Raw genomic sequence first — 56889 nt, 5'->3', positions numbered from 1 at the left:
GAGGTGACCTCGATCGGCACGGTGGCGGTGGGCGCGGTGCCCGTCGCGGCGTGCGCGGTGACGGTGACGTTGCCCGCCGCCCCGAGCGGGGCGTCCTTGCGGGCCCGCAGCGAGATCCGGGCGGTGATGCCGCTGCCGGGGGTGATCCGGTCGACCGAGCAGGTGGCCGAGGTCTTCTCCTTGGTGCACCAGTCGGCAGCGGCGAGCTCGACCCGGCCGGACAGCGCACCGCCCAGGCGCACCTTGAGGGTGACCCGGCTCAGGTCCTGCTCACCCCGGTTGTCGAGCTTCACCAGCAGCTCGGTGCCGCCCATCTCGTTGGCCAGGGCCTTGTCGGGGACGGTCACCGCCAGGCTGCTGTCCGCTGCTGCCGCCGCCGGCAGCGCACCGGCACCGGCCAGCACGAACGCGGTTCCCAACAGGACTGGACTCAGTGCGCGGAGCATCGCGGACCCCCAACGAGCACGTAACGTGGCAAGTCGGGAGGCTACCTTATGTCCGCAAAAGTCCGTTTAGCGTGACACGCGGACGCGGCGCACTGGCACAGCCTCGCAACAAACTGAACGCGCACCTCGGCGGCGGCGCCTCACAGGAACAGCGCCTCCGCGTAGTGCTCGTCGGTCAGCGGGCTGGGCACGATGCCGACCAGGTCCTGCACGGTGACCATGGTGGTCGGGCCGTGTGCCAGCGGCACCGCGGGCAGCTTCTGCATCAGGCTGGCGTTGAGCACGCGGTACAGGTCGGGCCGGCGCAGCCAGCTCGCCCCGTCGGCCTCCTTCAGCGCCCCGAACAGGTCCGCGTCGGTGAACCCGAACTCCGCCGACCGCTTGTCGAACAGGCTCCCCAGGAACGTGTACGCGTCGCCGAGGTCGCCCTCCCAGCCGAACAGGTGCAGGTCGTGCGAGCTGCCCTTGGTCACCGCGTTGAGGTAGGACGGGTTCCACGGCAGCGCCACCGGCTGCACCGTGATGCCGACCGCCTTCAGGTCCTCGGTGATCATCGCAACGATCTTCTTCGGGTCCGGCAGGTAGTCGCGGTAGATGTTGGTCGGATAGTGCAGCCGCAGGGTCAGCCCGTTCGGGTAGCCCGCCCGCTCCAGCAGCACCTTCGCCTGCTGCGGGTTCACCTTGTAGTCGTTGACGTCGGGGTTGAACCCGGCGGCGCTGTCGGGCTGGAAGTTCAGCGCCACCTTCGCGCCGGGCGGGAAGACCTCGTCCACGATCCGCTGCCGGTTCACCGCGTACGCGAGCGCCTGGCGCACCTCCGGCTTGGCCAGCGCCGGGTTGCCCGCCTGGTTGATGCCGAGGTAGAGCACGTTGTACGGCGGCCGGGGCAGCAGCTTGTAGCCCTTCTCCCCCAGCTCCTTCAGGTCGGCCGGGTTGACCAGGTCGTAGCCCTGCACCTTGCCGTCGAGCAGCGCCTGCTTGCGCTGGTTGGCCTCGATCGCCTGGAAGACGAGGTTCTTGATCTTCGCCTTCGTCCCGTGGTAGCCGTCGAAGGCCTCCATCGTGATCCGGCGCGCCTTCCTGTCCCACGAGATCAGCCGGTACGGGCCGGTGCCGACCGGCTTCGCGGCGTACTCCGGGAAGCCGGTCGGGCCCTTGAGGTCGTTCGCGTGGAACTTCTCCAGCGCGGTGGGGCTGGAGATCGCGAACGCGGGCACGGCCAGCGCGGCCGGGAACCTGCTGCTCGCCTTCGTCAACGTCAGCACCGCCGTGCTGGCGTCGGTCGCCGCGCACGACTTGAACAGGCTCGCGGGCAGGCGGCTCGACCCGTTCTTGGCGAACCCCCCGAACACCAGCTGCCAGTACGCCGAGACGTCGGCGTTCTGCAGCAGGCCGGTGAAGTGGAACCACCGGTCGAAGTTGGCGCAGACCGCGGCGGCGTCGAAGTCGGTGCCGTCGTGGAACTTCACGCCCCGCTTGAGCTGGAACGTCCACACGGTGCCGGTGACGTCGGCGGTGAAGCTCTCGGCCAGACCGGGCATGACCCGGGCCGTGCCCGGCTGGATCTGCACCAGCGTCTCCAGCACCTGCCGCGCCACCCGCAGCGACTCGGCGTCGGGCGCCAGCGCCGGGTCGAGCGACTGCGCCTGCCCCACCCCGAACACCAGCGTGTCCTTGGTGCTGAAGGTGGGCAGCCCGGCCACCCCCGGCGGGGGCAGCGGGTTGCTGTCGTCGTCGTCGGTGCAGCTCGCGCTCGCGAGCAGCGTCGCGAGCACGAGGAAGATCGACCAGACCCGGCGCCGGGGCGTACGCATGACGCGACCCTAACGGCCGTCGATGGAGTTCGCTACCTCCAGTAGCGGAGGTGATACCGAACCGTTGCCCCGTCAGCCGTCCCGGCCCGGCCGCGAGCTGCGCGCCAGCTGCACCGACGCGACCGCGACCACCACGAGCACCAGCCCGAACGCCAGCATCGCGGGCAGGCCCCCGATCAGGCCCCGTGCGGCCGCCGGCGCGAGGTCCGGCGCGGCCACGGCGTGCTCCGAGGCCGCCGGGGCGGCACCGGCGCCCGGAGCGGCCTGCACGCCGTAGCGGCGGCCGTTGGTGCAGTATCCGCCGCGCACGCAGACGTCCAGCAGGCCCGCGTTGGCCGTGTTCGGGTCGGCGGTCGAGGTGCGCACCCCGTACGTGCCGCTCGGGTCCTTGGCGGTGATCTTGATGTTGGCGACGACGCCCAGCGACTGGCCCGCCGCCAGGGTGGGCAGCATGCAGCCGCCCTCGGCCAGCTCGCCCGGGCAGGCCGCGAAGCCGCGGAAGTCCAGCCCGTCGGCCTCGTAGACGAAGACCGTGGGGCGGTAGGACGGGTCCGGACCCGCGTTGTGCACGACGATGGTGACCGGCACGGTCTGACCGACCGAGCCCACCTCCCGGTCGGAGGTGGTCCGGATGTCGGCCAGCTGCGGCCGTACCACCTGGAGGTCGACCTTGACGGCCGCCGCGCCCTGGGACCGGACGGTCACGTAACCCGCGGGCCCCCGGGCCGCGCCGGCCCGCGCCTGCAGCACGAGCTGGAACTGGGCGAAGTCCCCGGCCGCGACGCTGGTCCGGCAGGTGAACACCTGCCCGGACCGGGCGCAGTCCTGGAGCATGTGCATGACGATGACGCTGGACGCCGCCTGCGAGGCGTCCACCACCACGGTGGCGTCCTTGATCTCGGCGCCGGTGTGGTTGTCGGCGGCCACGCCGACCACCGCCACCTCGTACTCGTTGAGCTCCACCGTGCCGCGCACGGCGGAGAGGGTGAGCGCGCCCGCGCCGCTCGCCGCGGCCGGGGCGAGCGCCCCCAGCAGCAGGGCGCCCAGGAGCGCGCCGATCGTCCGCAGTCGCATGGTGGTGCCTTCCTCCCCGAGAGTGTTGCCTGCGGGATCGTAGTGACTGCGCGAGCTGACGGTCAGCCCCGCGGGGTACGGTGGCGTGCGACGTTCGGATGAAACCTGACGTGCCAGGATGGCCCCGAAGCGGGCGAGGACATGGAGGACCCGTGGCGCTGGCGCTGTACCGCAAGTACCGCCCCCGCACCTTCGCCGAGGTGATCGGGCAGGACCACGTCACCGAGCCGCTGATCCAGGCGCTCAGGAGCGGGCGGCTCAACCACGCGTACCTGTTCTCCGGGCCGCGCGGCTGCGGCAAGACCTCCAGCGCGCGCATCCTGGCCCGGTCGCTGAACTGCGCCAAGGGCCCGACCCCGGAGCCGTGCGGCGAGTGCGACTCGTGCCGCGCCCTGGCACCCGACGGCCCCGGCTCGATCGACGTCATCGAGATCGACGCGGCCAGCCACGGCGGCGTGGACGACGCCCGCGAGCTGCGCGAACGCGCGTTCTTCGCGCCCGCGGTGAGCCGCTACAAGATCTACATCATCGACGAGGCGCACATGGTCTCGTCGGCCGGCTTCAACGCGCTGCTCAAGCTCGTCGAGGAGCCCCCGGACTACGTCAAGTTCATCTTCGCCACCACCGAGCCGGAGAAGGTGCTCGGCACCATCCGGTCCCGGACCCACCACTACCCGTTCCGGCTCATGGCGCCGAGCGTGCTGCGGCCGTACCTGGAGCAGCTGTGCGCGTCGGAGGGCGTCACAGTCGAGCCGCAGGTGCTGCCGCTGGTCGTGCGGGCGGGCGGCGGTTCCGCCCGAGACACGCTGTCCGTGCTCGACCAGCTCATCGCCGGTTCCGGGCCGGAGGGCGTGACGTACGCCCGCGCGGTGTCCCTGCTGGGCGTCACCGACGCCACCCTCATCGACGAGATGATCGACGCCGTGGTGGCCGGGGACGGCGCCGCCGCGTTCGCCACCATCGACCGGGTCGCCGAGGCCGGGCACGACTCGCGCCGCTTCGCCGGTGACCTGCTGGAGCGTCTGCGCGACCTGATCATCCTGCGCCAGGTGCCGGAGGCGGGCACCAGCGGCCTGGTGGACGTGCCCGACGAGCAGCTGACCCGGATGCGCACCCAGGCCGAGCAGTTCGGCCCCGCGACGCTGTCGCGCTGCGCCGACATCGTGGCGAACGGGCTGGTCGAGATGCGCGGCGCGACCTCGCCCCGGCTGCTGCTGGAGCTGATCGCCGCGCGGATGCTGCTGCCCGCCGTCGACGACTCGGCCGCGGCCCTGCTCCAGCGCCTGGAGCGGCTGGAGTCCGGCGCCGTGGCCCCCCGGGCCGCGGAGTACGCCCGTCCGGAGCCCACCCCGGCCGCGCCGCGCCCGGCGGCGACCCGCGAGGCCGCACCCGCCCAGCCCACCCCGCCGGCCCAGCCCGCCGCACCCGTCGCGGCCCCGGCCGCCGCGGCCCCGGTCGCGGCGCCGGTGAGCGCGGTCCCGGCCGCCCCAGCCCCGGTCAGCGCGGTCCCGGTCAGTGCCGCGCCCGCCGCTCAGCCCCCGGCCGGTGGCGCGGGCAGCGCGGCCGACGTACGCCGCTCCTGGGAGGAGATCGTGCGTACGGTCGGCCGCAGCAGCAAGAAGGCGGCCGCCTTCGCCCGCGAGGCGGTGGTGCGCGACATCGACGGCAACGCGCTGGTGCTGCTGTTCAAGCACAAGATCCACGCGAGCGGGGTGGAGAACGACCCCGGTCCGCTGCTGGAGGCGGTGCACCAGGTCCTCGGCGGCTCGTGGCAGCTGCGCTGCGAGGTCGGCGGGGACTCGCGCGGCGCCGCGGTCGGCCGCACCGTCGGCGCTCCGGCGGCCGCCGCCCCTACGCGCACCGCACCGCCGCGTACCGCACCCGCCCCGGCGACCGGCGACGACTGGCCCGCCACCGCGCCGGTCGGCGGCACCGCCCAGCCCGCCGCCACCCCGGCCGCACCCGCCGCACCGGCCGCGAGCCGCACCGCGCACCCCGCACCCCGCCGCGACGCCCCCACCGGCGGCCGGGCCGCTCAAGCGCCCGCCGCGAGCCGGACACCGGCCTCAGCCGGGGCCGGCCGACGGACGACGGCCGCCGACGACGGACCGCCCCTGGACGAGCCGCCCTACGACCCCGAGTTCGACGGCCCGCCACCCGGCGGCGTACGCGCCTACGAGGGCTTCGACCCCGGCGACGAACCCACCGACGAGGTCGTCGACCCCGCCACCGCCCGGCAGACCACCGAGCAGGCCGCCGTCGACTCCCTTCGCAGAAGCTTCAACCTCGAAAAGATCGACTGACACCCCGACCCACCTGACGCGCGGCATCGCGCGGGGTGGGTCGTGCGTGCAGTTTCGGGGAAAGTGCAGGAATCGGGTCCAAGATTCGCGCACTTTCCCCGAAACTGCACGGATCATGAAGCCGCGAGCGAGGGTGAGGCAGGCGCGGCGAGTTCGCCCCCACGTGCAAAGCCCGCACGGAGCCGGGCTCCGTGCGGGCTTCACCAGGGGGTACGGGTCAGCGCTGCTCGCCGTCGGCCATCGGGAAGTGGCAGGCGGCCAGGTGGCCCTCGGTGTCGGTGGCCGCGTGCCGCACCAGCGGCGGCGGCGTGGTCGCGCAGATCTCCTGGGCCTTCCAGCAGCGGGTGCGGAACCGGCAGCCCGAGGGCGGGTTGATCGGGCTGGGCACGTCACCGGTGAGCAGGATGCGCTCCCGCTGGTCGCCCGCGCGCCGCTTCGGATCCGGCACCGGCACCGCCGACAGCAGCGCCGCGGTGTACGGGTGCCGCGGGTGCGAGTACAACGAGTCCCGGTCGGCGATCTCGACGATCTTCCCGAGGTACATGACCGCGACCCGGTCGGAGATGTGGCGCACCACCGACAGGTCGTGCGCGATCACGACGTAGGTCAGGCCGAGCTCCTCCTGCAGGTCCTCCAGCAGGTTGACGACCTGCGCCTGGATGGACACGTCCAGGGCCGACACCGGCTCGTCCGCGATGATCATCTTCGGCTTCAGGGCCAGCGTACGGGCGATGCCGATGCGCTGGCGCTGGCCGCCGGAGAACTCGTGCGGGTAGCGGTTGTAGTGCTCCGGGCTGAGGCCCACCAGCTCCAGCAGCTCCTGCACGGCCTTCTTGGTGCCCTGCGGGGTCTTCACGCCCTGGATGTAGAACGGCGCTCCGACGATGGCACCGACCGTGTGCCGCGGGTTGAGCGACGAGTACGGGTCCTGGAAGATCATCTGCAGGTCCCGCCGCAGCGGGCGCAGCTTGCCCTGGGACAGGTGCGTGATGTCGCGGCCCTCGAACCGGATGCTGCCGCCGGTCGGCTCGATGAGCCGGGTCAGCAGGCGCCCGGTCGTCGTCTTGCCGCAGCCGGACTCGCCGACCAGGCCGAGGGTCTCGCCCGGCCTGACGTCGAAGTCCAGCCCGTCGACCGCCTGCACCGCACCGACCTTGCGCTTGAGCAGGCCCTTGGTGATCGGAAAGTGCTTCTGCAGGCCGCTGACCGAGAGCAGGGCGTCGTTGTGCATCGGCGCGCTCATGCCACGCCCTCCAGGTTCGGCTTGATCTCGTTCTGCCAGATCTGACGGCGCTCGGGCGCGGTCAGGTGGCACCGCACGCGGTGCTTGCCGCTGTCCAGCGACAGCAACTCCGGCACGTCGCGCCGGCTCGCGCCGCCGGTGCGGTCGGCGAAGGCGCAGCGGGGGTGGAAGGCGCAGCCCGAGGGCACGTTGATCAGAGACGGCGGGGTGCCCTTGATAGGCAGCAGCCGGTCGGTGACCGGCCGGTCCAGCCGCGGCATCGAGCCGAGCAGACCCCAGGTGTACGGGTGCTCCGGCCGCTCGAAGATGTCCTCGGCACTGCCGTACTCGATGCACTTGCCGCCGTACATGACCAGGACGTCGTCGGCCAGTTCGGCGGTGACGCCCAGGTCGTGCGTGATGATGATCAGCGCGGAGTTGAACTCCCGCTGCAGGTCGCGCATCAGGTCCAGGATCTGCGCCTGCACCGTCACGTCGAGCGCCGTGGTGGGCTCGTCGGCGATCAGCAGCTCGGGGTCGCACGACAGCGCCATGGCGATCATCGCGCGCTGGCGCATGCCGCCGGAGAACTGGTGCGGGTGGTCGTCCACGCGCCGGTCGGGCTGCGGGATGCCGACCCGGCCGAGCATGTCGATCGCGTGCTTGCGGGCGACCTTCTTGGAGACGTTGTTGTGCACCCGGTACGCCTCGACGATCTGGGCGCCCACGGTGTAGTACGGGTGCATCGCCGACAGCGGGTCCTGGAAGATCATCGCCATCCGCTTGCCGCGCAGCTGGCGCACCTGCTCGCGCGACGAACTGACCAGCTCCTGGCCGTCGAGCCAGATCTCGCCGGAGATCTTCGCGTTCTGCTGGTGGTAGATGCCGAGGATGCCCAGGCTCGACACGGACTTGCCCGAGCCGGACTCGCCGACGATGCCCAGCGTCTTGCCGCGCTCCAGCGAGAAGCTCAGCCCGTCGACGGACTTGACCACGCCGTCGTCGGTCGGGAAGTGAATCTTCAGATCCCGCAGTTCCAGGAAGGACGTCGCCTCCGCCGAGGGACGAGGAGAGATCACAGTGTTCATGACAGCCTCACCCGCGGGTCGACCACCGCGTAGAGCAGATCGACGACCAGGTTCGCGATCACGATGAAGAAGGCGGCGAGCATGGTCACGCCCATGATGCGCGGGAAGTCGCCCTTGTTGATCGCTTCGATGGTGAACTTGCCGATGCCCTGCAGCGAGAAGGTGGTCTCGGTGAGCACCGCACCGCCGAGCAGCAGGCCAAGGTCCAGGCCGAAGATGGTGATGATGGGGGTCAGTGCGCCGCGCAGGCCGTGCTTGACCACGACCGTACGCTCGCGCAGGCCCTTGGCGCGGGCGGTGCGGATGTAATCCTCGCCCATCGTCTCGAGCATGCCCGCCCGCGTGTTGCGGGCGTAGGCGGCGGCATAGAGGAACGCCAGCGTGATCCACGGCAGGATCAGGTTGTACGCCCACATGCCCGGGTCTTCGGTTATCGGGGTGTAACTGCTGCCGCGGGCGGTCCAGTCGAACGGTCTGCCGTAGCTGAAGATCGACAGTGCCAGCGTGCCGGTGAAGAAGATGGGCAGCGAGACGCCGGCCAGCGCGGTACCCATCGCGAACCGGTCGAAGAGGCTGCCTCGTCGCAGCGCCGACAGGACGCCGGTGGCGACACCCGCCAGCAGCCAGATGACCGCCGCGCCCAGGGCCAGTGACGCCGTCACCGGCAGCCGGTCAAGCAGGTCGTCGAAGACCGGGCGCTTGGTGATGAAGGAGTAGCCGAAGCAGGGTGCGGGGCAGTGCTCGACAGCCGGGCCGTAGTCGTAGTCAGCGCCGACGAAGATCGCCTTCACCCAGCGGCCGTACTGCTCGTACAGCGGGTCGTTGAGGCCGAGCTTCTCCGCCGCCTGCGCCTGCACCTCGGCGGTGGCCCGGGGGCCGACGTAGCGCGCCGCGAAACTCTCCGGGGTGGCGCCGGCCAGCCGGGGCAGCCCGAAGAAGATCAGGAAGGTCGCGATGCTGACCGCGAAGAGCATGATCGCGCCGCCGAACAGGCGCCGAATGATGTAGTTGACCACGATTGTCGGCCCGGGTGGCCGACCGGACCGGAGCCCGGTCGGCCACCCTACGCCTTCACCTACCTTTGGTTGTTGCCGTCCAGATGCCCGGTGCGATTACTGCGCCGCGCCGAGGGCGAGGTAGTCGTACATGCCGAACGCCTCGTTGACGAAGACGTTGGTCAGACCCTTGCCACGGATGGTGAGAGCCTTGGCCCACACACCCGGCAGGATCACGGCCTCGTCCATGACGCGCTTGTCGACCTGGCCCCAGAGCGCGTCGCGCTTCTTGACGTCGGTCTCCAGCAGCGCGTTGTCGATCATCTGGTCGACCTCGGGGATGTAGACCGAGATGTTGGACGAGCCGCCCGAGTCACGGATGACGCGGCTGTCGACGATCTGCGACAGGAAGCCGAAGCCGTCGTTCCAGTCCGCACCCCAGCCGTTGGTGGCCATGCCCAGCTTGGCCTCACCGTTGCGGAAGCCCGGCTTGCCGGCGTACAGCGCGAAGTAGTCGCTGGCCGGGTAGCCCTTCAGGGTCAGCTTGATGCCGACGCGGCCCAGGGACTGCTGCAGCGACTCGGCGGTCGCCTGCTCCTTCGGGCGGTCCGAGCGGTAGGCCATGTTGACCTCGAAGCCGTCCGCCTTGCCGCAAGCGGTCAGCGCGGCCTTGGCCTTGTCCAGGTCACCCTTGTTGTCGGCACCCGCCGGCCACACGACGTCCTTGATCGCGCCCGGCACCTGCGGCGGCATGAGGCTGGTCGCGATGGCGCCACCGGCCTCCTCACCGTTGTAGGCGGCCTGGTAACCGGTGCGGTCCGCGGCGTACATGATGGCCTTGCGGCACTCGATGTTGTCCAGCGGCGCCACCTTCGGGTTGATCGAGGTGTACCACAGGCGCGCGATCGAGGGGTTGTCCGCGCGGGCCTTCAGCTCCTGGTCGCCCTGGATCTTGCCCAGGGTGGCCGACTGCACACCGGTGCCGGCGACGTCGATCTGCAGGTCACCGGAGATGAGCTGGTTGTCGATGTCGGTCGCCGCGACGCCCAGCTGGACCTCGTAGCGGTCCGGCAGCGCCTTGCGGTTCGGGTCGGTCGCCGCGTCCCAGTTCGGGTTGCGCTTGAGGGAGAAGCTCTTCTCCGCCTCGTACGTGTCGAACATGTACGGGCCGGACGAGACCACGTGGGTCTTGTACTTCGCGCCGTCGTCCTTGGCCTCGGGGACCGGAACGGTCGAGGGCAGCATCGCGAAGTAGTCGAAGCCACCGAACGCCGTCTTCAGGTGGAAGACGATCGTCAGCTCATCGGGGGTCTCGATGGCCTTGGTGTCGACACCCTTGCTCTTGTACGGGCCCTTGTACCCGTCCTCGAGCGCCAGGAAGTCGTTGAAGTAGGTCGGGCCGTTGACGAAGACGTCCTTGTCCAGCGAACGCAGGACCGCGTACTTCACGTCCTTGGACGTGATCGCGGTGCCGTCCTCGTACTTCAGGCCGGCGCGCAGCTTGTAGGTCCAGGTCTTGCCACCGTCGCTGGGCTCGCCCAGCTTCTCGGCGAGGTCCGGCACCAGCTGGCTGCTCTCCGAGCCGGGGCCCGGCTTGAACATGACCAGCGAACGGCCGTAGAGACGCAGGAAGTTCCACGAGTAGCCGTAGTAGGTGTCGCCCGGGTCGGTCGAGTCCCAGTCGGACGAGTGGGCGAGCTTGATCGTGCCGCCCTTCTTGTCGGACGGGTTGAAGACCGCGGTGAGCGCGGCGTTGTACGCGTCCTTCGCCGCCGGAGTGCTGGGTTCGTCCGTCTTGCCGCTGCAGGCTGCCGCCCCCAGCGCGAGTGCGAACGCGGCGACTGAAGCCGCGAGCACCCTTCCCTTCTTCTTCACTTACATTCCTCCCTGGTGGAACGGTTCGCGTCTCGAACCGGTGCAGTGGTGGTCCGTTGGGTCGTGCCGGGCGGGTTCAGCGCCGGCCCTTGGGATCGAGGGCGTCGCGCAGGCCGTCGCCGAAGAGGTTGAAGGCCAGCACGGTCACGAAGATCGCCATGCCGGGGAAGAACATGAAGTGCGGCACGTTGTAGTACTCGGTGGCCTTGCCGAGCATGCCGCCCCAGCTGGCGGTCGGCGCCTGGATGCCGACGCCGAGGAACGACAGGCCCGCTTCGAACAGCACGTTCGTGGGGATGGTCAACGTCGTGTAGATCAGGATCGGCGCGATCAGGTTCGGCAGCATCTCCCGGAACACGATGTACGGCCCGCGGGCGCCCAGGCTGCGCGCGGCGTCGATGAACTCGCGCTCCCGCAGCGACAGGGCCTGGCCGCGCACGATGCGCGCGACGTAGGGCCAGTTGAAGAAGCCGATCACGAAGATCAGCATCGCGATGCGCAGGCCGTTGCCGGAGAGCCCGAACGCGGTGTCGGGCAGCACGCCGACGATCGCCATCGCGAACACCAGCAGCGGGAACGCCAGGAACAGGTCCATCGCCCGGCTGATCAGGGTGTCCACCCAGCCGCCGAAGAAGCCCGCGATGACGCCCAGCGTCGCCCCGATGAGCACCGACAGCACGGTCGCCAGGAAGGCGATCAGCAGCGAGATCTGCGCGCCGTAGACGACCCGGCTGAACAGGTCGCGGCCGTTGAGCGGTTCCAGACCGAACAGGAAGTCCCCGCTGATGCCGCTGTTGGTGAAGAACAGGAAGTCGCCCCGGGGCAGGTTGCCCAGCGACGGGTCGAGCAGTGCGGTGTCCTGGTGGAACTCGTTCGGCGGATGCCCCAGCAGCTTGACGATGAACGGCGCGAAGATCGCCATCACGATCAGCAGCAGGACCACCACGCCGCCGGTCATGGCGACCTTGTCCCGCTTGAGACGGGACCAGGCGATGCGGCCCAGTGATCGGCCTTCGATCGCCTTGGCGGGCGCGGCATCGGTGCGCACCTCTGAGACAGAGGTGTCGACTGGCGTGGCCATGAGACGGAGCGCCCCTCCCTGCGGAGGCCGGTCACGTCACACCGGTTGCGCCTGGAGGGTGGCCGGCTGCCGCGCGACATCCGCTCGGTTGTTACCTAGCGTGACTCGCGCCGCCCGACCCCATCCGCCGTGGGGGGCGATCGGATGACAGGCGACAGCGGTGCCGTGTGGTGCACGCCACCGCGTGATCAGAGCATTCTTCGCGAGTGTTACCGCGTCAAGCTCGGGCCGTGCCTGTAACCAAGTTCAGGCTCTACCGTGATGGTGGCGTTATAAAAACCGGACGCCGGTGACGCAGAAAACAGCAGGTGGATGCCATAGGAACATCGTGCTGCTTGAATATCTGCGGGGCGTGATAGGACGTGAATCAGAGGGTGCGGCGACCCTCGAAGGCGCGACCGAGCGTGATCTCGTCGGCGTACTCCAGGTCACCGCCGACGGGCAGGCCGCTGGCCAGGCGGCTGACCGTGATGCCCATCGGCTTCACCATCAGCGCCAGGTAGGTGGCGGTGGCCTCACCCTCGGTGTTCGGGTCCGTGGCCAGGATCAGCTCGGTGACCTTTCCGCTGCTCAGCCGGGCCATCAGCTCGCGGATGCGCAGGTTGTCGGGGCCGACGCCCTCCAGCGGATTGATCGCCCCGCCGAGCACGTGGTAGCGGCCGCGGAACTCGTTGGTCCGCTCGATCGCCACCACGTCCTTGGGCTCCTCGACGACGCAGATCGCGTCCTCGCGGCGCCGCGGGTCACGGCAGATGCGGCACGAGTCCTCCTCGGCCACGTTGTAGCACTGCACGCAGAAGCGCACCTGCTCCTTGACCCGGGTCAGCGCCGCGGCCAGCCGCTTGATGTCGGTCTGGTCCGCCGCCAGCACGTGGAAGGCGATGCGCTGGGCGCTCTTGGGGCCCACGCCGGGCAGGCGGCCGAGCTCGTCGATCAGATCCTGGATCGCACCCTCGTACACGGCGGGCCGGGCCTAGAAGGGGAGGCCCATGCCGCCGAGACCGGCGGAGAGCGGACCCATCTTCTGCTCAGTGATCTTGCGGACCTCGTCGGCGGCGTTCGTGATCGCCGCGAGCACCAGGTCCTCGAGAGTCTCGACGTCCTCGGGGTCGACGGCCTTCGGGTCGATCGAGACCCGGCGGAACTCGCCGGTGCCGCTGGCCGTCACGGTGACCAGGCCGCCACCCGCGGTGCCGGTGACCTCGGCCTCGGCCAGCGCCGCCTGCGCCTGCTGAAGCTGCCGCTGCAGGCCCATCAGCTGCTTCATGTTGGGCTGCTGCCGTCCACCACCCGGGCGCATGCTGTGCTCCTCTGGATCGCCGCCAATGCCGACTCCGACAGCCTAGACCGCACCGCCGACAGGCCGGCCACGACCGGGCCCGGACGTGAAAGGGCCCCCGTGCACCCGGTATTGCCTGCTTATCCTTGCTGCCTTCCGGCCCTGGGGAGGTTCACAGGGTGCCGCCGCACGGGGGCTCTGTCATGCTACCCGCTGGGTCGGTCGTGCGTGGCACGACCCCGGTATGTATTCTCTTCCACGGAGGATTCGCCTAGAGGCCTAGGGCGCACGCTTGGAAAGCGTGTTGGGATAAAACCCTCACGAGTTCGAATCTCGTATCCTCCGCCAGCTCGAGCCCCGGTCCGCGGACCGGGGCTCGACTCGTCTGCGGGGTGCGCCTAGCGTGGGCGGCATGAGCGAGCAGGAGCGCGACACGGCGCCGCCGCCCTTCGTCTGCCTGGACTGCTACGGCGCCGGCAAGCGGGTGGAGCACCGCCTCATCAGCACCCCCACCGGCACCACCACCCGCGCCCTCTGGATCACCTGCGGCTGCCGCCCCGACCCCGGCCAGGTCACCACCGGCCCCTGACGCGTCCCCGCCACCCTCGGCGCGGCCACGGGGACGCGTGCAGTTTCGGGGAAAGTGCACGAATCGTGGACACCCTTCGCACAGTTTCCGCGAAACTGCAGCCTCCGACCTCTTCTCAAGATTTTTCGAGGGGAGTTTTCCTCCTTGAATGGTGGCGTTTCGGGCGGTTTCGGCGGCATAAAACCTCCGTAAACTGGATAAACATGAGCGAGTCACCTCCGAGAAAACCTCACGGTGAGGTTGCGGTCACGCAAGGTAGTCGTAGGATTGCCGACACGACCTCACCCCCGGTGAGAGTCACCTCACAGGCCGTAGTTTCTGGTAAGGGGACAGCCATGCGCGGATCCTTCGCTCTCGCGACCGTCATGATGCTGGGCGGGGCCGCCTGCGCCGCCCAGGCCACCAACGCGACGCACACCACCCCCGAGCGCGGCAGCGTCGTCGCCTCCGTGGCCCAGGGCCCCGACATCGTCGACCTCCAGGGCGTGCGCGGCATGCGCTTCGGCGCCACCCGCGGCGACCTGGACTCGCGGCTGGACAAGTCCCGCGCGGGCTGCAGCTCCCAGGCGACCGGCATGCCCGAGGGCAGCCTGGTGTTCGGCCCGGACGACCGGCTGGCGCTGGTCTGGTTCGACAGCCCGCTGCGTACGCCCGAGGGCGTGCACACCGGCAGCACCGTCGCCGAGGTGCGCGGCGCGTACCCGCAGGCGCAGCGGCTGACCGCCCCCGCCGGCAGCTACCAGTTCGACGGCCTGCTGGTCGTCCAGGGCGACCGCGGCTACCTGTTCCTGCACGACGGCACCACGGTGCAGAAGGCGATCGCGGGCTACGGCGACTCGCTGCGGCAGCTGTTCAACACCGGTTTCGGCGCCTGCTGAGACATCGTGTATTGTCTGCGGCGGTGGTGTGTCCGAGTGGCCTAAGGAGCACGCCTCGAAAGCGTGTGAGGGGGTAACCCCTCCGCGGGTTCAAATCCCGCCGCCACCGCCACGAGAACGCCCGTTGGTTTCCACCGAGGAACCGGCGGGCGTTTTCTGCTGCATGGGAAGATCAGCCCATGAGTACGCATATCGGCGCCAAGCCCGGTGAGATCGCGGAGCGGGTCCTCATGCCCGGCGACCCGCTGCGGGCCAAATGGATCGCGGACAACTACCTCGAGAACGCGAACTGCTACTCGACGGTGCGCAACATGTTCGGCTTCACCGGCACGTACCAGGGGGTGCGGGTGTCGGTGCAGGGCTCCGGCATGGGCATGCCCTCGGCCTCCATCTACGCCCACGAACTGATCAACGACTACGGCGTGAAGACGCTGATCCGGGTGGGGTCGTGCGGGGCCCTGGCCGAGTCGCTGAACCTGCGGGACGTGGTGGCCGCCATCGGGTCCAGCACCGACTCGAACATGAACCGGATGCGCTTCGACGGGCTGATCGACTACGCCCCGGTGGCCGACTTCGGCCTGCTGCGCACCGCGGTCGAGGTGGCCGAGCGGCGCGGCATCACAATGCGGGTCGGTCCGATCCTGGCCGCCGACGCCTTCTACACCGACCGGCCCGACCTGTACGACACGCTGGCCGACTACGGCGTGCTGGCGGTCGAGATGGAGTCGGCGGCGCTGTACACGATCGCGGCCCGCTACGACGCCCGCGCGCTGACCATCCTCACGGTCAGCGACCACATCAAGCGGGGCGAGGCCACGACCGCCCAGGAGCGGGAGCAGACCTTCTCCCAGATGGTCGAGATCGCCCTGGACACCGCCATCGCCTGAGCCGCAACGGCAGAGGGCGCCCCCTCCGTACGGAGAGAGCGCCCTCGGACCCGCCCTGCGGCTACAGCGTGGTGACCTTGAGGTCGGGTGCGGTCAGCACCGGCGAGTCGACGAAGACCAGGTCGATCACCGGGTCGGTGAAGAACACCAGCGGGAGCGGGATGTTCGGCGGCAGCGACGTCGGGCTGTAGTCGACCGGGATGAGGCCGAGCAGGTTCCCGCGGAACCTGCTCGTGTAGAACTTCACGGTGTCGCCCTTCACCGTCAGCTTCGGGGTGGTCAGCTCCTGGTCGGCGCCGTTCTTGCCGTACACGTGGAGCTTGAAGTCCGCGGTGTCGGACTGGCTCATGGAGAACTGCAGGACCTCGACCGTGCCCGACCGGGTGGGCAGCTGCACGATCCCGTCGAACACCAGGTTGTACATGGTGACGCGGCTGCCGGTCAGCAGCGAGGCCCGCTCCGCCACGAGCGGCTGGCCCTTGGCCGCCTGCAGCCGCTTGGCCGTCGGGGACGGCGAGGGCGACGGCGAGGTGGGCGCGGGCTCCGAGTCGTCCGGAGACGGCTTGGCCGTCGGCGAAGCGGTGGGCTCCGGCGACGCGGACGGCTTCGGCGACGCGGACGCCGACGGCTTCGGGTCCTCGGCCGAGGGCGACGGCGACGGTTCGGGGGATTCGGTCGGGCAGGGGGTGGGGCTCGCCGAGGGCGACGGGCTGGCCGCCGCCCCCAGCAGCTGCCCGACCGTGGTGAGCAGGCCGCCCACCGCGGTACGGACCGGGCCGTCGGCTGCCGCGACCGTGCCGCACTCGGCGGCGCGGGCCGGCTGCTGTGCCGCGACCACGGCCAGCATCGACGCGGCCAGGGTCGCCACGACGATGCCCATCGCCGCGTGGCGCGGTCCACTGCGGCGCTCGCTGTCCGGAGCCTCCTGCTCGTACGGCTGCCGCTGGGTCGGCACGCCGTCGCGCAGCGGGTTGACCGCCGGCGGCAGGGTGTCGGTCATCGGGCCGTCGAGCAGGTCGTCCACGTCGGTGGAGTCACCGCCGTCGGTGGAGTCGGGCTCGTCGCCGCGCTCGGCCCGGTCGCCCTTGTCCGACGCGGGATTCCAGGCGAAGACGAGGCCGCCGCCGACGATGCCGAGGATGGTGCCGACGAACCAGCCGCCCAGGTTGATCGCGATCAGCGAGTAGATCGCGACGAACACGCCGATCAGGCCGTAGAACATCCGCTGCGCCGGGGAGAACCAGGCGAGCAGTCCTGCGATCACGAGGATGAACGGGATCAGCAGGGCCTGCAGACCGGTGACTCCGACACTGATGGTGGCGCCGTCCAGGGTCATCTTCGTGCTGGCGATGATCTCGATGCCGGCCAGGATGAGGAACTTGCCGCCCCAGTACGGCCGGCTGCGCCGCCAGGCGTTAAACCCTTGCCACGGGTTCACGGTTGCCTCCAAGGGATGATGGCCGGGGGTGGGCCATGATGCCACGCCCCCGGCCAGAACGGCTCGGCAGTGGTCAGCCGGGGAAGCAGCCGGTCGAGTTGGCCTCGACCGTCAGCGACAGACCGGTCAGGTTGAACGTGCCGGCCTGGGTGCTGCGGGCGACCTGCTTGACGTTGTCGATCTCCGCCTTGTCGGCCTCCTGGCCGAACATGCCGGCGGTGCCGGCGGCCGGGCCGCCCGCGGTCAGCTCGGACGCGTCGGCGCCGATGTTGATGTTCGTGAACTCGGCGTCACCGGCCAGGCTGTCCATGCCGATCAGCAGGTTGTGCGCGGTCACCGGGGCCCCGGCCGAGCGGCCGGCGCGGATGAACAGCGTGAACGTGCCGAAGGGCAGCGGGGTGGTGACCGACTGGCAGAGGTTGGTCAGCTTCGCGTCCTTGATCGCCGACATGGCGACCGCGTGCGGGGTGCCGTTCTTCTCCACCAGCACGCCGCCGTACTGGCTGAAGCCGTCCGCGCTCAGGTGGTCGGCCGAGATCTTGGCGGTCTGGCCGGAGATGTGGAACGTGACCGGAACCGCGCCCTGCGCCACACCGGCCATGAGGCCCGAGACGGCGATGGTGGCCGGCACCACGACAGCGGCGAAACGCCGCCATTTGGTACGGCCCAGTACCAGATTGCCTTGCGAGTCCTTCACGGGGACCTCCTCGCGTTGGGATTTGCCCCGCGGCGCCTCGCCGGCGGGGTGGGTCTGCACCGGGGCGCGCGCAACGGACCGCGCCCGGGGGTGGGCAAGATGTTTCCGGCTTATGACGCGGACCACAAGTGGCTAGCTACCCACCGGTAACACGTGGTGGCATGCGAGATCAAGAATCCTCACGCTGCGTCACGGCACTCGAGGCCTTGGCCCGAAGATGTCCGAGTCGCCGATGACGCTCATCACAGACGGTCGAAGTTCACCGCAGGATAACGGTTTGGTAACGACAGGGCCGTGATCAGCTGAACGGCCAGGGGTGCCATCCCCTGGAGGGCGCGGCGAGCGGCGGCACACAGGAGCGCCCGCCGCGCCCGGCGTACCGCCTACGCCTCACTGGCTGCAGTCGGCACACCCTCGGTCTCAGGGACCATGGGGTGCGAGCCACGGGCCTGAGACCATCATCACCCTAAACGGCCTAGTCGACTATGTCTAGACCGTTCTAAGGAAGAAGTTGATTCGGGACAAGTGACGGTGATCTACTACTGGGGCGAGCCATGGGAGATGACCGTATGACCGCCAAGTACGAGCGGCTGGCGAACGCCATCCGCGAGAGGATTCGCTCGGGAGAGCTGAAGCCCGGAGACAAGCTGCCGTCCATCAGCCAGCTTCGCGAGGAGTACCAGATCAGCTACGGCTCCGTGCGCGGCGCCATGCTGGTGCTCAAGGCGGAGAACCTGATCGAGGGGCGCCAGGGAGACGGAGTCTTCGTCAAGGACCCCAACCGCAAGGACGACTGACCTGCGGTGACCGAGCACCCGTGCCGCGCTCGCGCGGACGGGCGCTTTTGTGTGCCCATCGAGCCGGCACGACACGGGGCGCAGTCACCGCTGATGCGCACCCCAGACGGACAGAGGGCCCCTGCCGCGAACGGCAGGGGCCCTCTGTCCGTCTGGAATCAGGTCACCTTCACCGGGTACGACCCGGTGTAGGTGGCCGCGTGATCGGTGTCAGCCGGCATGTAGACGCGGTAGCTGAACGTGCCCCGCGCCGTCGGCTTGACCGTGAACGTGTACCCCGCCGAGTAGATCGTCGTGGTCTTCACGTTCTTCCACACCCCACTGACCAGCTGCTGCAGGTAGATCGTCTTGCCGTAGTGGCTCGGCGCGACGGTGCCGGTGACGGTGAACGAGCCGCCCAGTGCGAAGGACGTCTTCGACAGCTTCACCGTCACCGCCGTACGCACGGTGACCGTGCGCAGCGGGCTGCTCGAGTAGCCGTACACCGTCGAATCGCGGTAGATCCACTGGTAGTCCATGCCGGCGGTCGGCTTGTGGCTGAAGGCCAGGTCGCCGGTGGTGCTGGTGTACACCGTGCCCAGCGCCACCCAGGCGGTCGTGCCCTTCGCCCGGCCCAGCAGCTGGACCGGCGAGTTGACGATCGCCGCGTTCAGGTCGGCGCGGGTCAGCCGCCCGGTGACCGACACCGTGCCGCCGTAGGTCAGCGCCGTGGAATTGCTCGACACCGTCAGCTTCGTCGGAACGATCCGGGCGGTCACGCCGGCGCTGTACTTGCCCGACCGGTCCCGCACCCACGCCTGGAAGCTGTACGTGGTGGCTGCGGTGACGGTCACCGTGGCACTGGCAGCGGTGCCCGCGTACGCCGACGTGCCCGCGGTGGGCGAGGCCGGCGCGGTGTTGCCCGTCGCCATCCGCACGACCACCTGGTCCACGTTGGCGAGATCAGGCAGCGTCCAGGACAGCTTGATCGACGTGGCGGAGGCCCCGGTCGCCCGGAAGTCGGCCAGCCCGCTCAGCTCCGACTCGCCGGTGCGGAACGTGGTCGAGAACTGCTCGGTCTGCGTGACCCCGTCCTGGTCGCGTACCCCGTTCACCACGATCCGGTATGGAGCGGTCGCGGACAGGACGGCCGCAGGGGTCACCTTCGCGGTCCGGGTCGCGGCGTCCCAGAACACCGTGCCCGCCACGTTCGCGCCGGTCCTGCCGTCGACCAGCCGGACCGTCGACGCGGTCACCGAGGCCGCGTCCACGGGACGGGCGAACACCACCGACGGCGCGAGGGCCCGGCCCACGCCGGTGCCGAAGTCCGACGGCGTGACCGACCGTACGAAGGCCGGCTCGCCGACCGGAATCGGCGTCGCGGGGTTGCCGCCGCGCATCACCACGAGGCCCGACCCGCCGTTGGCGACGGCTACATCCAGCGCACCGTCGCGGTTGACATCGCCGACCGCGACGCCCTGAACGGTGTACGCCGCGTACGGAAGGCTGAAATCGCCCGCCGCGGCGAGCGTGCCGTTGGCCTCCTGCGTGAACGCGCTCACTTCCATCCACCCGTCGTGCCCGAGGACGACGTCGGCGCGCGAGTCGCCGTTCAGGTCGCCGGCCTCGACCGGCTTGGGGCTGTTGTAAGTCAGGTAGAACACGGGCGCGTCGAGGCCGCCCGAGGTGTTCTGCCGGAAGACGGCGAGCCGCCCGGCACCGGTGGTGGCCACCACGTCCGCACGGCCGTCACCGGACACGTCCGCGACCTCGATGCCGCTGACGCTGGTGGAGACCTGCGCGACGCCGTGCTCGGTCCGGTTCCAGCCGCTGCTGGCGTGGTAGACCCGCACCACTGAGGCCGAGCCGTCCCGGCCGCTGTTGAAGCCGACCACGTCGGGGCGGGCATCGCCGTCGACGTCGCCGAGCTCCACCTCGTCGATGAAGTCCGCGGACACGGTCGAGGGCGTGAAGGAGCCGTTCGCCTCTCGGGTCAGCAGCTTGGTGCCGACCGCGGTGACCGTGGCGCTGCTGACCACCAGATCGGTGTCGCCGTCGGCGTCCATGTCGGCCGCCGCGATCAACTGCGCGCCGAGGGTGTTCGGGATCAGACCGGCGTCGGTCAGCGCGCCCGCCGCGGACTGCCGGAAGATCTGCACGCCGCGCGAGGTGGCGATGGCGACGTCGAGTCGTGTGTCGCCGTCCGCGTCGAGCAGGGCGATTCCGGCCTGGTCGTTGTACTGGATCTGCGTCGTGTACTTGACGGGAGCCATGAGCCGGCCGTAGGCCCCCTGGGGGTAGACGACCAGCTTGTAATCGTTGGCAGGGTCGTTCAGGTAACCCATGACGAGCACGATGTCGTTGCGGCCGTCACCTGTCACGTCGCCGATGACGACGTTCTCCGGGACCGATCCGGTGGTGATGGTCTGGTACGGCTGGAACATCGCCTGCAGGCCGGGGGTCACCGAGAGGGTGTACGGGCGGCTGTCCACAGCACCGTTGTAGTTGCGCACGGCCACGTAGTACGTCCCGGCCGGGAGCGTGATGTCCAGCTGCTCCGTGGCCGTCGCGTCGGCGCTGTCGGCCTGCCCGATCCGCTGCAGGTTCTGGTCGTACACGGTCAGCACCGCGTCCATGTTCTGCCCGATGCTCCCGTTGTAGGCGGGCGGTGCCAGGCGGAACTGGACCGGCTTGCGGTCGGTGTTCTCCCAGCGGTACCAGTCGACGTCGCCCTCGACCGCGATGGTGCCGGTGACCGAACTGGCGAACGCGGTGGCCCGCGCGGGCACGTCGTTGGACTCGTTCGTGCCCAGGGCGGCCTGCGCGAAGTCCGTGGTCGCGGTCCCGCCGACGGCGTAGAAGGCGTCCACGATGCCGTTGCCGTAGTAGGGGTCGAGGCCGTGCGGACCGGCGTCGCGGGCAGTCGTCTTGATCTTGGCGATGACCTGCGCCGGCGTCATCGACGGGTTGACCGTCCGGACCAGCGCCGCCACGCCCGAGACGAGCGGCGCCGCGAACGACGTGCCCGCCATGCCGTACCAGTAGTTGCCGTCGTTTCCGGTCGAGATCATGTCGAACCCGGGGGCCGCGACGTCCACCCAGTCACCCAGGCTGCTGAAATCGGTCAGCTTGCCGGCGGCGTCGGTCGCGCCGACCGCGAGCACCTCCGGGTAGGCCGCCGGGTACTGCGGCGTGAAGTTCCCGTCGTTGCCGGCCGCCACGACGACGACCGCGCCCTTGTCGGTGGCGTACGTGACGGCGTCGTGCAGGACCGGGTCGTCGTCCACGCCGCCCAGCGACATGTTGATGACCTTGGCACCGTGGTCGGCGGCCCAGATGACGCCCTCGGCGATGTCGGAGTCGTAGCCGTAGCCCTCGGAGTCCAGCACCTTGACCGGCAGGATCTGGGCGGTCCACGCGGCACCGGCCACGCCGATCCCGTTGCCGGTGTTTGCTGCCGCGATACCGGCGACCTCGGAGCCGTGGCCGTTGTCGTCGGAGTTGGTGCCGGCGGCGATCGGCGTGTTCGCGATCGCGTCGTAGCCGGCCAGCACCCGACCGGTGAGGTCCTGGTGCGTGCCGTTGACGCCGGTGTCGAGCACGGCGATCACCTGGCTGGTGGAACCCTTGGTGCGGTCCCACGCCTGAGGAAGCCGGATCGTGTTCAGGTAGCCCTGGTCAGTGGCATACCAGGAATCATTCGGGACGACGGCCATCTTGCGGCGGTAGTCCAGCGAGACGCTCGCGACGGCCGGGTCGGCCTGCAGTTCGCGGAGCAGCTTGGCGGCGGCGCCCTTGGCGCTCACCCGGACGTAGCCGGTCCCGGCCACGGCGCCCGCGGAGCGCATACCGCGCGCGGACAACGCCTTGTCCTTGGCGGCGGCCGCGGCATCGGGCTTGAACCGCACCAGCAGGGTGTCCGGGTTGTAGTCGCGCCCCTTGGCATTGTGGGAGCGCTCGGGACGGTTCATTTTGACGCTGGTCTTGATGTGGTCGTCGGATGGCGCGGCTGAGGCTGAAACCGGAATGGTCAGCGAACTCAGGACAGCCAACGCGCACGCCGCGACCGCCGGTCGGCGGAGCAGCACGGAACCCCCATGATCGAGAAAGTTGGCGTTCGAAGCATTCCAAACCCTCGACCGGCCAGAAATCGGCCGAACAGGCGGGCGGCGGCCGCAACCGGTCCAGTTCGCACCACCTCCGCAGCGCACCGCACCGCGAACCACCGGAGCGGTCGGGCAAGGGGCGAAGAGTCGGCCACCCGAGCTCGACCACCTGGTCCTCCCTGCGGCAGGTGCAGCGCTACGACGGCCACAAGCTGGGCCTTCTCGCAGACGACCGGCCTACGTGCCCGCCCGCTTTTCGCCCCGTGCGGCACCTGACCCACTGGACGGCGGCGAACGGCTAGGTCAGAGCCTCCGTGATCGCCGCTTGAGGTCGCGAGATGCAGTTCAGCGGCTTGAAACGACCCAAACCAGCGATCAAGCGAGGCCTAGCACCGGAAGAACGTCGTTTCCGGTCGGCATCCGCGCTTCCCGGCACGCCACCAGCCACGAAAGTGACCAGAGACGCCGACCACCCGCCGCCTTCCATAAACGCTGGCCTATGACATGGAATTCGCGAAGATCATCTTCGACTGGATAGGCCAGCGTTTATGAAAGGGGGCGGCGCGGCGCGACCATGGCGCGACCGGCGCGGGAACGAGACGTGGTGGCCTGGCCTGGCGGAACGGGGCGAGACGGGTCGACCGGGTGCCAACGATCAAGGGCCGGTCTCCACTGAGTGGAAACCGGCCCTTGGCCTGCTGGTGCGCCCGAAGGGACTCGAACCCCTAACCTTCTGATCCGTAGTCAGATGCTCTATCCGTTGAGCTACGGGCGCTTGCTTGCTGGATCAGCATACACGGCCGGATTTCCGACCGCGAACGTGGTCCCGCGCGGAGGCTCCGGGATTCGAACCCGGGAGGGGCTTTAAGACCCCAACCGCATTAGCAGTGCGGCGCCATAGACCGAACTAGGCGAAGCCTCCAGTGGTGGACTCACAGGTCTCCCTGTTCGACCACCGACGCACGAGGATACCGTGCGCCCACCGGGTTGAGCAAAGCGACTAATCGTGTCGCGCGCCGGTGGATGTCCGCCGGTGCGTACCCGACCCTCCGTGCCGCTTCCGCGGCGGGGCGTGTACGCCCAGATCCGCCCGGTGCCGACACGACCCCGCACCGCTTGATGTGATCATGCCCACTGCGATCTTTCCCCCTGGTACGGATCCGGGTCGCGGGGAAACGGGTCAGCGCGAGGTCGTACCGCGCCGTTACGGTGTCTGCGATCACGGGGGTCGAACTCCCGTGTGTGCTCCGCATCCCCTCTCACCCCAGAAGGACGCATGCGCGCAAACTACCTGCGCCGCGCCGGGATGACGCTGCTCGCCGTGACCGTCGCCGCCATGGGACTGGTCACGCCGGCGCACGCCGATCCCGGCACCGGCACGATCTCCGGACAGCTCACCGATGACGGCCAACCCGTCGCCAACGCCAACGTGCACATCGTCGGCCCGGGCTTCGGTTCGGCCCAGACCGGCTCGGACGGTCGCTACGAGATCAGCGGCCTGCCCGCGGGCGACGGCTACTCGGTCTCCTTCACCCCGCAGGGAGGGCCGGTCCAGTACGCGTACCACAGCGCCATCCCCGAGAACGAGACCTCGTTCAGCGTGACCGCGGGCAGCACCACCACGGTGAACGACACCCTCATCGACACGGGCACCGTCGCGGGGCGGTTCACCGACGCGGCGGGCAGCGGTCTGGCCGGCATCAGCGTCTCCGCCTGGTCGGATCCTGAAGCCTGGGCGTACAGCGGCACCACGGACGCCGACGGCTACTACTCCATCGCCGTTCCGACCGGCAACTTCAAGGTCGCTTTCCAGCTCGGCACCCAGCGGCAGTGGGCCCCCGCGACGACCAGCTGGTCGCAGGCGCAGGTCTACCCGGTGGGAATCGATCAGACGGTCACCGTCAACGCCACCGCGATGCTGCAGAGCGCGGTCGCGGGCCGCGTCGTCCAGGCGGACGGCACGCCGTACCCGGATGCCGCCGTGAACCTGCTCTCCACGAGCGGGGGGCCGGGCGCCTTCGGTTACACCGACGCCGACGGGCAGTACCGGATCGACGCCCTGCCCGGCAGCTACAAGATCGCCATTGAGATCACCAGCGCGTTCGAGCTCAACCAGTACGTGCCTGGCACGATGCTGGAATCCGAGGCGCAGGTGTTCGCGGTGGCCGCGGGCAGCACGACCACGGTGAACGCGACGATGCTGGCCACGGGTTCGGCCAGCGGGCGGTTCACCGACGCCGCAGGCAACGGCCTGGCCGGCATCGGCGTGACGCTCGACGACGTCAACGGCAGCTACTACTCGACCCGCACGCGCGCCGACGGCACCTGGCAGATCGGCACAGTGCTGCCGGGCCAGTTCGTCGTCCGCTTCTGGGACCGGGAGTCCGTCGACCAGTACGCGTACGGCAAGGTCGACTTTGCGGACGCAACCCGCTTCACCGTGGTGGCCGGGCAGAACCTCGTCGTCGACGACACCCGACTGTCGACCTCCGGCCTGCGGGTCACCGCCCGCGACTCGGTCACCGGCGCACCCGTCACCGATTTCGCGGTGTGGGCCGGCAGCGCCTCCGCCGACGCGGAGAACGGCGCCGCCGTGCTGCCCGACCTGCCCGTCGGCACCTGGTATCCGAGCGTCCACGCCGACGGGTATGAGGTGCTCAAGGCCGGTCCGGTGACGATCACCGCCGGGCAGCAGGCGACGCTCGAGGTAACGCTGGTGCCGTTCGCGTCGATCCGGGCGAAGGTGGTGGATGCCGCGACGGGCGCGCCGGTGGCGGGCGTCTGCCTGTTCACGCAGACGCGCACCCAGTTCCGGCTGCTCGGCTGCCCGGCCCAGAGCGGCGCCGACGGCGAGGTCGTGCTGGACTACGTCTCGGCCGGCACCTACCAGATCTTCGCGCTGCCCGAGTCCGGCTCGGCCTACGGTGCGCAGTGGGTCGGTCTCAGCGGCGGCACCGGTGACCAGGCCCAGGCCCGGGACGTCACCGTCACCCCCGGCCAGGCCAAGGACATCCACAAGATCTACATGGATCCCAAGGGCACCGTCACCGGCACCGTCACCGGCGCCGACGGCAACCCGGTGACCAGTGGAAAGGTCTCCGTGGTCGCCCCGGTCACGTGGGAGAGCAGCCAGGGCGGCGCCAACATCGACGCCCAGGGGCGGTACACGCTGGACTTCCTGGGTCCGTACTCGTGGCCGCTGTTCTTCCGGACCACCACGCACGCCTGGCAGTGGAGCGGCGCGGCGTACCGGCGGCAGAGCGCGACGCTGATCCCGGTCACGGCCGGGCAGAGCGCCACGTTCGACCAGCAGCTGCAGCTGGGCACCCTGCTGAAGGTGACCGTCACCGGATCTCCGGGCGGCGGCGTCGTCGCGGCCTACACCAGCAGCAACGGCGACCTGGTCGGGTTCACGGCAGAGCCGCAGTCCGGTGCCCAGGTGTCGTTCCGGGTGCTGGGCGGCGGCCAGGTCCGGCTGCACTACGAGAACGGCTGGTCCGACCAGGGCTGGTACGGCGGCACGGACTTCACCACCGCCAAGCCGGTGTCGATCCCGACCACGGGTGAGAAGGTCGTGGTCTACCCGTACAGCTGATCCGGCTGATCCAGCTGACCGGGTGATTCGGGGGCGGTGCGCCACGCACCGCCCCCGTTTCCGTGCCAGGGGGCCGAAACGGGGCCGCGCCGGGTCGCCCCGGACCGCTATGGTGTCCGCGACCACGGGGGTCTTCTCGAACTGAACATCAGACCTCTGTGCGTGCTTGTCCACCTCTCACAACCGAAGGACGCATGCGCAGCCACACTCTGCGCCGGGTCGCCACGACGCTGCTCGCCGTCACCGTCGCCGCCGTCGGCGCGACGACTCCGGCACACGCCGACGACACCGGCACGATCAAGGGCCAGGTCACCGCGGACGGCCAGCCTGTATCCGGCATCCTGGTCAACGCCCAGGGCTGGGGCTGGGGCTCGGCCCTGACCGGCCCGGACGGCCGCTACACGATCACCGACCTGCCCGCGGGCATGGACTACCGGGTGAGCTTCAGCGGAGCGGGCCACCCCGAGCAGTACGCCCACCAGACCGCCGACTACGACAGCGCGACCACGTACACGGTGACCGCGGGCGGCACCGTCACCGTGGACGAGGCACTGCTGCCGGCGGGCACCCTGGCCGGGCGGTTCACCGACGCGGCCGGCGACCCTCTGCCGAATCAGCAGGTCTCGGTGGAGCCGCTGACCTATAACCACTACGTCTACAGCCTCACCACCGACGCCGACGGCGAGTTCAGCCTGGAAGCCTTCGCGGGCGAGTACCGGGTCTCCTTCTGGACCCGCGAACAGCAGCAGTACGCCCCGGGCCAGGTCGATCCCGCCCTGGCGCAGCGATACCAGGTGACGGCGGGCCAGACCACCACCGTGAACGAGACGCGGCTGGGCCAGGGCGCGATCGCGGGCCGCCTCGTGCGCGCCGACGGCACTCCCGCGGCGAACCAGGTGGTGCAGCTCAGCCCGGCGGACGGCAGCTGGAACCGCGGGTTCGCCTACACCGACGAGGACGGCCGCTACCGGATCGACTCGTTCCCGGGCGCCTACCGGGTGGTCATCCCGTTCGGCGCGGAGGGCAACGAGATCAACCAGTTCGTGCCCGGCAAGCGGGTGGAGTCGCAGGGCCAGGTCTTCACCATCACCGGCACCGATGTGATCACCGTTAACGAGACGCTGCTGCCCACGGGCACGGCGAGCGGCCGGTTCACCGACTCGGCCGGCAACGGCATCGCGAACGTCTACGCGCAGTTCACCGACGCCTACGGCGGCCAGTACGAGGCCGACTCCGACACCGACGGCTACTGGGAGACCAACCCCATGCTGGCCGGCGAGTACACGGTGTACTTCTACGACTGGGCACACACGGTCAGCCAGTACGCGTACGGCAGGACCGCGGCCGCCGACGCGGACCCGGTCACGGTCGTGGCGGGCCAGAACCTGGTCGTGAACGACACCAAGCTGGCCACCGGCAGCATCCGGGTGACCGCGAAGGACTCGGTCACCGGCGCGCCGGTCCCGGGCTTCTCGGTCCAGGCCGGTGCTTTCTCAGCCGACGAGCAGAACGGCGCCGCCGTGCTGTCCGACCTGCCGGTCGGCTACTGGCGGCTGAACCTCTACGCCGAGGGCTACCTGACGCAGGAGAACGCCGGACCGGTGAACGTGCTGCCCGGACAGACCGATTTCGAGGTCAGCCTGGTGCCGTACGCCTCGATCCAGGCGAAGGTCGTCGACGCGGCGACCGGGGCGCCGGTGGCGGGCGTGTGCATGTCCACCCAGACCCGGGTCAAGTTCCACCTGTCCGAGGGCTGCGGGGCCGAGAGCGGCCCGGACGGGCTGGTCACGCTGAACACCGTCACGGCCGGCACGTACCAGATCTTCGTGCTGCCCGGCGAGGGCTCGCCCTACGGCGCGCAGTGGGTCGGCCTGACCGGCGGAACCGGTGACCAGGCCCAGGCCCGGGACGTGACCGTGACTGCGGGCCAGGCGAAGTACATCCACAAGATCTACCTGGACCGCAAGGGCACCGTCACCGGTACCGTCACCGGCGCCGACGGCAATCCGGTGACCAGCGGGCACGTCGCGGTCTCCGCGCCCATCGTCGGCGACGTCAGCCGGGGCAGCGTGGACATCGACGCCCAGGGCCGGTACACGATCGACTTCCTGGGGCCGTACTCGTGGCCGCTGGACTTCGTCACCAGCACGCACGCCTGGCAGTGGAGCGGGGCGGCGTACAAGCGGCAGAGCGCCACGCTGGTGCCGGTGACGGCCGGGCAGACCACCGCCTTCGACCAGCAGCTGCAGCTCGGCACGGTGCTGAAGGTGACCGCCACCGGATCGCCCGCCGGCCTCTTCGCCGCGGCCTACACCAGCAACGGCGACCTGGTCGGGCGGGTCTGGGTGCCGCAGGCGGGCGGCCAGGCCGTGTACCGCGTCATGGGCGGCGGTACGGTCCGGCTGCACCTGGAGGGCGGCGAACCCAGCCAGGGCTGGTACGGCGGGACGAGTTTCAGCACCGCCAAGTCGGTGTCCATCCCGACCACCGGCGAGAAGGTCATCGTCTACCCGTACAGCTGACGGGCTGACAGTGGAGCGGGGCGGTGCGACAGGCACCGCCCCGTTCCGCGTATCCGGGCTACAGCCACTTCAAATGGTCGGCCAGCAGGGCGTACCCGACGAAGGACACGATGTCGAGCAGCGTGTGCGCGACGATCAGCGGGCCGATCCGGCGCCACCGCAGATACACCAGCGCGAACACCACGCCCATGATCGCGTTCCCGACGAACGCCCCGAACCCCTGGTAGAGGTGGTACGACCCGCGCAGCACCGCGCTGGTGGCGATCGCCGTCCAGGTGCTCCAGCCGAGCTGGCGCAGGCGGGTCAGCAGGTAGCCGACCACGACCACCTCCTCCAGCACGGCGTTCTGCACCGCGGCCAGGACCAGCACCGGCACGGCCCACCACACCTCGCCGAGCCCGGACGCGACCACGGTGGCGTTGAACCCGAGCGCCTTGGCCGCCAGGTAGAGCCCGAGTCCCGGGATGCCGATCGCCGCGGCGAGCAGGGCACCGCCGCCCAGGTCGAAACCGGGCCGGCGGCGGGCGTACCCGAGGATCTCCGGCGCGCCGAGCCTGCCGCCCAGGCCGGGCCCCCGGTTGAGCAGGTGGATCGCGAACAGGGCGGGCACCACGCCGAACGCTATCCGGGTCAGCTGGATGGTCAGATCCAGCCAGGGCCGGTCCGGCGTCACGGCCGTGTTCAGCTCGGCCGCCTGCTGGTTCAGCGGAACGTTGACGGTAAGTTTGTCGATGAGCGAGAGCACGGATCGTATGGCGGAGTAGCCGAGCGAGACGCCGAGCAGCAGCAGCACCTCGTGGCCCAGCATGGTGCGGGTGGGACGGGGGCTTGTCCAGTCGAGCTCTTCAGCAGCCATGACACAACAGGGTCGCACAGTCTGTGCGATGGCCGAACGCGCCGAGTTGACATCGTTCGAACGTGAGCGACCTTCAGCGGCTGTTGAAAGAGAGCTGGACTCTCGTCGAGGAGCAGCAGGACAAACTGGCCGGCTACTTCTACGCTCGGATCTTCCTCAATCACCCGAACATCCGGGAGATGTTCCCGGTGACGATGGACGTGCAGCGGGCGCGGCTGCTCGGCGCCATCGTGAGCGCGGTGCAGACCGTCGACGACCCGGACCGCTTCGACGAGTACCTGCGCTCGCTGGGCCGCGACCACCGCAAGTTCCAGGTGCAGGCGGAGCAGTACGAGGTGATCGGCGCCGCCCTGCTGGAGTCGCTGCGCACCTTCGCCCGCGACGGGTGGACCTACGAGTACGAGCAGGCCTGGCGCGACGCGTACGACGTGATCGCCCGCAAGATGCTGGCCGGGGCCGCCGCCGACAGCAACCCGGCCTGGTGGCACGCCGAGGTGGTGGCGCACGAGCGGCGCAGCCGCGACATCGCCGTGTTCTCGGTGCGGCCGCTGCAGCAGCTGGAGTACCGCGCCGGGCAGTACCTGTCGGTGGAGTGCCCGCAGCACCACCCCCGGGTGTGGCGGACGTACTCGGTGGCCAACGCGCCGCGCACCGACGGGACGATGGACTTCCACGTGCGGGCGCTGGGCGCGGGCTGGGTGTCGGGGGCGCTGGTGCGCCGTACCAGGGTCGGCGACATCCTTCGGCTGGCCTCGCCGATGGGCACGATGGTGCTGGACCGCCGGTCCACCCGCGACATCGTCTTCGTCGCGGGCGGCACCGGCCTGTCGCCGATCAAGGCGCTGCTGGAGGAGCTGACCACGTTCAACCGCACCCGCTGGGTGCACGTCTTCTTCGGCGCCCGCGACCGCGACGACCTGTACGACCTGGAGTCGCTGCGGCAGCTCGCGGCGGCGTACCCGTGGCTGTCGCTGGTGCCGGTGTGCAGCGACGATCCCGGCTGGGGCGGCGAGGAGGGCAGCGTCTCCGACGCGCTGTCGCGGTTCGGGCCGTGGCTGGAGCACGACTTCTTCGTCTGCGGCTCGCCGAACATGGTCCGCGGCACGCTGCGGACGCTGACGCAGCTGCAGGTGCCGCAGACCCGGGTACGGTACGACGCGTTCAGCGACGTCTGAGCGCCGCGGCCGCTGCGGCCGCGGCGCCGTGCCGGCTCAGGGCACCAGGGCCGGTGGCGCCGAGGCGACCGCCCGGAAGCGCCACTGCAACTGGAAACGCGCGTTCAGGGACGGGTCCTCGGTGCGCCAGGTGAACACCGCCCGGTCCCCCTCCTGCTCCCGCACGATCGGGGTGCGCAACGGCGCCTCCTCGGCGGCCATCGACGTCTCCACCCCCCACACCTGCGGGTCGAGCCCGGTCGGGAAGCGCATCTGCACCACCAGCCGCCGGGTGGGCAGCCGGACCGCCCGCTCGAACCAGCTGCCCCACTTGAGCTCGTCCACGCGGTAGCGGTACTCCACCGTGGTCCGCTCGCCCGGGTAGAGCGGGAAGCGGCCGTCGGCGTTCTCGAACAGCAGCCAGATCTCCTTGAACGCGTCCCGGTCCTGCTTGGCCCGCCACACCATCGGCTCGGCCACGCCCGGGTCGCCGCAGAAGGCGACCAGGCCCAGCTCGTCGAGGGAGAGCGGGTGGGTGCGGTGGTGGGCGTTGGAGCGCTGCGGCTGGCCCGGGTACCGGTCGACGGCCACCCGGATCAGGTAGCGGGTGACCGGCTCGTTGCCCGCGTTGTAGAGGGCCCGGCGAACGACGACCTGGTACGCGCCCTCGTCGTAGGTGAGCTGCGCCTCCTCCAGCTCCACCACCAGGCCGGTGCCCGGGGGCAGCCACTGGGTGGGGACGGTCGGCTCCCGGGTGAGCAGCGTGGACGGGCCGCGGGCCTGCCGGGCCTCCTCGTACTCCTGGAAGCGGCGCCAGATCGCGCCGCCGGCGTTGAGCACCGCCTCGGCCCGGCGCGCGAAGTCCTCGGTGGGCCTGTGTCTTCGGCCCTCGATGTGGCTGATGTACGAGGGATCGAAGCCCATTCGGCTGGCGAGCTGCTTCTTGGTCATGCCCCGGTCGATGCGCCACCGGCTCAGCTCGGTCGCGAAGGCCTCCACGGCACGCTCCACCGGCGAAACGCTCATGACCCGACCACGGTGCGCTCGGTCATGCCACACCTCGCCCCCTCCTCGGTCCGTCGTGAATCCTCATTCTTCGCGGCCTGAGGATCAACTAACGAGAAGTGCTGATTACGCGACAAAAGCCTTGACAGCTCGCCAAGCGGCCAGTCGGCCTGTCAGCCGACCGAACTATGCCAGACGTCACACACCGTAAATGAAATGACGTAAACTGGCATGGGTCTGGTTAGCCTAGCCTTAGCAGGGTACAGTTGCCGGGTTATCAGTGACCGTGACTAAGTGCAGGAAGGGGCCGGTGAGGAACGGGTGCGCACGCTCACGCCGTATGACCTTACCGACGCCCTACGGCCACTGACCGTCACGCTCCGCGCCATCCGCAACCGTCTCGGTGACGAAGCGGTCCACGGACTGCCCGATCCGCTCACCGTCGGCGGCATGCCTGGTTGGACGCCTGCCAGCGCGCTCACCGGCGGAGCCGGCCTGCCCGCGCTGTTCGCCACCGCGCACCGCCGCTGGGGCGCCGCACCGCACGCCGCTGCCACTCTTTCGTGGAAGTCCTACAGCTACTGGGTCGCCATGCCCGCCGTGCTCAGCTGGGCCGTGGCCCGGCGCGTGCCGCTGGTCTCCGCCGACAACGTGCTGGTGCGCTTCAGCGGCGAGCCAGGCGAGGCCCTGGTGCAGGTCGGCCTGCGCGGCGTGCAGCTGGCCGTGCTGCCCGACGACCCGCTGGCACACGCGCCGCACCCGGGCGTGACCGTCGTCGGTGACGAGTCGCTGCTGCTCAAGACGCTGCGCACCAGCCTGCTCGACCACCACCTCGACCCGGTGTCCGAGCGCATCCGCGAACACGTGAAGGTCGGGCGGCGCACCCTGCTCGGCTCGGTCGCCTCCGGCATCGCGTACGCGCTGGTCCGCGGCGGACCGGACGTGCCCGGCTCCACCACCGAAGCAGCCGGTACGGTCCTCAGCGCGCTCGGCCTCGACGACCTGGTCGACCTCGTCCCCAGCCCCACCGGCGAGCCCGCCGTGCAGCGGCGCACCTGCTGCCTCGCGTTCACCCTGCCGCAGCCCAAGGTCTGCGGCGGCTGCTGCCTGCGCTGACCGAGCGCGAGCGGATCGGCCGATACGCACAGCATCACCACCGTGCGAGCCTGGATCGCTGAAGATCCAACTGCCGCCGAGGACCTCCATGCCACGCAGACCCAGCGCCGCCCTGTTCGCGGTCGCGCTGCTCACCACCGCGCTCGCCACGACCCCCGCGCAGGCCGCCGACAGGTACCCCGACTTCCGGATCAACCCGGCGCCCGCTATCGACACCACCCAGCGGCTGCCCATGAGCCAGCCGGGCACCGACGTCTCGATCGTGGTGCCGGACACGCTCGGCAGGCTGATCGGCTCCATCCACCTGGACCTGCCCGGCGGCGGCACCCGCAACTGCGCCGAGACGGAGACCGACCACACCTGGACCTGCGGTGACGCGACCCAGGCGGATACCGCGGTGGTGGTGCACTACCGCTACCCCTCCCTCACCGGCAACCAGGAAGAGGTCCATTCGCTGTACCTCTACCAGACCATCGACGGCGTCGAGCGGCGCTCCAATGCGGTCATCTGGGTGTCTCCCGGCGGCAACCCGCTGGTCGCCGATCTCCAGGTGACCGCGTTCCGGGTGGAGAACCCGTCCGTGCAGTACGACGGCGGCATCCGGTCGTACTACCGGGTCAGCTTCGTCAACGCCGGACCGGAGGCCACCAACGCGACCGTCACGTTCACCGGTCTCGGCTCGACCAAGGTGCTCGCGACCGAGTGGGCCTGCGACCGCAGCGGCGGGACGCTGACCTGCAAGCGCACCCTGGCGGCCGGAGACTTCAAGACCTGGATCCTGAACCTGCACGGCGCGGCCACCGAGCTCCGCCTCAACCTCGGCCTGAGCATCAGCGGCACCAGCACCGACCCCGACCCGAGCAACAACTCCCGCAGCCTGAAGCTGCCCGTCGCCTCGACCGGCGGCACCGGGTCCACCGGCGGCACCGGCACGGGCACCACCGGCAGCACCAGCCCGACCGGCGGAGCATCGCCCGCGGCGCCCGTCGGCACGGCGCAGCCGTCGGACCCCGCGGCCTCGGCCGACGCGTCGACGCCGTCCGAGGCGCGGACTCCGGCCACCAGCCCGTCGGACGTCGCGTTCAGCGAACCGGAGGACCCGGCCGGGGTGCCGGTGCCGGTCTGGGCGGCCGCCGGGCTCGCGGCGGCGGCGGTCGGCACGGTACTGGTGCTGCGGCGGCGCCGCACTACTTGATGGACCGCTCAGTAGCCTGGTAGTCCTCCGGCTGCCAGGCGTGCTACCGCCTGGGCGGGCGTGTCGCCGTAGCCGGGACCGGCGAGCAGGACCGGCTGGAAGAAGCAGCCGGCGATGCTCGCACCCGCCCCCGACGCGAGTCTCGCCGTTGGACGAGGCAGGGCCTGCCCGAGATCCGCTCGGGCAGGCCCTGCCGCATCGTCACTGCCTGTCGGCGGAGGGTGTGGGATTCGAACCCACGAAGACATCGCTGCCTTAGCGGTTTTCAAGACCGCCGCCATCGGCCACTAGGCGAACCCTCCTGGCAGATTGCCAGCGACCAGTGTGCCAGAGCCGCACCCTGACGTACACGCAGATACCCCGCCAGGTGTGGCGGCCGACAGTTTCGGGGAAACTGCGCGAATCGTGGCCAAGATTCCAGCACTTTCCCCGAAACTGCTGGCAACCCGCGGCGCGTGTCCCACGCGGCGGCGCGGTGGGCGGGTGAGGGCGGAAGATGATCGGGTGCGTGCGATGACGAATCCGGCCAAGGGCGAGCTGGTCCCCGCCGAGGTGCCGGACCCGGCTCCGGGCGAGGACGAGGTGCTGGTGCGGGTGGCCGCCACCGCCGTCAACCGGGCCGACCTGCTGCAGGTCGGAGGCTACTACCCGCCGCCCAAGGACGCGCCCGCCTGGCCGGGCCTGGAGTGCTCGGGCACGGTGCTGCGCGGCGCCGGATCGTGGCAGCCGGACGCGGAGGTGTGCGCCCTGCTCAGCGGCGGCGGGTACGCCGAGCTCGTGGCCGTCCCCGAGGCGCAGGTGCTGCCGGTCCCGGCCGGGGTCGACGTGGTGACGGCGGCGGGGCTGCCGGAGGTGGCGTGCACGGTCTGGTCGAACCTGACCCAGGTCGCGGGCCTGCGCTCCGGCGAGACGGTGCTGATCCACGGCGGCGGCAGCGGGGTGGGCACGTTCGCGGTGCAGTACGCCAAGGCGCTGGGGGCCAGGGTGGTGGCCACGGCCCGCGCGGCGAAGCACGACCGGCTGCGGGAGCTGGGCGCCGACGAGTGCCTCGACTACACGACGGACGACTTCACCGGGGTGGACGCCGACGTGGTGCTGGACATCATGGGCGCGTCGTACCTGGGCCGCAACGTGCAGGCGCTGGCCCGGGGCGGTCGGCTGGTCGTGATCGGACTGCAGGGCGGCACCCGCGCGGAGCTGGACCTGGGTGCGCTGCTGGCCAAGCGGGCCACGGTGGCCGCGACGGCGCTGCGGTCACGTCCGGCGGCGGAGAAGGCCGAGATCGTCGCGGGCGTACGCCGGGACGTGTGGCCGCTGCTCGAGTCGGGTGCGATCCGGCCGGTGGTCGACCGGGTGCTGCCGCTGGCCGAGGCCGCCACGGCACACCGGCTCGTGGCGGCCAGCGAGCACGTCGGAAAGGTGCTGCTGAAGGTCGGTTGAGGTCAGCGCTGCTTCGGGATGGGGCGGATGCGCTCACGCATGAGGATGAGCAGCGCCTCGACGCCGTCCATCGCGGTGATCTTCTTGCCCTCTTCGCGGGTCCGCGCGTTGTAGCTGATCGGCACCTCGTACGGCCGGATCTTGCGGCGGAGCAGCTTGCCCGTGGCCTCGGCCTCCATGCCGAAGCCCTTGGACTTGATGTTCAGCGACCGGTACAGCTCCAGCGGCATGAGCTTGAAGCAGGTCTCCAGGTCGCCGATGTACGAGTTGAACAGCACGTTGGCGAACAGGGTCACACCCTTGTTGCCCATCACGTACCAGAACGAGAACGCGGCGTGGCCGCCGAAGGTGCGGTTGCCGTAGACCACCTTGGCGCGGCCGTCGAGGACCGGGCCGAGCAGCTTCGGGATGTCCTTGGGGTCGTACTCCAGGTCGGCGTCGAGGATGACCATGTAGTCACCCGTCGCCGACTCGACCGCGGTGCGGATCGCGGCGCCCTTGCCCGCGTTCTTCGCGTGGTGGATCGCACGCAGCCGCGAGTCGTCCCAGCCGTCGAGGATCTCGGCGGTGGCGTCCTTGCTGCCGTCGTTGACGACGACCAGCTCCGTCTCGCACGGGTAGTCGACCGCCAGCGCCTGCTTGAGCGCCTCACCAAGCCGGGCCTCTTCGTTGTAGACCGGCATGAGGATGGATAGCTTCACGAGGGCTCTCCGCTGCGTACTGTGGCTGGAACGCGCCGAGTCTAGCCTTTCGGCTGCGGCGACGCACATCGGGCGAGGTCAGCGTGGTTCGATACGCCTACCGAACCACGCTGCGGGGAAGTCGGACCGTGAACCTGGCCCCGCCCTCGGCGGCGTGCCCCGCCTCGACCGTGCCGCCCAGCCGCCGGGCGAGCCCGGCCACCAGCGCCAGGCCCAGGCCGGTGCCGGTCTGCCGTACCCCCTGGTAGCGCTGGAAGAGCGCACCGCGCTGGAACGCCACCGCCAGGTCGTCGTCGCTGAGCCCTGGACCCCCGTCGCGGACCTCGACCGCCGCGTGCCCGGCCTCCTCGCGCACCGCGAGCACGATCGGGCGATCCTGGGGTACCACCCGCAGCGCGTTCTCGACCAGGCCGTCGATGATCTGGCGCAGCCGGACCGGATCGGTGCGCGTCCACACCTCGTGCGGCGGCACATCGGCGTCCAGCAGCACGCCCGCGGCGGCCACCCGGGGGGCGAACGCGCGCTCGGCCGAGCGGACCAGCGACCCCAGCTCCACGTCGGTCGGCTCGATGGGGAAGTCGGCGGCGTCGAGGCGGGCCAGCGACAGCAGGTCGGCGACGAGCCGGTCCAGCCGTTCGGCCTCGGCGAGCATGGTCTGCCCGATGCCCGGCGCGGCCGTGGCGTCGACGACACCGTCGGCCAGCGCCTCGGCGTACCCGCGGATGGTGGTCAGCGGGGTGCGCAGTTCGTGCGAGATGGAGAGCAGGAACTCGCGCTGGCGGCCCTCGCTGGTGGCCAGCGCCTCGGCCAGCTCGTTGATCGACTGCGCGAGGTGCTCCACCTCCAGCGGCGGTTCGGTCTGGAGCCGGACGGCGCGGTCGCCGGCGCTGAGCCGGGCCGCGGCGGTGGCCGCGTTGCGGATCGGGCGGGCCAGCCGCCGCCCCAGCAGTACGCCCGCGAGCACGCCCGCCCCGAGGCCCGCCAGCAGCGGCAGCCACAGGTTGCGCAGCACCTGCCGGGCCAGGCCAGTCCCGGCCGGGCGGGCCAGCACGACGCCGTCCCCGCCGCCCAGCGGCCGGCCCTCGATCACCGCCAGGCCGCCGTCGACCAGCGCCAGCCGCTCGCTCACCGGCTGCCCCGCGGCGATCTGCCGCACCACCCGGTCGGGCAGGCCGTCGCGATCGGGTCGCCCGCCGGTGATCAGGAAGCCGGTCGTGTCGCCGTCGAGCTTGCGCAGCTGCTGCATCAGCTTCTCGTCGGACGCGGCGGTACGGCGGTTCTTCAGGATCAGCGCCACCACGTCGGTCTGGGCCGCCAGGCCCTCCCGCGCGGCCCGCTCGGCGGCCTTGGCGGCCAGCGGCACGGCCACCAGGGCCGTGACCAGGACGGAGATCAGGGCGACGAGCAGCCCGGCGGCGACCGCGCGGGTGGTCAGCGTGGTGGTGCTCTGGACCGGCTTCGGCGGGGCGGCCAGCACCCGGATCGGCACGGTCAGGTCGGCGCGGCGGTCAGGCATCGGCGGTGTACCCCACGCCCCGGACCGTACGCAGGATGCCCGCGGACTCGCCCAGCTTGGCGCGGACCTGCGCGACGTGCACGTCGACGGTGCGGGTGCCGCCGTGCGCGGCGTACCCCCACACGGTGCTGAGCAGCTCGTCGCGGGTGTAGACCCGCCCCGGCCGGCTCATCAGATGGGCCAGCAGGTCGAACTCGGTGCTGGTCAGGTGGACCGACCGGCCGTCGACGGTCACCTCGCGCCGGGCCGGGTCGAGCCGCACCGCCCCGACGGTACGGCTGCGGTCGGGCTCGGGCCCGCCGCCGGAGCGGCGCAGCACCGCCTTGAGCCGGGCCACCAGCTCGCGCGGGCTGAACGGCTTGGTCAGGTAGTCGTCGGCGCCCAACTCCAGGCCGACGATGCGGTCGACCTCGTCGTCGCGGGCGGTGAGGAAGATGATCGGGACCCAGCTGTCCTCGGCCCGCAGCCTGCGGCAGATCTCGGTGCCGTCCAGACCGGGCAGCGCGATGTCGAGCACGCACGCGACCGGCCGCAGCCGACGCGCCGCCGCCAGCCCCGCCGCGCCGTCCTCCTCCACCTGCACGCCGTAGCCGTCGCGCTGCAGGTAGAGCCGGATCAGGTCGGCGATCGGCCGCTCGTCCTCGACGACGAGGACCAGACCTTTCTCAGTCACGCCGCCATCATGTCCGACCCGTGTACGAACCAGGTAAGGCCTCGGTCAAGCTACGCGCCCGTTCCGGCCACCCCCGGTCCGGCTCTGCGCTGCGCGGAGCACGGAGCACGGAGCGCGGGGCACGGAGCGCAGCGAAGGCGCGGGGCGGGTGATCACCGTCTGCGGTCAGAACACCTACGTCGAACCCGCGTCTCGACCGCAACCCACGATCACCGTTCGAAATGGCCTGGCGCCCGCTCCGGCCACGGCCGGGGGCCACCCCGGTTGATCGCAGCGCGCGGTCGAAAAGCGGCCGAGGACCGCACCCTCCGACCTCGGACGCCGATCTTGCCGACCGCGAACGCGGTGAACGGCGGACCTGCCGGCCGCGAGCGCCCCGGACGGCGGACCTGCCGCGCGCTGAGGCGTCGCCGGTCCGTCAGGCGCCGACGAGGTGGTCGGCGAAGGAGCGGTAGGGGGTGGCGTCCGGGGAGGCGGCGCGCTGGGCGATCAGCTTCGGCTTGAAGACGTGGCTGAACAGGGCGTCGAGGTGCCATACCTGCTTGGGGTGGCCCGCGTGGATCCAGAACCGCTCGCGGATGCCGTCGACGGCCGTGGCCGCGAACTCGATGGCCGACAGGCGCGGGTCCGGGTGCCAGGTGACGTTCGCCAGGTGCCGCAGGTCGGTGTTGAGGTGCAGCCGGAGGCGCCGCAGGATGCGGCTCTCCTGGGTGATGACCAGGCGGCGGTACGTCAGCAGCAGCAGGTATTCGCGGCCCAGCGGCCGCTCGGGGCGCAGCGCGCGGGCGACGAGCACGGTGGCGTCGCCCGCCTCGATGCAGCGGCGGAAGATCGGCATGTGCCGGCTGACCGTGGCCATGGGGATGCCGGCCTCGCCGGTGGCGGGGAGGAACGTACGCGAGAAGACGTCCATGTAAGGACCAACGATGCCGCGTGACAAGCGTCACGCGAGTCACTCATGGGAGGCCCTATTGACACCGATCGCACACGTTGTGCGGCATTACTGCGCGATCGGTGGTACGAACACCGCCAGCGCCACCAGCACCGCGAACACCCCGGCGAGCACCACCGCCTGGACGAAGTTGCGGTTCTCGCGCGGTGCGTAGGCCAGGCCCAGCCCGCAGACGGCGCCGGTGACCAGGCCGCCGAGGTGGCCCTGCCAGGAGATGCCGGGGATCGAGAACGACAGCACCACGTTGATCGCGATGATGGGCAGCACCGACATCGCGTCGCGGCCCAGTCGCCGCAGCACGAAGAAGTACGCCGCGAACAGGCCGTAGATGGCGGTGGAGGCACCGGCGGAGAACGCGTACGGGCTCAGCAGGGCGCAGGCCACGTTGCCACCGAAGCCGCAGATCAGGTACAGCGCGCCGAAGCGGACCGGGCCCAGGGCCGCCTCCAGCGAGCGGCCGAGCACCCACAGCGCCCACATGTTCAGCGCCAGGTGGATCACGCCGTAGTGCAGGAACATCGCCGTCAGCAGGCGGTAGTAGCCGCCGTCGTGGATGCCGGTCAGCACCTCGCCGAACTGCGGCAGCGCGCCCTCGTAGTAGCCGCCCTGGGCTTTGGTGACGGTGAGCCCGAGCGCCGCCCCCCACTCGTGCACGGGGGTCGAGCCGCGGGTCAGCGTGCCCATCCCGTAGAGGGCGGCGAGGATCACGAACACGCCGACGTTGAGGCCGATCAGCGCCTTGGTTACGTACCCGTGCATGCCGATCTGCGACCCGCCGAAGTGGGTCAGGGCCGGGCGCTGGGTGCGCCGCCCCTCGGCGACGCAGTCGGGGCACTGGTGCCCGACCGAGGCCGGGATCATGCAGTCGGGGCAGATCGGGCGGCCGCAGCGGGTGCAGCTGAGATGCGTCTCCCGCCCCCGGTGGCGGTAGCAGACTGGTACGGCGGCTTGACCGCTCTGGGGTGCGGGAGACGTCATGCGGACGAGACTAGCGCTCAATCTCGATTCGTTCGATGATGATCGGCTCCAGCGGGCGGTCCGACGGGTCGGTCGCGGTGCTGGAGATCGCGTCGACGGTCTTCTGCGAGTCGGCGTCGGCCACCACGCCGAAGATGGTGTGCTTGCGGTTCAGCCAGGTGGTGGCGCCGGTGGTGATGAAGAACTGGGACCCGTTGGTGCCCGGTCCGGCGTTCGCCATCGCCAGCAGGTACGGCTTGTCGAAGCTGAGCTCCGGGTGGAACTCGTCGGCGAACGTGTAGCCGGGGCCGCCGCGGCCGGTGCCGGTCGGGTCCCCAGTCTGGATCATGAAGCCGTCGATCACCCGGTGGAACGGGGTGCCGTCGTAGTACGGCCCCTTGATCGGCGCGCCGGTGCGCGGGTCCTTCGCGCCCTCGCGGGTGCCCTCGGCGAGCTCCACGAAGTTGCGGACGGTCTTGGGCGCGTGGTTCTCGAACAGCTCAAGACGGATCGGGCCGGCGCTGGTGTGCAGGACGGCGAAAGCCACGTCTCATCTCCCGAAATATCGGCGGTCAGTTACCGACAGATTCTCCCATGTGCCCGTTCCGGTGGTGCGGAGGCGTCCGGCGAGGCAGGATGGCACTCGGGGACATGAGCGGGGCGCGCCTTCGCAACTGCGATCGCGCGCCTTGTGCACCACGGCGCGGGCGCGGGGGCGCCCGTCGGCCAATGTCTGCCGCGCGCGGGGGCGGGCGGCAGGAAGGCGGGGGATCATGCTCGGTTTCAAAGCGCACAAGACGCGCGGGCAGCTCATGCGGGAAGAAATGGGCCAGAGCTGGGACCATTTCCTGCAGGCGGCGACGCACGCCGCCGGCGGTGTCGGCACCAAGATGGGCCCGACCACCGGAATGATGCGCCGCGCCACTTCCGGCGGGATCGACTCGACGATGTCCACCCTGGCGCCGCTGATCGCGGCGTACCGGGAGGGCGCGGCGAACGCCACCGCCACCGCGAAGAAGGTGAAGGCCAAGGCGCGGAAGAAGGAGGCGCAGGTGTCGCACAGGAACACCAAGATGCTCGTCGGCCTGCTCGCGGCGGGCATCGCCGCGGGTGCGGTGGGCGCGCTGGTCGTGAAGCGGCGCAAGCAGCAGCAGTGGTCGGAGTACGACCCGAGCCAGGCGCTGGAGTCGGTGCGGGGCGAGGGCCGCTCGGCGGTGGACAAGATCTCCGGCAAGGCCGACTCGGCCATCGACAAGGCGACCCACCACGCCAGCAAGGCGATGGACAAGACCGCCGACAAGCTGCACTCGGCGTCGTCGTCGCTCAAGGACAGCCGCAGCGGCATGAAGTCGAAGGTCGACGACATGGCCGAGTCGGCCAGCGACGCGACCGACAGCTTCGTCGCGAAGTACTCCTCGTCGGGCTCGAAGAACAGCCGGATGTAGGGCTCGCGCGGTGAGGGGTGCGCGGGCCGCGCCCCCTCACCCGGTCACAGCCAGCCGGAGCGCCGGAACGAGCGGTAGATGCCGTACGAGACGGCCAGGGCGAACGCCATGGTGATCGGGTAGCCGTAGCGCATGTGCAGCTCTGGCATGAACTCGAAGTTCATGCCGTAGACGCCGGTGATGGCGGTCCACGCGGCGGCCATACCGGCGTACGCGGCGATCTTGCGCATGTCGTTGTTCTGGTCGACGGACACCTGGGCCAGCCGCGCCTGCATGATCGAGATCAGCAGGTCGTCGTACGAGCCCACCTGCTCGACCACGCGGGCCAGGTGGTCCTGCACGTCCCGGAAGTACTTGCGCAGCTCCTTGGTGATCTCCGGGGTGTCCGACAGCATCGCCTGCAGCGGGCGCTGCAGCGGCAGCGCGGCGCGCTTGAACTCCACCAGCTCCCGCTTGAGCTGGTAGATGCGCTGCATCCGGCCGCTGGAGTCGCGCGAGAACACGGCCTCCTCGAGCACGTCCACGTCGTTGCCGATGCCGTCGGCGGCCAGCACGTACAGGTCGACGACGTGGTCGAGCACGCCGTACGCCACTGCCCACGGGCCCTGGCGCAGCAGCTCCGGGCGGCTCTCCAGGTGCTCGCGCACGGGCTTGAGCCGGCAGGCGTTGCCGTGGCGCACCGAGATGACGAAGTCCGGCCCGATGAACAGCATGATCTGACCGGTCTCGACGACCTCGGAGTTCTCGGTCAGCTCCTGGTGCTCCACGTAGCGGGCGGTGCGCAGCACGAGGAAGTGCACGTCGCCGAACTGCTCCAGCTTGGGCCGCTGCCCGGCGCTGACCACGTCCTCGACCGCGAGCTCGTGCAGGTCGTACGCCTCGGCGATGCCCGCCATCTGGTCCGCGTCGGGTGCGTGCAGCCCCAGCCACACGAACGCCCCCGGCGTGCGCTTGGCCTGCGTCAGCGCCTCGCGGTAGTCCCCGCCGGACGGCAGCCGCCGCCCCTGGTTGTCGTAGATGGCGCAGTCGACGATGGCGTCCCGGCGCGCACCGGCCTGCGCCGGGATCGCCGACGCCTCGTCGGCGCCGAGGCCGATGCCGGAGACCAGCCTGCTCACGGCGCGGGCCGGGGCGCTGAACGCGCGGGTCAGCCGGTCGCCGTTGGAGGCTCGCCGGCCAGGTTCGTCCCGGATGTCGTCGACCACAGCTCGCCCCCTTCGCACGGCCGCCGCTGCGGCGGCGACTCCGACGACAGGCTACGCGCCAGGGGCATCGGGCCGCCGACACGCCCGTGCGGGTACGCGTCGCGTCCTCGCGGAGGTCCGGAGACGACGATGGCGCCGGGTGGACGTGTCGCCGCGTTCGGGGGGAATGTGCGGCGGGTCCACCCGGCGCCGGAACGGCACCCGGGGTGGGGGGTGGGTGTCCGTTCCTCTTTCATCGGGGGCGGGGCAAAGCTGTCGGCACGCAGTCGACGCGCCGGTCGAATTCTGAGCCACGGAACGCGCGCGAGGGAACCCTGCGCGACGGCTCAGCCAATGTCAGAAATACGACAGAACTCCAGTCGGATATGCGAACCGACCTATGGGTACGAAAACAGCCCGGCCCCGGGTACGACCGGGTGCCGGGCTGTTTGAACTCGTCAGCCGCGTACGGCCTCGACGGCGTCGGCCAGCCGCCGCACGCCCTCGTCGATCTGGTCGACCGTGACCGCGCTGAACGCCAGCCGCAGAGCGCTGGTGCCGCCCTCCAGGAGGAAGTCGGAGCCCTTCACCACCGCGACGCCGCGCTCGGCCGCCGCGGGCAGCAGCCTGTCCACGTGCACGTCCGAGGGCAGCTCGATCCAGAGGAAGTAGCCGCCGTCGGGCTCGGTGAACTCCACGCCCGGGATGTGCTTGCGCAGCGACTCGGCCAGCACCGAGGCCCGCTCGGCCAGCGCCGCGCTGACCGTGGCCACCGAGCGGTCGATGTCGCCCGAGCGGCAGAACTCGTACACGATGCCCTGCGCGACCTGGCCCGCCGAGATGTAGAGGTTGGTGGCGTTGCGGGCGATGTCGTCGATGATCTGCTTCGAGCCGATCAGGTAGCCCACCCGCACGCCGGGGCAGACCGTCTTGGTGAACGAGCTCGCGTGCACGACCACGTCAGCGGCCCCGCCACCGGCGAGCTTCGTCTCCGACAGCATCGAGGGCAGCGCCTCGCCGCGGAAGCGGATGTCGACGTACGGGTCGTCCTCGAAGATCGTGAAGCCGTACTCGGTGGCCAGTTCGAGCAGCTCCCGGCGCTTCTCCACCGACAGGGTCACGCCCGCCGGGTTCTGGTAGTTCGGGATGATGTGCGCCAGCGTCGGGCGCACCCCGGACTCCAGCAGCGCGCGCAGCTCGGCCGTGTCGATGCCGTCGGGGCGCACCGTCACCTGGTGCACGTGGGCGCCCAGCGAGCGCAGGTTGAGCAGCGTCCGGTCGTAGGTCGGCTTCTCGACCACCACGTGATCGCCCGGCTTGACCAGCTGGTTGAACAGGAAGGCGTCGGCCTGCAGCGAGCCGTTGGTGATGAGGACCTGGTCGACGGCGACACCGTGCTTGTCGGCGACCCACTTACGCAGCGGTGCGTAACCGTAGGAGTTGCCGTACGCGGTGAGGCCGGCCGGGTCGGCGGCGAAGGCGCGGACAGCGGCGGCGCTGAGGCCCTCGACATCCACGATGTCCAGGCTCGGGGCGCCCCGGGCGAACGAGATGAGCTGCTCGGCGGTCATGGCCACCAAGCGTAATCGGCCCGAAATGCGAGACACCCCCACCCACCTGCCGGTGGGCGTGTGGGCGGGGGAACTCGCTGCTCAGACGTTGGCGGTGGCCTCCGCGCGGCGGAGCGCCCAGACGCGCATCAGGTCCCGTACGGAGATGATGCCGAGGATCTCGTCGCCCTCCAGGACGGCCAGGTGGCGGAACCCGCCCCGGGTCATCGCCATGGCGGCCTCTTCGAGGCTCCAGTCGGGGGACGCGTACACCACGTCCCAGGTGATGTGGCCCGCGCACTGCTCCACGTCCGGGTCGAGCCCGGAGCCGATGGCGTTGAGGATGTCCCGCTCGGTCATTATCCCGAGCCCCTCGCCATCGGGGTCTATCACGATCGCCGAGCCGACGCGGCGCATCGACATGAGCTGGGCCGCCTGCCGCAGCGTGTGCTGCGGTCCGACCAGCAGCACCGGCTTGCTCATCGCCTCTCGCACCTGCATGGCATGGGTCATCTGCAACCACCCCTTCGGAACGCAACCTCATTGAAACGCACCGTACGGACATCTTGGGGCTGGTTCGGGCAGTTCGCAAGACTTGTCATGGCTTCGGGCGTGTGCATCCGGCCACGTCCGCACCATCGCCCAGTCGACCGGTGCAGTAGCCTTCACCAGCGACTTAACCCCTTGCGAAGGAGTGACCATGATCGGCATGGTGCTGGCCGCCGGCGCTGGACGGCGACTGCGGCCGTACACCGACACGCTGCCCAAGGCCCTGGTGCCGGTGGACGGGGACATCACGATCCTCGACATCGCCCTGGCCAACCTGGCGGAGGCCGGGTTCACCGAGGTAGTGATCGTGGTCGGCTACCGGGCCGAGGCCGTCGAGGTCCGCCAGGCCGCCCTGCAGGAGAAGTACGGCGTCACCATCACCCTCGTGCACAACGACAAGGCCGAGGAGTGGAACAACGCGTACTCGCTGTGGCTGGCGCGCGAGCACTTCGCCCGGGGCGTGCTGCTGGTCAACGGCGACACCGTGCACCCGGTGTCGATCGAGCGCACCCTGCAGGCCGCGGCGGCCGACGCCGCCTACGCCGACGCGGGCATCGTGCTGGCGATCGACGACGTGAAGAAGCTGGCCGACGAGGAGATGAAGGTCATCTTCGGTACGGACGGCCGCCTCGCCCGGATCACCAAGCTGATGGACCCGGCCACCGCGCACGGGGAGTACATCGGGGCCACCCTGATCCGGCCCGAGGCCGCCGACGCGCTGGCCGACGCGCTGCGCGCCACCTGGGAGCGCGACCCCAACCTCTACTACGAGGACGGCTACCAGGAGCTGGCCGAGCGTGGCGGCACCGTGCGGGGCGCCTCGATCGGCAAGGTGGAGTGGGTCGAGGTCGACAACCACGACGACCTGGCCCGCGCCCGGGAGATCGCATGCCGCTACTGACCCGATCGGTGCAGACCCCGCTGAGCATCGACGTACGCCGCGGGGCTGTCGCCGCGCTGGGACCGCTGCTGGTCGACCGGCGCATCTCGGCCGGTGGCGACGTCGCGGTGGTGGTCGGCCCGGGTCAGGGCGAGCGCATCGCCGAACTGATCGCCCCCACCCTCGGCCGTGCGCTGGTGCTGCACGTCGAGGGCGGGACGGTCGAGTCGGCGCTGGCGCTCGGCGAGAAGCTGCGCGGACGCAATCTGGACGCCGTCGTCGGCATCGGCGGCGGCAAGACCATCGACACGACGAAGTACGCCGCCTCCCGGTACGGCATCCCGATGGTGACCGTGGCGACCAGCCTGGCCAACGACGGCATCGCCTCCCCCATCGCCACCCTCGACCACGACGGCGGCCGGGGCTCCTACGGCGTGCACATCCCGCTGGCGGTCGTGGTCGACCTCGACTTCGTCGAGCAGGGGCCGGACCGGCAGACCCGCGCGGGCGTCGGCGAGACCCTGAGCACCATCAACGCCATCGCCGACTGGCAGCTCTCGCACGAGGTGACCGGCGAGCCGGTGGACGGGCTGGCCGTGGCGATGGCCCGGGCCGGCGCTGAGGCGGTGCTGCGCCACCCCGGCGACGTCACCGACGACGGCTTCGTGACCGTGCTGGCCGAGTCCCTGATCACCAGCGGCCTGGCCATGGCGATAGCCGGCACGTCCCGCCCCGCCAGCGGCGGCTGCCACGAGATCTCGCACGCGCTGGACATCCTGTACCCCGGCACCGGCGGGCACGGCGAGCAGTGTGGCCTCGGCGCCCTGTTCTGCACGTTCCTGCGGGCGGCGGCCGACCCGGCGCAGCAGGCCCGGTTCGACGAGGTCAACGCGTGCCTGAAACGGCACAACCTGCCCCGCCGCCCCGCCGACCTGGGCCTGAGCGACGACGACTTCGCCCGCGCGGTGGCGTACGCCCCGCGCACCCGGCCCGACCGGTACACCATCCTGGAGCACCTGAACCTGGACTACGACCAGATCCGCGCGCGGGTGGGAGACTACGCCGATGTCATCGACTGAGCTGCACGCGGCGCCGGTGCGGCGCCCCTCCGCCGCCGACTTCTACGCCGTGAACCGGGGCGGCGGCCTGTTCTCCGAGGCGCTCAGCCAGCGGCTCGGCGCGGTGTTCGCGCTGGTCGCCGAGCGCACCGGGCTCAAGCCGACCACGCTGACCCTGGCCAACCTGGTGCTCGGGCTGACCGTGTCGACCCTGCTGGTGGTACGCGGGCAGGGCGGGCTGGTGCTGGGCCTGCTGGCGCTGGTCGGCTGGCAGGTGGCGTACTCGCTGGACTGCGCCGACGGGCAGCTGGCCCGGGTGACGAAGCAGGGCAGCCTGGCCGGGGCGCGCATCGACATCCTGTGCGACGTGGCGGCGCAGATCGGCCTGGTCACCGCACTGGTCGCGGTCGCCAGGCCCCCGGTGTGGCTGGCCGCGCTGTTCGCGGGCTCCTGGATGGTCAACCTGGTGACCAGCGTCCTGGCCACCGGCGACAAGGCCCAGTCCATGGTCACCTCGACGTCGCTGCCGGTGCGGCTGGTGAAGCTGGTCCGCGACTACGGCGCGGTGATCTTCGTGGCGGGGCTGGTGCTGGCGTTCGCGCCCGCGCTGACCATCTGGTTCGTGGCCGCGTTCACCGTCGTCAACTTCGGCTTCCTGCTCGCCAGCATCGCCTTCACCGCCCGCTCCGCGTACCGCGGGTAAGGAAGGGCCCCTTCTTATCGCTTTCCGTAGGAGAAGGGCCCCTTCTTAACCCTCCGGCCCGAGTGGGCTTCGCGGCGTCCACCGCGTCCAGCGTCCGGTTCGGCGTGGTCAGCGGCCGTCGGCGCCAGGGCAAGACCTTCCTGCTCGACGCCCTGACCCGCGCCACCGGCGGCTTCTACTTCGCGGCCGGCGAGGACACCGAACTGGAGTCGCTACTGCACGAAAGCACGCCATGATTCGCGCAGTTTCCCCGAAACTGCGCGGACGGCCCGCGCGGGGGTCAGGGGCGGCGGAGGTCCTCGTAGACGGCGAGGAGGCGGTCCATCACCACGGACGGGTGGAAGGTCTGCTCGTAGCGGCGGCGGGCCGCCTCGGTCAGGGACGGGGCGAGCTTGACCGCGTCGGGCAGGGCGGCGGCCCAGTCGTCGACCGTGGGCGCCACCGCGACCCCGGCGTCGCCGATCAGGTACGGGATGCCGCCGAGCGCGCTGCCGATCACGGCCCGCCCGCTGGCCAGCGCCTCGATGATGACCGTCGGAAGGACGTCGTGCCAGGTCGAGGGGGCGGCGAACAGGGCCGAGGCGCGGAACGCGGCGCGTACCCCCTCGCGGTCCTGGGGTCCGAGGAACACGACGTCGCCGCGCTCGGCCGCGGCCTGCTCGGCCAGGGTGCGCAGCTCGCCGTCGCCGACGATGCGCAGCGTGCCCAGCGAGCCGTCCGGGTGCCGCCGCCAGGCGTCCAGCAGCAGGCCGAGGCCCTTCTCCGGGGTGAGCCGGCCGACGAACAGCACGCCCTCCCCCGGCGGCGTCGGGCGGCCCGGGTCGTCGACGCCGTTCGGCTTGACCACGATGTGCTCGTCCGGGATGCCGTAGTCGCGCAGGTGGTCGGCGATGTTGTCGGTGAGCGCGATGTACCGGTCGACCGAACGCCAGGTCGGGCGGTGCACCGCCAGCGCCGTCGCCATGATCACGCTCTGCGCGGCGGAGTCGCGGTAGCAGCGGTGCTTGATCGCGGGCAGCGCGAACGCCTTGCCCCGGCACTCGTAGCAGGCCTTGCCGTCGCGGAAGTACAGGCCGGGCGCGCACACCTGGCGGAAGTTGTGCACGGTCTGCACCACGGGGACGCCGTGCGCGTGCGCGGTGCGCACCACCCAGGGCGACAGCAGCGGGTACGGGTTGTGCAGGTGCAGCACGTCGGGCCGCTCGGCCTGCAGCAGCCGGGCGAGGTCTCGCTGGGCGCCCGGCGCCCAGATCGGCGACAGCGGCAGCAGCGCCTTGCTCGCGGCGGGCAGCGACGGGATGTCGTCGGAGCTGCGCAGGAACGGCAGCACGGTCACCCCGGCCGCGGTGAGCTGCGCCATCTCCTGATCGACGATGACGTTCTCACCCGAGGGCAGCTCGGAGCGGTACCGGTTGTGCGCGACGACGACTTTCAACGCCATGGGTGAACGGTAGCGTTACGGTCGTGCCGGAGTTGCCTGAGGTGGAGGCCCTCGCCGCGTATCTGCGCGAGCGGGCCGTGGGTCAGCGCGTCGAGCGGGTCGACGTGTCGGCGATCAGCGCCCTGAAGACGTTCGACCCGCCCCTGTCGGCCCTGCACGGGCGCACCCTCACCGGCGCGGCCCGGCACGGCAAGTTCCTGGACCTCCAGGCCGGCGAGCTGCACCTGGTGGTGCACCTGGCCCGCGCGGGCTGGCTGCACTACCGCGACGAGCTGCCCGACACGCTGCTGAAGCCGGGCAAGGGCCCGATCGCGCTGCGGGTGCGGCTGGGCGACGGGTCGGGCTTCGACCTGACCGAGGCCGGTACGCAGAAGAAGCTCGCCGCGTACCTGGTGACCGACGTGGCGCAGGTGCCCGGCGTGGCGCGGCTGGGCCCGGACGCGCTCAGCCTGGACCTGGCCGGGCTCGCCGACGTGCTCAAGGGCCGCAACTCGCAGATCAAGGGCGTGCTGCGCGACCAGCAGGTCCTGGCGGGCGTCGGCAACGCGTACTCCGACGAGATCCTGCACACCGCGAAGCTGTCGCCGTTCGCGCGGGCCGACAAGCTGACCCCGGCGCAGCTGGAAGCGCTGCACGCGGCGATGCAGCAGGTGCTGACCGAGGCGGTCACCAAGTCGGTCGGCCAGCGGGCGGCGACCCTGAAGGCGGAGAAGCGGGCAGGGCTGCGGGTGCACGGGCGGGCGGGGCAGAAATGCCCGGTCTGCGGCGACCTGATCAGGGAAGTCTCGTTCGCGGACTCGAGTCTGCAGTACTGCCCGACGTGCCAGACCGGCGGAAAGCCGCTCGCGGACCGGAGACTTTCCAAGCTCTTGCGCTAGTGTCACCGAGAGCCGACTTCGTATAGTGTCCCGGTCCTGGGGTGTTCGGATGCATCTGCACACGGTGTCACCGTGCCCCCCGGACAAACCATGCGAGACTGAACGTTGTGGGCGAACCCCGTCCTGCCGCACGTTCAACGCCGCAGGCTGCAGCACTGGCCGGTTCCGCCGGGCAGGAACGTGACGCACGGGAGGACCCAGGTGAGGTGACGACGAGCCTGAAGCACCCGAGCAGGGCGTCCACTAGGTCGAACGTCCCGGACTACGTGGCCGACCGCTACGAACTCCCCCCGACCCCCAAGACCAACGGTGTGGCCCGCACCGCCTTCGCCCGGCCCACGGCCCGGCGCGCCAGATGGCACCGGCCATACATCATGTGCCTGGTCTTCGGCGACTTCCTGTGCGCCGTCCTGGCCAGCTACACGGCCATCTCCTGGTTCGAGGCCCAGCGCGTCACCTCCGGCTTCGACGGGCGCACCAACTTCTTCCAGGCGGTCGCCTACCTCGCGCTGCCGGTCATGTGGCTGCTGCTGCTGTGGGCCAACGGGGCCTACGACAGACGCGTCATCGGCCTGGGCACCGACGAGTTCAAGCGGGTGTTCCGGACCACCATCGCGGTGGGCGCGACCGTGTCGTTCCTGGCGTTCGCGTTCCAGAAGGACCTGTCCCGCGGCACCGTCGGCGTCGTCGTGCTCGGCGCGATGGCGTACGTCTTCGTGCTGCGGCTGATGGCCCGGCGCGCGCTGTACATGATCCGCCGCCGCGGCCGCCTGGCCACGTACCGGATGCTGCTGGTGGGCTCGCTGCCGGAGACCCTGTTCGTATACAAGGTCGTCTCGCGCAGCCCGAAGGCCGGGCTGGTGCCGGTCGCGATCCACCTGTCCGAGCACCTGCCCGCCTCCCGGCGGGCGCAGGCTCCGGTGCCGGTGCACTACGGCCGCGACCTGGTCGACCTCGTGCACGAGCTGCGCGCCGACACCATCGCGGTGTGCGGTTCGGCCGGGGCCGAGCCAGACGAGCTGCGCCGCCTGGCCTGGCAGCTGGAGGGCACCGGCATCGACCTGGTGGTCGCGCCGCAGCTCACCGACATCGCCGGCCCGCGCGTGCACATCCGGCCGATCGAGGGCCTGCCGCTGCTGCACGTGGAGGAGCCGAAGCTCTCCGGCGTCGCCTGGCTGGCCAAGAACCTGCTGGACCGCGTCGCGGCCGCGCTCGGCCTGCTGCTGCTCACGCCGATCCTGGTAGTGATCTCGCTGGCCATCTCGCTCACCGACCGCGGCCCGGCGTTCTTCCGCCAGCTGCGGGTGGGGCACGAGGGGCGGGTGTTCAAGGTCTGGAAGTTCCGGACCATGTACACCGACGCGGAGGAGCGCAAGAGCAAGCTGGAGGCCCAGAACGAGGGCGACGGCATGCTGTTCAAGATCCGCGACGACCCCCGGGTGACGCCGGTCGGCCGGTTCCTGCGGGCCAGCTCCCTGGACGAACTGCCTCAGCTGATCAACGTGCTGAAGGGCGAGATGTCGCTGGTCGGGCCGCGTCCGCTGCCCGCCGACGACGGCGACTACCTCGGCGACGTGCGGCGGCGGCTGCTGGTGCGCCCGGGCATGACCGGCCTGTGGCAGGTCTCCGGCCGCTCCGACCTCAGCTGGGACGAGGCGGTCCGCCTCGACCTCTACTACGTCGACAACTGGTCCCTGGCCTACGACCTGTCCATCCTGTGGCGCACGGTCGGCGTCGTCCTCAAGCGCAAGGGCGCTTACTGATCCTTTGAGAAGTCGAACAGCCGGACACTCCGAGGGGTGTTCGGCTGTTCGACTTCTGCCCGGCTCTCAGCCGAAGACCTCGGCCAGGTTCAGCTCGAACGGGAACGGGTCGCTCCCGCGCAGGACGCCCGAGTGCTTCTGCTCGGTCAGGTAGCCCATCGGCCCCGGCTGCGTCAGCACCAGTACCTCCTGGGTGCGAACGTCGACGATCCAGTACTGCGGGACACCGGCCACGGCGTAGCCGTAGCGCTTGAGGACGAGGTCGTTGCCGGGGTTACTGGGGGACACCACCTCGATGACGAGCTTCGCCTCAGTCGGCGGCAGCGCGGGCAGCGAGCTCTCCAACAGCCCGCCTGAGAACACGGACAGATCAGGAATGAAGTACGACGTACCGTCTCGACGCAGCACGCCTACGTTCTCGCATATCACCAGCTCATCCGTCGCCTGACGTTCAAGCTGCCGGCGCAGCCGGTACACGACGTTGGCGTGCGGCATCGGGGGTGGTGGGGTCACGATCAGGCTCCCGTCGAAGATCTCGTACCGGTAGCCGTCGTCGGGAGTGTCGAGGAGGTCCTCGAACTGCCAGGCGCGCAGCGGCTGGGGCCGGAGCAGTGGATGGGTCATCGTTGTCACCCCGGATACCTATCGAAGCCGTCTGACATCTCCAGGGTGCCTCATCCACAGGCCGTTAAGAAGGTGCCCTTCCCCTACGGAAAGCGATAAGAAGGGGCCCTTCCTTGCCTCGCGCACAAGTTCTTCACATCGGGGGCTGAGGGTCTGCACAGGTGACGGCTACAGTCCCGTGACATGAACGAGCGTCGCGTCCTGGTAGTCGAGGACGACCCCACCATCGCCGGGTCGGTGATCGCCCGGCTGCGGGCCGAAGGGTTCGCCGTCGACCACGCGGGCACCGGCCCGGCCGCGGTCGAGGCGGCGGCGCGGCTGCGGCCCGACCTGGTGGTGCTCGATCTGATGCTGCCCGGCTTCGACGGGCTGGAGGTGTGCCGGCGCATCCACGCCCAGCGCCCGGTGCCGGTGCTGATGCTGACCGCCCGCGACGACGAGAACGACCTGCTGGTCGGGCTGGCGGTGGGCGCCGACGACTACCTGACCAAGCCGTTCTCGCTGCGGGTGCTGGCGGCGCGGGTGCACGCGCTGCTGCGCCGCAGCGAGCGCACCACCGCCCCCGAGGCGCCGATCAGGCTCGGCCCGCTGGAGATCAACCGCACCGAGCGCCGGGTCCGCCGCGACGGCGTCGAGGCCCACCTCACCCCGACCGAGTACGACCTGCTGGTGTACCTGGCCGAGCGGCACCGGGCGGTGCTGCCCCGCGAGCGGCTGCTGGCCGAGATCTGGGGCTGGGCCGAGGGCTTCGGGACCCGTACCGTCGATTCACACATCAAGGCCCTGCGGCGCAAGATCGGTGCGGACCTGATCCGGACCGTGCACGGCGTCGGGTACGCGCTGGAAGCCGAGCACGGATGATCGAGCGGATCCTCGACTGGCTGACCAAGCCGATGTACTGGCTGCTCGGCCCGCTGATCGTGTTCTCCAACCGGGCGCTGGACCGGCTGCCCCGGCCGCTGGACCCGTTCCGCTCGATCAAGCTGAAGCTCGGCATCCTGCTGGGCATCTCCGGCGCGACCGGCCTGAGCGTCTTCTACTTCTCGCTGGGCGGCATCCCGTGGCGCACCGCGATCTCGGCGGCGATGGTCGGGGTGATCACGCTGCAGGTGCTCGCGCACGGGATGACCAAGCCGCTGCGCGAGATGACGGCCGCGGCCAGGTCGATGGCGCGCGGCGACTACAGCCGCCGGGTGCGCGCCACCAGCCGCGACGAGGTCGGCACGCTGGCCCGTGCGTTCAACCTGATGGCCGCCGACCTGGCCGCCAACGACCAGCAGCGGCGCGAGCTGATCGCGAACGTGTCGCATGAGCTGCGTACGCCGATCACCGCCCTGCAGGGCGTGCTGGAGAACATGGTCGACGGGGTGAGCACCGCCGACCCGGCCACGCTGCGTACCGCGCTGGCGCAGACGCAGCGGCTCAGCCGCCTGGTCACCGAGCTGCTCGACCTGTCGAAGGTCGACGCGGGCGCGGCGGCGCTGCAGCGGGTGCCGGTGCCGGTCGCCGAGTTCCTGGCCACGGTGGTGGAGGAGGCGGGGCTGAACTCGCCGAAGACCCGGTTCCGGCTGGACGGCGTGGTGGCGCACACGATCAGCGCCGACCCGGCCCGGCTGCACCAGGTGTTCGCGAACCTGCTGGAGAACGCCGCCCGGCACAGCCCTCCGTGGGGCCTGGTCACCGTCAGCGCCCGGCCCGAGGGCGCGACCACCGTCTTCGAAGTGCTCGACCAGGGGATCGGTATCGCACCGGCCCACCGGGAGCGGGTCTTCGAGCGTTTCACCACCAAGGTGTCCCGGCCCGGGGCGATGTCCCCGGCCGCCGACACCGACCGGCGCGGGTCCCGGCCCGCCCAGACCGCCCGCAGCGACGGTGGCACCGGCCTCGGCCTGGCCATCGCCCGCTGGGCGGTCGAGCTGCACCACGGCACCATCGCGATCGTCGACCCCCCGGCGGGCGTCGGCTGCCGCGTACGCATCACCCTTCCCCACGGTCAGCGGTGAGCCGCCGGTGAGCGGCCCCCCGGCCGCCCACCGCGTCGATCCCCGGTCCGTCCGTCGTTCCGCAGCGCAAGCCAGCCGAGCCTGGAGGCCATGATGTCCACCCCCAACGAAGACAGCTCCCCACCGCCGTCCGCGTCGGCGGAGCCTGCCGCGGCGGCGACCCCGGCTGCGGAGACCTCGCCGACGACGAGCCCCGCGGCGGAGAACCCGGCGGCTGAGGCGAGCGCCTGGACCGCCCCGGACGGCCCGGCGGCCGCCGACTCCTCGGCGGCGACGCCCCCGGCCGCCGGCGACACTGCCGCCGCGGCGACGACCCCGGCCACGGTGCCGGCCGCGCCCGCCGCGACGGTGCCGCAGCAGCAGTATCCGGCGGACATGACGCGGTTCAGCCCGCTGCCCCCGCCGCCGCCGGGGTTCATCGAGTCCCGCTGGAAGGGGCCCGACTACGCGGGCGGCCCGGCGGCCTGGATCGCCGCCCTGATCGGCGGCCTGGCCACGGCGATCATGCTGCCGCTGAGCCGGCCGGGTCTGGGCTGGCTGCTCGTCGGCCTGGTGATAGCCGGCGCGGTCGTGCACGCGGCCCGCTTCGGTGTGAAGCCGGACAGCAGGCTGGAGCGCCTCGCCCGGATCGGCTGGGGCGTCGTCGCGATCGCGCTGCTGGCGGTGGGCACGTTCCGCGCCGCGGAGTGGCTGTTCGTGTTCTGCGCGCTGGGCGCGGTGGCCTGCGGCTCGCTCGCGGTGGCGGGCGGCCGGTCGGTGCGCGCGGTGCTGTTCGGTGGGATCGCGGTCCCGATCGCGGCGCTGCGGGCGATCCCGTGGCTCGGCCGCGGCCTGGCCAACTGGCACCGGGCGCGGGAGAGGGGCGGCACGTTCGGCCGGATCGCGCTGTCGCTGCTGGTCACCGTGGTGCTGCTGGTGGTCTTCGGCGCGCTGTTCGCCTCGGCGGACGCCTCGTTCGCGAAGCTGCTCGGCGACCTGCTGCCGGAGCTCAACGGCCGTACCATCGCCCGCGGGCTGATCTACACCACGATCGGCGGCCTGGTCACGGCCGGTGCGATCTTCACCGTGCTGGCGCCGCCGGACCTGTCCGGCATGGAGCGGCAGTCGACCCGCCGGATCGGGCGGATCGAGCTCGCGCTGCCACTGGGCGGCCTGGTGCTGCTGTTCACCGCGTTCGTGGCGCTGCAGGTGCGCAACTTCTTCGGCGACGCCGAGTACATCAAGCAGACCACCGGCCTGACCTACTCGCAGTACGCGGTGCGCGGCTTCGGCCAGCTGCTGGTGGTGACGCTGCTGACGCTGGTTGTCATCGGGCTGGTGTCGCGGTGGGCGCCGAAGGAGACCAGCTCCGACCGGACGCTGCTGCGCTCGCTGCTCGGCCTGCTGGTCGTGCTGAGCATGGTGATCGTCGGCTCGGCGGTGTGGCGCATGTGGCTGTACCAGAACACCTACGGCTGGACCCGCGAGCGGCTGTTCTTCGGCTCGGTCGAGCTGTACCTCGGCGGGGTGTTCGTGCTGGTGGCGCTGGCCGGCTGGAAGCTGCGGGCGACCTGGTTCCCCCGCGCGGCCGTGGCCGGGTTCGCGGCGCTGCTGCTGGGCCTGGCCGTGGCCAACCCGGAGCACTTCATCGCCGAGCAGAACGTCGAGCGGGTCCAGAAGATCGACTTCTGGTACCTGCGGGCGCTCGGCCCGGACGCGGCCCCGGCCCTGGAGAAGCTGGAGGAGCCGTACCGCAGCTGCGCCCTGAGCTGGATGGACCGGGAGCTGCGGGACAACCCGGAGACCTGGTACTCCTGGAACCTCAGCCGGGCCCAGGCGCGGGACCTGCTGGCCGGTGTCCAGCCGCGGCCGACCGTCAAGACGTGCGCGGTCGCGGACCGGCAGAACGAGTCCGCGCGGGACTGACCGGTCACTGCGTAAGGCGGCATCGGCGCAGAACTCTGCCCCTGTGGACGGGCGTCTACAGTCGGTCGGGTGACAGCCGATGCCGCCTTCGCCCTTCAGGGGCTCGTGAAGAAGTTCGACACCAAGCTCGCTGTGGACGGCGTGGACCTGGCCGTCCCGGCGGGCTCTTTCTTCGGCCTGCTCGGGCCGAACGGCGCGGGCAAGACCACCACCCTGTCGATGGCGGTCGGCCTGCTGCGGCCCGACGCGGGCCGGGCGCTGGTGCTCGGCCATGACGTGTGGGCCGACCCGGTGCGGGCCAAGGCGCTGGTCGGCGTGATGCCCGACGGCGTACGGCTGTTCGACCGGCTCGACGGCACCGAGCTGCTGACCTACCACGGCCTGCTGCGCGGGCTGGCGCCCGACGTGATCGACCAGCGCGTCACCGAGCTGCTGGACGTGCTCGCCCTGGCCGACGCGGGCCGCACCCTGGTCATCGACTACTCGGCCGGTATGAAGAAGAAGATCGCGCTGGCCTGCGCCCTGCTGCACGCGCCCCGGCTGCTGGTGCTGGACGAACCGTTCGAGGCGGTCGACCCGGTCAGCGGCGCGACCATCCGCGACATCCTGACCCGCTACGTCGCTGGCGGCGGCACGGTGATCTTCTCCAGTCACGTGCTGGAGGTGGTGGAGCGGC

The 56889-nt window shown here is 70.7% G+C and carries 47 protein-coding genes, 5 tRNA genes, 1 other RNA gene and 1 pseudogene (2 of these 54 running past the window's edge); 24 read left to right on the top strand and 30 right to left on the bottom strand.

All coding sequences use genetic code 11. The features are described from left to right. From QEZ54_RS25255 to QEZ54_RS25245, 3 genes are all read right to left on the bottom strand, one after another. Nucleotides 1-446 carry the 5' portion of a hypothetical protein gene (locus QEZ54_RS25255; RefSeq protein ID WP_281307184.1) on the bottom strand. It extends 664 nt beyond the left edge of the window, so the window shows 446 of its 1110 coding nt (coding positions 1-446); its start codon is at nucleotides 444-446; its stop codon lies beyond the left edge, outside the window. A gap of 140 nt (nucleotides 447-586) precedes the next feature. Continuing rightward, a complete protein-coding gene (locus tag QEZ54_RS25250; protein ID WP_281307183.1) occupies nucleotides 587-2260 on the bottom strand; it encodes an ABC transporter substrate-binding protein in 1674 nt (557 codons plus the stop codon). A gap of 72 nt (nucleotides 2261-2332) precedes the next feature. Continuing rightward, nucleotides 2333-3334 (bottom strand): hypothetical protein, encoded by a 1002-nt coding sequence (locus QEZ54_RS25245; RefSeq protein ID WP_281307182.1) that lies wholly within the window; start codon nucleotides 3332-3334, stop codon nucleotides 2333-2335. Between the two features lie 152 nt (nucleotides 3335-3486). Here QEZ54_RS25245 and QEZ54_RS25240 point away from each other — a divergent pair, with 152 nt between their 5' ends. Next, nucleotides 3487-5637: a DNA polymerase III subunit gamma and tau gene (locus QEZ54_RS25240; RefSeq protein WP_281307181.1), complete on the top strand. Its 2151-nt coding sequence runs from the start codon at nucleotides 3487-3489 to the stop codon at nucleotides 5635-5637. A 217-nt stretch (nucleotides 5638-5854) separates the two neighbouring features. Here the strand turns inward: QEZ54_RS25240 and QEZ54_RS25235 are convergent, their stop codons facing one another. The 8 genes from QEZ54_RS25235 to ffs all read right to left on the bottom strand — a co-directional run bounded on the left by QEZ54_RS25235 (nucleotide 5855) and on the right by ffs (nucleotide 13379). Beyond that, nucleotides 5855-6880 carry an ABC transporter ATP-binding protein gene (locus QEZ54_RS25235; protein WP_281307180.1) on the bottom strand — a complete coding sequence of 342 codons (1026 nt, stop codon included), beginning with the start codon at nucleotides 6878-6880 and terminating at the stop codon, nucleotides 5855-5857. Further along, complete coding sequence (locus QEZ54_RS25230; RefSeq protein WP_281307179.1) at nucleotides 6877-7947, bottom strand: ABC transporter ATP-binding protein; 1071 nt, start codon at nucleotides 7945-7947, stop codon at nucleotides 6877-6879. Before QEZ54_RS25230 ends, QEZ54_RS25235 begins: the two co-directional genes overlap by 4 nt. After that, nucleotides 7944-8963, bottom strand: coding sequence for an ABC transporter permease (locus tag QEZ54_RS25225; RefSeq protein WP_281307178.1), 1020 nt, complete (start codon nucleotides 8961-8963; stop codon nucleotides 7944-7946). Before QEZ54_RS25225 ends, QEZ54_RS25230 begins: the two co-directional genes overlap by 4 nt. 96 nt (nucleotides 8964-9059) lie before the next feature. Beyond that, nucleotides 9060-10799, bottom strand: a complete 1740-nt coding sequence (locus QEZ54_RS25220; RefSeq protein WP_281307177.1) for an ABC transporter substrate-binding protein — start codon at nucleotides 10797-10799, stop codon at nucleotides 9060-9062. Between the two features lie 94 nt (nucleotides 10800-10893). Further along, complete coding sequence (locus tag QEZ54_RS25215) at nucleotides 10894-11898, bottom strand: ABC transporter permease (protein WP_281307176.1); 1005 nt, start codon at nucleotides 11896-11898, stop codon at nucleotides 10894-10896. Between the two features lie 367 nt (nucleotides 11899-12265). Beyond that, complete coding sequence (recR, locus tag QEZ54_RS25210; RefSeq protein WP_281307175.1) at nucleotides 12266-12859, bottom strand: recombination mediator RecR; 594 nt, start codon at nucleotides 12857-12859, stop codon at nucleotides 12266-12268. A 12-nt stretch (nucleotides 12860-12871) separates the two neighbouring features. Then, a complete protein-coding gene (locus QEZ54_RS25205; RefSeq protein ID WP_281307174.1) occupies nucleotides 12872-13198 on the bottom strand; it encodes a YbaB/EbfC family nucleoid-associated protein in 327 nt (108 codons plus the stop codon). Nucleotides 13199-13283: 85 nt separating this feature from the next. Continuing rightward, an RNA gene (gene ffs, locus QEZ54_RS25200) (signal recognition particle sRNA small type) lies at nucleotides 13284-13379 on the bottom strand. Nucleotides 13380-13437: 58 nt separating this feature from the next. Here ffs and QEZ54_RS25195 point away from each other — a divergent pair. The 5 genes from QEZ54_RS25195 (at nucleotide 13438) to deoD (ending at nucleotide 15531) form a co-directional block, all read left to right on the top strand. After that, nucleotides 13438-13525: transfer RNA gene (locus QEZ54_RS25195), tRNA-Ser, on the top strand. Between the two features lie 64 nt (nucleotides 13526-13589). Next, the gene (locus tag QEZ54_RS25190) at nucleotides 13590-13766 is read left to right on the top strand and encodes a hypothetical protein (protein WP_281307173.1); all 177 of its coding nucleotides are present in this window, start codon (nucleotides 13590-13592) and stop codon (nucleotides 13764-13766) included. Between the two features lie 335 nt (nucleotides 13767-14101). Further along, entirely contained in the window at nucleotides 14102-14644 is a 543-nt protein-coding gene (locus QEZ54_RS25185) for a hypothetical protein (protein ID WP_281307172.1), read from the top strand. A gap of 22 nt (nucleotides 14645-14666) precedes the next feature. Beyond that, nucleotides 14667-14756 (top strand) — tRNA-Ser (locus QEZ54_RS25180). A gap of 67 nt (nucleotides 14757-14823) precedes the next feature. Further along, nucleotides 14824-15531 (top strand): purine-nucleoside phosphorylase, encoded by a 708-nt coding sequence (deoD, locus tag QEZ54_RS25175; RefSeq protein ID WP_281307171.1) that lies wholly within the window; start codon nucleotides 14824-14826, stop codon nucleotides 15529-15531. 61 nt (nucleotides 15532-15592) lie between these two features. Here deoD and QEZ54_RS25170 read toward each other — a convergent pair whose 3' ends face one another. Both QEZ54_RS25170 and QEZ54_RS25165 read right to left on the bottom strand, forming a co-directional pair. Beyond that, entirely contained in the window at nucleotides 15593-16969 is a 1377-nt protein-coding gene (locus tag QEZ54_RS25170; RefSeq protein WP_281307170.1) for a DUF6114 domain-containing protein, read from the bottom strand. 73 nt (nucleotides 16970-17042) lie between these two features. Further along, entirely contained in the window at nucleotides 17043-17666 is a 624-nt protein-coding gene (locus QEZ54_RS25165) for a DUF6230 family protein (protein WP_281307169.1), read from the bottom strand. Nucleotides 17667-18235: 569 nt separating this feature from the next. On the opposite strand from QEZ54_RS25165, the gene QEZ54_RS25160 reads away from it, so the two are divergent. After that, nucleotides 18236-18463 carry a winged helix-turn-helix domain-containing protein gene (locus QEZ54_RS25160; RefSeq protein ID WP_217399499.1) on the top strand — a complete coding sequence of 76 codons (228 nt, stop codon included), beginning with the start codon at nucleotides 18236-18238 and terminating at the stop codon, nucleotides 18461-18463. Nucleotides 18464-18621: 158 nt separating this feature from the next. Here the strand turns inward: QEZ54_RS25160 and QEZ54_RS25155 are convergent, their stop codons facing one another. From QEZ54_RS25155 to QEZ54_RS25145, 3 genes are all read right to left on the bottom strand, one after another. Further along, entirely contained in the window at nucleotides 18622-22413 is a 3792-nt protein-coding gene (locus QEZ54_RS25155) for a S8 family serine peptidase (protein ID WP_281307168.1), read from the bottom strand. Nucleotides 22414-23247: 834 nt separating this feature from the next. Beyond that, a tRNA-Arg gene (locus QEZ54_RS25150) sits at nucleotides 23248-23323 on the bottom strand. A 56-nt stretch (nucleotides 23324-23379) separates the two neighbouring features. Further along, nucleotides 23380-23470 (bottom strand) — tRNA-Ser (locus QEZ54_RS25145). 354 nt (nucleotides 23471-23824) lie between these two features. Between QEZ54_RS25145 and QEZ54_RS25140 the strand changes: the two genes are divergently transcribed. Together QEZ54_RS25140 and QEZ54_RS25135 are read left to right on the top strand one after the other, a co-directional pair. Beyond that, complete coding sequence (locus QEZ54_RS25140) at nucleotides 23825-26143, top strand: carboxypeptidase-like regulatory domain-containing protein (RefSeq protein WP_281307167.1); 2319 nt, start codon at nucleotides 23825-23827, stop codon at nucleotides 26141-26143. A 194-nt stretch (nucleotides 26144-26337) separates the two neighbouring features. Then, nucleotides 26338-28665 carry a carboxypeptidase regulatory-like domain-containing protein gene (locus tag QEZ54_RS25135; protein WP_281307166.1) on the top strand — a complete coding sequence of 776 codons (2328 nt, stop codon included), beginning with the start codon at nucleotides 26338-26340 and terminating at the stop codon, nucleotides 28663-28665. Between the two features lie 58 nt (nucleotides 28666-28723). Here the strand turns inward: QEZ54_RS25135 and QEZ54_RS25130 are convergent, their stop codons facing one another. Then, entirely contained in the window at nucleotides 28724-29521 is a 798-nt protein-coding gene (locus QEZ54_RS25130) for a CPBP family intramembrane glutamic endopeptidase (RefSeq protein ID WP_281307165.1), read from the bottom strand. 62 nt (nucleotides 29522-29583) lie between these two features. Here QEZ54_RS25130 and QEZ54_RS25125 point away from each other — a divergent pair, with 62 nt between their 5' ends. After that, complete coding sequence (locus QEZ54_RS25125) at nucleotides 29584-30696, top strand: globin domain-containing protein (RefSeq protein ID WP_281307164.1); 1113 nt, start codon at nucleotides 29584-29586, stop codon at nucleotides 30694-30696. A gap of 69 nt (nucleotides 30697-30765) precedes the next feature. On the opposite strand, the pseudogene QEZ54_RS25120 reads toward QEZ54_RS25125, so the two are convergent. After that, nucleotides 30766-31701: pseudogene (locus tag QEZ54_RS25120) on the bottom strand (helix-turn-helix transcriptional regulator); the annotation flags it as partial. A 429-nt stretch (nucleotides 31702-32130) separates the two neighbouring features. On the opposite strand from QEZ54_RS25120, the gene QEZ54_RS25115 reads away from it, so the two are divergent. Continuing rightward, a complete protein-coding gene (locus QEZ54_RS25115) occupies nucleotides 32131-32796 on the top strand; it encodes an IucA/IucC family C-terminal-domain containing protein (protein ID WP_281307163.1) in 666 nt (221 codons plus the stop codon). Between the two features lie 88 nt (nucleotides 32797-32884). Next, a complete protein-coding gene (locus QEZ54_RS25110; RefSeq protein ID WP_281307162.1) occupies nucleotides 32885-33991 on the top strand; it encodes a hypothetical protein in 1107 nt (368 codons plus the stop codon). 215 nt (nucleotides 33992-34206) lie between these two features. On the opposite strand, the gene QEZ54_RS25105 is transcribed toward QEZ54_RS25110, so the two are convergent. After that, a tRNA-Ser gene (locus QEZ54_RS25105) sits at nucleotides 34207-34293 on the bottom strand. Nucleotides 34294-34504: 211 nt separating this feature from the next. On the opposite strand from QEZ54_RS25105, the gene QEZ54_RS25100 reads away from it, so the two are divergent. Beyond that, nucleotides 34505-35431, top strand: a complete 927-nt coding sequence (locus tag QEZ54_RS25100; RefSeq protein ID WP_281307161.1) for an NAD(P)H-quinone oxidoreductase — start codon at nucleotides 34505-34507, stop codon at nucleotides 35429-35431. A gap of 2 nt (nucleotides 35432-35433) precedes the next feature. Here QEZ54_RS25100 and QEZ54_RS25095 read toward each other — a convergent pair whose 3' ends face one another. From QEZ54_RS25095 to QEZ54_RS25070, 6 genes are all read right to left on the bottom strand, one after another. Next, entirely contained in the window at nucleotides 35434-36132 is a 699-nt protein-coding gene (locus QEZ54_RS25095) for a glycosyltransferase family 2 protein (RefSeq protein WP_281307160.1), read from the bottom strand. A 97-nt stretch (nucleotides 36133-36229) separates the two neighbouring features. Beyond that, nucleotides 36230-37648 (bottom strand): HAMP domain-containing sensor histidine kinase, encoded by a 1419-nt coding sequence (locus QEZ54_RS25090; protein ID WP_281307159.1) that lies wholly within the window; start codon nucleotides 37646-37648, stop codon nucleotides 36230-36232. Further along, complete coding sequence (locus QEZ54_RS25085) at nucleotides 37641-38321, bottom strand: response regulator transcription factor (RefSeq protein ID WP_281307158.1); 681 nt, start codon at nucleotides 38319-38321, stop codon at nucleotides 37641-37643. Before QEZ54_RS25085 ends, QEZ54_RS25090 begins: the two co-directional genes overlap by 8 nt. A 418-nt stretch (nucleotides 38322-38739) precedes the next feature. Then, complete coding sequence (locus tag QEZ54_RS25080) at nucleotides 38740-39234, bottom strand: hypothetical protein (protein ID WP_217399474.1); 495 nt, start codon at nucleotides 39232-39234, stop codon at nucleotides 38740-38742. Nucleotides 39235-39321: 87 nt separating this feature from the next. Next, nucleotides 39322-40251: a rhomboid family intramembrane serine protease gene (locus QEZ54_RS25075; RefSeq protein ID WP_281307157.1), complete on the bottom strand. Its 930-nt coding sequence runs from the start codon at nucleotides 40249-40251 to the stop codon at nucleotides 39322-39324. 10 nt (nucleotides 40252-40261) lie between these two features. Then, on the bottom strand, nucleotides 40262-40777 hold the full coding sequence (locus QEZ54_RS25070; protein WP_281307156.1) for a peptidylprolyl isomerase: 516 nt from the start codon (nucleotides 40775-40777) through the stop codon (nucleotides 40262-40264). Between the two features lie 226 nt (nucleotides 40778-41003). Between QEZ54_RS25070 and QEZ54_RS25065 the strand changes: the two genes are divergently transcribed. Then, on the top strand, nucleotides 41004-41675 hold the full coding sequence (locus QEZ54_RS25065) for a hypothetical protein (RefSeq protein WP_281307155.1): 672 nt from the start codon (nucleotides 41004-41006) through the stop codon (nucleotides 41673-41675). A 44-nt stretch (nucleotides 41676-41719) separates the two neighbouring features. Here the strand turns inward: QEZ54_RS25065 and corA are convergent, their stop codons facing one another. The 3 genes from corA to QEZ54_RS25050 all read right to left on the bottom strand — a co-directional run bounded on the left by corA (nucleotide 41720) and on the right by QEZ54_RS25050 (nucleotide 44910). Beyond that, complete coding sequence (gene corA, locus QEZ54_RS25060) at nucleotides 41720-42868, bottom strand: magnesium/cobalt transporter CorA (protein ID WP_281307224.1); 1149 nt, start codon at nucleotides 42866-42868, stop codon at nucleotides 41720-41722. A 449-nt stretch (nucleotides 42869-43317) separates the two neighbouring features. After that, nucleotides 43318-44430, bottom strand: a complete 1113-nt coding sequence (locus tag QEZ54_RS25055) for a PLP-dependent aminotransferase family protein (protein WP_281307154.1) — start codon at nucleotides 44428-44430, stop codon at nucleotides 43318-43320. 81 nt (nucleotides 44431-44511) lie between these two features. Then, nucleotides 44512-44910, bottom strand: a complete 399-nt coding sequence (locus tag QEZ54_RS25050) for a CBS domain-containing protein (protein WP_281307223.1) — start codon at nucleotides 44908-44910, stop codon at nucleotides 44512-44514. Nucleotides 44911-45109: 199 nt separating this feature from the next. On the opposite strand from QEZ54_RS25050, the gene QEZ54_RS25045 reads away from it, so the two are divergent. The 4 genes from QEZ54_RS25045 to QEZ54_RS25030 all read left to right on the top strand — a co-directional run bounded on the left by QEZ54_RS25045 (nucleotide 45110) and on the right by QEZ54_RS25030 (nucleotide 47835). Beyond that, the gene (locus tag QEZ54_RS25045; RefSeq protein WP_281307153.1) at nucleotides 45110-45859 is read left to right on the top strand and encodes a phosphocholine cytidylyltransferase family protein; all 750 of its coding nucleotides are present in this window, start codon (nucleotides 45110-45112) and stop codon (nucleotides 45857-45859) included. Further along, complete coding sequence (locus QEZ54_RS25040) at nucleotides 45847-46917, top strand: iron-containing alcohol dehydrogenase family protein (RefSeq protein WP_281307152.1); 1071 nt, start codon at nucleotides 45847-45849, stop codon at nucleotides 46915-46917. The genes QEZ54_RS25045 and QEZ54_RS25040 overlap by 13 nt, the downstream gene beginning before the upstream one ends. Continuing rightward, entirely contained in the window at nucleotides 46904-47599 is a 696-nt protein-coding gene (locus QEZ54_RS25035) for a CDP-alcohol phosphatidyltransferase family protein (protein ID WP_281307151.1), read from the top strand. Before QEZ54_RS25040 ends, QEZ54_RS25035 begins: the two co-directional genes overlap by 14 nt. A 62-nt stretch (nucleotides 47600-47661) precedes the next feature. Beyond that, nucleotides 47662-47835: a hypothetical protein gene (locus tag QEZ54_RS25030; RefSeq protein WP_281307150.1), complete on the top strand. Its 174-nt coding sequence runs from the start codon at nucleotides 47662-47664 to the stop codon at nucleotides 47833-47835. A gap of 44 nt (nucleotides 47836-47879) precedes the next feature. Here the strand turns inward: QEZ54_RS25030 and QEZ54_RS25025 are convergent, their stop codons facing one another. Continuing rightward, nucleotides 47880-49034: a glycosyltransferase family 4 protein gene (locus QEZ54_RS25025; protein WP_281307222.1), complete on the bottom strand. Its 1155-nt coding sequence runs from the start codon at nucleotides 49032-49034 to the stop codon at nucleotides 47880-47882. A 29-nt stretch (nucleotides 49035-49063) separates the two neighbouring features. On the opposite strand from QEZ54_RS25025, the gene QEZ54_RS25020 reads away from it, so the two are divergent. Together QEZ54_RS25020 and QEZ54_RS25015 are read left to right on the top strand one after the other, a co-directional pair. Then, nucleotides 49064-49918: a DNA-formamidopyrimidine glycosylase family protein gene (locus tag QEZ54_RS25020; RefSeq protein ID WP_281307149.1), complete on the top strand. Its 855-nt coding sequence runs from the start codon at nucleotides 49064-49066 to the stop codon at nucleotides 49916-49918. Between the two features lie 218 nt (nucleotides 49919-50136). Then, nucleotides 50137-51681, top strand: a complete 1545-nt coding sequence (locus QEZ54_RS25015) for a sugar transferase (RefSeq protein WP_281307221.1) — start codon at nucleotides 50137-50139, stop codon at nucleotides 51679-51681. A 66-nt stretch (nucleotides 51682-51747) separates the two neighbouring features. Here QEZ54_RS25015 and QEZ54_RS25010 read toward each other — a convergent pair whose 3' ends face one another. Further along, nucleotides 51748-52305, bottom strand: coding sequence for a Uma2 family endonuclease (locus tag QEZ54_RS25010; RefSeq protein ID WP_281307148.1), 558 nt, complete (start codon nucleotides 52303-52305; stop codon nucleotides 51748-51750). Nucleotides 52306-52488: 183 nt separating this feature from the next. On the opposite strand from QEZ54_RS25010, the gene QEZ54_RS25005 reads away from it, so the two are divergent. The 4 genes from QEZ54_RS25005 to QEZ54_RS24990 all read left to right on the top strand — a co-directional run. Continuing rightward, nucleotides 52489-53166 carry a response regulator transcription factor gene (locus QEZ54_RS25005; protein ID WP_281307147.1) on the top strand — a complete coding sequence of 226 codons (678 nt, stop codon included), beginning with the start codon at nucleotides 52489-52491 and terminating at the stop codon, nucleotides 53164-53166. Continuing rightward, nucleotides 53163-54308 (top strand): HAMP domain-containing sensor histidine kinase, encoded by a 1146-nt coding sequence (locus tag QEZ54_RS25000; RefSeq protein WP_281307146.1) that lies wholly within the window; start codon nucleotides 53163-53165, stop codon nucleotides 54306-54308. Before QEZ54_RS25005 ends, QEZ54_RS25000 begins: the two co-directional genes overlap by 4 nt. A gap of 93 nt (nucleotides 54309-54401) precedes the next feature. After that, a complete protein-coding gene (locus tag QEZ54_RS24995; RefSeq protein WP_281307145.1) occupies nucleotides 54402-56213 on the top strand; it encodes a DUF4173 domain-containing protein in 1812 nt (603 codons plus the stop codon). A gap of 69 nt (nucleotides 56214-56282) precedes the next feature. Next, nucleotides 56283-56889, top strand: the 5' portion of a protein-coding gene (locus QEZ54_RS24990) for an ABC transporter ATP-binding protein (RefSeq protein ID WP_281307144.1). 149 nt of this gene lie beyond the right edge of the window; only the first 607 of its 756 coding nucleotides appear in the window; the start codon lies at nucleotides 56283-56285; its stop codon lies off the right edge, out of view.

The organism is Catellatospora sp. KI3, assembly GCF_029948125.1.
In the GTDB taxonomy this organism is placed as follows: Bacteria; Actinomycetota; Actinomycetes; order Mycobacteriales; family Micromonosporaceae; genus Catellatospora.
This window is presented reverse-complemented; position numbering and strand designations above follow the sequence as displayed.

What these genes read in the sequence shown, in the direction of transcription:
- QEZ54_RS25250 (WP_281307183.1), bottom strand. Translation starts at nt 2,260, where the DNA reads ATGCGTACGCCCCGGCGCCGGGTCTGGTCGATCTTCCTCGTGCTCGCG.
- QEZ54_RS25245 (WP_281307182.1), bottom strand. Translation starts at nt 3,334, where the DNA reads ATGCGACTGCGGACGATCGGCGCGCTCCTGGGCGCCCTGCTGCTGGGG.
- QEZ54_RS25235 (WP_281307180.1), bottom strand. Translation starts at nt 6,880, where the DNA reads ATGAGCGCGCCGATGCACAACGACGCCCTGCTCTCGGTCAGCGGCCTG.
- QEZ54_RS25230 (WP_281307179.1), bottom strand. Translation starts at nt 7,947, where the DNA reads ATGAACACTGTGATCTCTCCTCGTCCCTCGGCGGAGGCGACGTCCTTC.
- QEZ54_RS25215 (WP_281307176.1), bottom strand. Translation starts at nt 11,898, where the DNA reads ATGGCCACGCCAGTCGACACCTCTGTCTCAGAGGTGCGCACCGATGCC.
- QEZ54_RS25205 (WP_281307174.1), bottom strand. Translation starts at nt 13,198, where the DNA reads ATGCGCCCGGGTGGTGGACGGCAGCAGCCCAACATGAAGCAGCTGATG.
- QEZ54_RS25190 (WP_281307173.1), top strand. Translation starts at nt 13,590, where the DNA reads ATGAGCGAGCAGGAGCGCGACACGGCGCCGCCGCCCTTCGTCTGCCTG.
- QEZ54_RS25185 (WP_281307172.1), top strand. Translation starts at nt 14,102, where the DNA reads ATGCGCGGATCCTTCGCTCTCGCGACCGTCATGATGCTGGGCGGGGCC.
- deoD (WP_281307171.1), top strand. Translation starts at nt 14,824, where the DNA reads ATGAGTACGCATATCGGCGCCAAGCCCGGTGAGATCGCGGAGCGGGTC.
- QEZ54_RS25160 (WP_217399499.1), top strand. Translation starts at nt 18,236, where the DNA reads ATGACCGCCAAGTACGAGCGGCTGGCGAACGCCATCCGCGAGAGGATT.
- QEZ54_RS25155 (WP_281307168.1), bottom strand. Translation starts at nt 22,413, where the DNA reads ATGAACCGTCCCGAGCGCTCCCACAATGCCAAGGGGCGCGACTACAAC.
- QEZ54_RS25140 (WP_281307167.1), top strand. Translation starts at nt 23,825, where the DNA reads ATGCGCGCAAACTACCTGCGCCGCGCCGGGATGACGCTGCTCGCCGTG.
- QEZ54_RS25135 (WP_281307166.1), top strand. Translation starts at nt 26,338, where the DNA reads ATGCGCAGCCACACTCTGCGCCGGGTCGCCACGACGCTGCTCGCCGTC.
- QEZ54_RS25130 (WP_281307165.1), bottom strand. Translation starts at nt 29,521, where the DNA reads ATGGCTGCTGAAGAGCTCGACTGGACAAGCCCCCGTCCCACCCGCACC.
- QEZ54_RS25115 (WP_281307163.1), top strand. Translation starts at nt 32,131, where the DNA reads ATGCCTGGTTGGACGCCTGCCAGCGCGCTCACCGGCGGAGCCGGCCTG.
- QEZ54_RS25110 (WP_281307162.1), top strand. Translation starts at nt 32,885, where the DNA reads ATGCCACGCAGACCCAGCGCCGCCCTGTTCGCGGTCGCGCTGCTCACC.
- QEZ54_RS25100 (WP_281307161.1), top strand. Translation starts at nt 34,505, where the DNA reads ATGACGAATCCGGCCAAGGGCGAGCTGGTCCCCGCCGAGGTGCCGGAC.
- QEZ54_RS25090 (WP_281307159.1), bottom strand. Translation starts at nt 37,648, where the DNA reads ATGCCTGACCGCCGCGCCGACCTGACCGTGCCGATCCGGGTGCTGGCC.
- QEZ54_RS25080 (WP_217399474.1), bottom strand. Translation starts at nt 39,234, where the DNA reads ATGGACGTCTTCTCGCGTACGTTCCTCCCCGCCACCGGCGAGGCCGGC.
- QEZ54_RS25075 (WP_281307157.1), bottom strand. Translation starts at nt 40,251, where the DNA reads ATGACGTCTCCCGCACCCCAGAGCGGTCAAGCCGCCGTACCAGTCTGC.
- QEZ54_RS25065 (WP_281307155.1), top strand. Translation starts at nt 41,004, where the DNA reads ATGCTCGGTTTCAAAGCGCACAAGACGCGCGGGCAGCTCATGCGGGAA.
- QEZ54_RS25055 (WP_281307154.1), bottom strand. Translation starts at nt 44,430, where the DNA reads ATGACCGCCGAGCAGCTCATCTCGTTCGCCCGGGGCGCCCCGAGCCTG.
- QEZ54_RS25050 (WP_281307223.1), bottom strand. Translation starts at nt 44,910, where the DNA reads ATGCAGGTGCGAGAGGCGATGAGCAAGCCGGTGCTGCTGGTCGGACCG.
- QEZ54_RS25045 (WP_281307153.1), top strand. Translation starts at nt 45,110, where the DNA reads ATGATCGGCATGGTGCTGGCCGCCGGCGCTGGACGGCGACTGCGGCCG.
- QEZ54_RS25040 (WP_281307152.1), top strand. Translation starts at nt 45,847, where the DNA reads ATGCCGCTACTGACCCGATCGGTGCAGACCCCGCTGAGCATCGACGTA.
- QEZ54_RS25035 (WP_281307151.1), top strand. Translation starts at nt 46,904, where the DNA reads ATGTCATCGACTGAGCTGCACGCGGCGCCGGTGCGGCGCCCCTCCGCC.
- QEZ54_RS25010 (WP_281307148.1), bottom strand. Translation starts at nt 52,305, where the DNA reads ATGACCCATCCACTGCTCCGGCCCCAGCCGCTGCGCGCCTGGCAGTTC.
- QEZ54_RS25005 (WP_281307147.1), top strand. Translation starts at nt 52,489, where the DNA reads ATGAACGAGCGTCGCGTCCTGGTAGTCGAGGACGACCCCACCATCGCC.
- QEZ54_RS25000 (WP_281307146.1), top strand. Translation starts at nt 53,163, where the DNA reads ATGATCGAGCGGATCCTCGACTGGCTGACCAAGCCGATGTACTGGCTG.
- QEZ54_RS24995 (WP_281307145.1), top strand. Translation starts at nt 54,402, where the DNA reads ATGTCCACCCCCAACGAAGACAGCTCCCCACCGCCGTCCGCGTCGGCG.